The sequence below is a fragment of the Bradyrhizobium sp. HKCCYLRH3059 genome (assembly GCF_051168035.1).
In the GTDB taxonomy this organism is placed as follows: Bacteria; Pseudomonadota; Alphaproteobacteria; order Rhizobiales; family Xanthobacteraceae; genus Bradyrhizobium.
In genome coordinates this window covers 1-56,793 of record NZ_JBNPUF010000003.1, presented here as the reverse complement: position 1 = coordinate 56,793, position 56,793 = coordinate 1, and the positions used below count along the sequence as shown (strand labels likewise).

Genomic DNA, 56,793 nt, shown 5'->3' with positions numbered 1-56,793 from the left:
CGGCACGCCGCCGACATTGGGGCTTTCGCCGACGCCCTTGGCGCCGATCGGATGGTGCGGCGAAGGCGTCACCGTGAAGTCGGTCTCCCAATGCGGCGTCTCCACCGCGGTCGGCATGAAGAAGTCCATGAACGAGCCGGTGACGACATTGCCCTCGGCGTCGTAGCGGATCTCCTGGCCCATCGCGATGGCGAAGGCTTCGGTGAGGCCGCCATGGATCTGGCCCTCGATGATCATCGGGTTGATGCGGGTGCCGCAATCATCCAGCGCATAGAAGCGCCGGACCTTGTACACGCCCGTATCCACATCGATGTCCATCACGCAGAGATAGGCGCCGAACGGATAGGTCATGTTGGGCGGATCGTAGTAGCTCACCGCCTCCAGCCCCGGCTCCATGCCGGGCGGCACCGAGTTGTAGGCCGCCCAGCAGATGTCCTTCATCGACATCACCTTCTCGGGCAGGCCCTTGACCCGGAAGCCGTCGATGTCCCATTCGAGATCGTCTTCATGGACCTCGAGCTTGTAGGCCGCGATCATCTGCGCCTTGGCCTTGATCTTGCGCGCGGCCATCGCGATGGCCGCGCCGGCCACCGGCGTCGAGCGCGAGCCGTAGGTGCCCAAGCCATAAGGCGCGGTGTCGGTGTTGCCCTCCTCGACCATGATGTTGTCGGCGGGAATGCCGATCTCGCTGGCGATGATCTGCGCCCAGGTGGTCTCGTGTCCCTGGCCCTGGCTCTTGGTGCCCATCCGCGCGATGCCGGCGCCGGTCGGGTGCAGCCGGATCTCGCAGGAATCGAACATCGCGATGCCCAGGATGTCGCAGTTCTTCGACGGACCGGCGCCGACGATCTCGGTGAAGAAGGAGACGCCGATGCCCATGATCTCACGGGTCTCGCCGCGCTTGAACGCCGCGCGCTTCTCGGCCTGCTCCTTGCGCAGGCCTGCGTAGTCCACCGCTTCCATCATCTTGCGCATGGCGGTGTGGTAGTCGCCGGAATCGTACTCCCAGCCGAGCGCCGAGTGATAGGGAAACTGCTCCGGCTTGACGAAATTCTTCAGGCGCAGCTCCGCCGGGTCCATGCCGAGCTTCTGCGCGAGAATGTCCATGCCGCGCTCGATGCAATAGGCCGCCTCGGTGACGCGGAACGAGCAGCGATAGGCGACGCCGCCCGGCGCCTTGTTGGTGTAGACGCCGTCGACGGAGAGATGCGCGACCGGGAAGTCATAGGAGCCGGTGACGATGTTGAAGAAGCCGGCGGGCCATTTCGACGGGTCGGCGCAGGCGTCGAAGCCGCCGTGGTCGGCGAGCACGTGGACGCGCAGGCCGGTGACCTTGCCGTCCTTGGTCGCCGCGATCTCCGTGGTCATGTGGTAGTCGCGGGCGAAGGCAGTCGCGGTCAGGTTCTCGATGCGGTCCTCGACCCATTTCACCGGCTTGCCGGTGACGATCGAGGCCACCGCCGCGCAGATATAGCCGGGATAGGCGCCGACCTTATTGCCGAAGCCGCCGCCGATGTCCGGCGCGATGACGTGGATCTTCTGCTCCGGGATCTTGGCGATCAGCGACACCACGGTGCGGATGACATGCGGCGCCTGGAAGGTACCCCAGATCGTCAGCTCGCCCTTGATCTTGTCGAACGCGCAGACGCACTGGCAGGTCTCGAGCGGCGACGGATGGGTGCGGTGATACGAGATCATCTCCTTGATGGTGACGTCGGCCTTCTTGAACGCGGCGTCGGTGAGCTCCTTGTCGCCGACGCTCCATTCGAAAATGTGGTTGTGATGCTTGCGTGGGCCGTGTGCGCCGGAGGTCTTGCCGGCAAGGTCCTCGCGCAGCACCGGCGCGTCCGGGTCCATCGCCTTGAACGGATCGACCAGCACCGGCAGCGGCTCGTATTCGACGACCACCTTGGAGACGCCGTCATCGGCGGCATAGCGGTCGGTCGCGACGACGAAGGCGACCTCCTGGTTCTGGAACAGCACCTTGCCGTCGGCGAGCACCATCTGCACGTCGCCGGCCAAGGTCGGCATCCAGGCGAGGTTGACGGTCTTCAGGGTCTCGGCGGTGATCACCGCGAGCACGCCGGGCACCTTCAGCGCCTCCTCGGTGTGGATCGCCTTCACCCGCGCATGCGCATGCGGCGAGCGCACGAAGTCGCCGTGCAGCATGCCCGGCAGCTTGACGTCGTCGACGTAGTTGCCCTTGCCCTGGGTAAAGCGGATGTCCTCGACGCGCTTGCGCCGGCAGCCCATGCCTTCGAGCGCGGCTTCGCGTTGTTCCCGCGTGGGAGTCAGGTCGTTCATTCCGCGGCCTCCTGGAATTCCACGCCGTTGATCTTGGCGGCGGCGTATTGGATCGCCTTGACGATGTTCTGGTAGCCGGTGCAGCGGCAGATGTTGCCGGAGATGCCAGCGCGGATTTCCGCCTCCGTCGGCGACGGATTCTCCTGCAGCAGCCGATGCGCGCGGATGATCATGCCGGGCGTGCAGAAGCCGCATTGCAGGCCGTGCATCATGCGGAAGCCTTCCTGCAGCGGCGACAGCGTGCCGTCGGCGTTGGCCATGCCCTCGATCGTGGTGATCTCGCAGCCGTTGGCCTGCACCGCGAGCATGGTGCAGCTCTTCACGCTCATGCCGTCGATGTCGATGGTGCAGGCCCCGCAATGGCTTGTCTCGCAGCCGATATGGGTGCCGGTGAGCTGCGCCTGCTCGCGCAGGAAATGAACCAGCAAGGTGCGCGGCTCGGCGAGGCCTTCGACCTCGCTGCCGTTCACCTTCATCGTGATATGGGTTTTGGGCATTTGGTGCTCCCTTGAAATTTGTTTGAGCTTTGGCCCGGCTATCAGCCTCCCGGGCGGTGAGCTCGCCTCCCCCTTGCGGGGAGGGGTCGGGGGTGGGGGTCCACGGCGGCAGTCTCGCTTGGGGCTACCCCCCCTCCCCGCCCCTCCCTCACAAGGGGGGAGGGAGATGAGAGGACGTGCCGGGGGCGAGAAGGCACCGCATGCGGGCCCGCGGTGTCAGCACACCCTGCTACTTCGCCCTCGCCGCCGCGCGCTGCAGGGCGCGCATCACCATGATGCCGCCGACATGGATGCGGTACTCGGCCGGGCCGCGCGCATCGGACGCCGGCTGCATGATCGCGCGCGCCGCCGTCGCGGCGGCCTTCAGCGCGGCATCGTCGAGCGCCGTGCCGATCACGGCGTTGGCCGCGTCGGTCGCGAGCAGCGGCGTCTCGTGCAGATTGGTGAGCGCGATCACACAGCTCGCCACCTTGCCGCCGGCCATGGTCAGCACGACGGCCGCCGCGGCGGTCGCGTAGTCGCCGACCTTGCGCTTCAGCTTCTCATAGGCGTAGCCGTGTCCCGCAGGCGGAACGGGAATGCTCATCCCGGTGAGGATCTCGCCCGGCTCCAGCGCGGTGAAATAGGCGCCCTGGTAGAATTCCCGCGCCGCGACCTCACGGGCGCCGTTCGGCCCCTCCAGACGGTAGCTTGCATCGAGCGCCAGCATCAGCGCCGGCATGTCGTTGCCGGGATCGCCATTGGCGACGTTGCCGCCGAGCGTGCCGCGGTAGCGCACCTGCGGATCGGCGATCAAAAGCGCCGTTTCGTGCAGGATCGGCAGGCTGGCTCCGATCTCGGTCGAGGCCAGCAGCTCGGCCTGCGTGGTCATCGCGCCGATGACGATGCGGTCGCCATCGCGGCGGATGCCCTTGAGCCCGGCGATGCCGTGCAGATCGATCAGATGCGCCGGGGTCGCCAGTCGCAGCTTCATCATCGGCAGCAGGCTGTGGCCGCCGGCGAGCGGTCGCGCGTCATCGCCGAGGTCGGCGAGCAGCTTGATCGCATCGCTGACGCTCGCCGGCCGGTGATAGTCGAACGGGCCAGGAATCATGACGTTTCCTCTCCTGTGCTGGCCTGCCTTATCGGCAAGGCCGTCGCGTTGTTGCGGCGGGCGTTCGTGCTGCGAGAGCGAAGTGCGAACGCGGACGCATCGCGGATTGGCGCGGAGCGTCGATCGGGATCGCTGGCCGCGCAACGAAGCCGGCACGGAGAGCGGCGAAATCGCACGAAATGCGGCTGGTCGCGCACGAATTGCGTCAGCGAGGGCGACCCAATCGCGCGAGTGACGGCGTGAGCGGCCGCGCAAGACGCGCGCGCTCGGTGTTGCATGCGTTGGGGAGAATGGCGGCGCGCTGTTGCAGCAGCGAAACGAACGCTGAACTCAGGCCGGCCGCCGCAGCCCGAGCCGCGCCTTGACCTCGGCGACCTTGGCGCGGCTCACCGGCACGCGCGGCTTCGAGGGGCCATCGAGCTCGATGATCGCGCCCTCGCCTTCCCGACCGACGTAGATCACATGCTCGATCGCGACGATGTGGCTGCGGTGCACGCGGATGAAGCGGCCGGGATCGAGCTGCGCCTCAGCCTCGGAGATCGACCATGGGCACATCCGCTCGCGGGTGCCGTCGTGGATCCGCGTGTAGTGCGCATCGGCGCGCACGCTGCGCACGTCCCCGGCATCGATGAAATGGGTGCCGTTGGCGCCCTCCAGCGGCAATCGCGCCGCGGTCGCGCGCGGCGGCTGACCGATGCCCCCCAGCGGCGCCGCCGTCGCCCGGCTCATAGCGGCGACCTCGACCACCGGCTCGGCCGCCGTCGCGGCCGGCTCCGGCGCCAATTGCGGCGCAGCCTCGGCAACGGCCGGCATCGGCTGCGATTGACGGCGCGGGTCCGGCACCAGCGACAGCAAAAATCCGGCGGCGATGACGAAGCACAGCACGGCGACGACGATCGCGAGCGCTTGCGGCGACGCAGCAAGTCCTGGTGCGGCGTGATCGTGTCCCTCGCCCATCGGCACGACATGCATTCCCAGCATCGCCGTGTAATGCATGCCGGACACGGCGATGCCGAACGCAACCGCGCTGATGGCGAGCCGCAGCCCGTCCTGCCGCGCCAGGAAGATGCGCAGGCCGCCATAGGCGGCGCCGATCGCAATCGCCACCGACAGCGCCACCAGCGCCGGATCATGCGTCAGCCCGAATGAGCCGGACAGGCCGTGCATGCCGACATAATGCATGCTGGCGATGCCGGCGCCGAGCAGCAGCGCGGAAGGGACGACGCGCCGGGGGGAGGGATCGCCGATGCTGACGAAGAACAGCGAGATGCCGATCACGAGCGCGCAGATCAGGAACGAGATGATGGTCGGCAGCACCAGATAGACGGCATCAGGCGGCAGTGGCGCCGCCATCATGCCCACGAAATGCATGGTCCAGATGCCCACGGCCAGAATCCCGGCGGCGCCGGACAGCAGCACGCGCGCATTCTCTCCCGGCCCGCTGCGGATGCGCGCGGTGAGACTGAAACCGGTATAGCCACCCAGGCTCGCGATCACGACCGAGAGCGCGACGAGATAAGGATCGTATCCTTCGATCATCCTTGTCGGCCGCCCGTCGCCACGGGCCAGCCTCCTCCCGAGGGAGATTTTACAGGGGTGGCGAGGAAATTGACAACACAAGGCGGGGAGCGTGAGGGGGCTTGGTGTCGCTGGGGGACAAGCGAGGGCGGCAAGCTTGATTGGCGTGGCGCCAGACGTTGGATTCGATCTGGAGCGGCGAACGCGGTGAGTTCCCCTCCCCCTTGCGGGGAGGGGTTGAGGGTGGGGGTCCCCGAGTCGTACCTTAGCTGATGACCAATCGAATTCTGCGGAGCACGACGGCAACGACTCGCATCATTGAGTCCGTCCTAGATCGGTAAATACAACGGTGCGCATCACCAAGTTCAGCGCCCGGAGACCCCCACCCCCAACCCCTCCCCGCAAGGGGGAGGGGAGCAGGCCGCCGTCGCGGTGAGACCTCGGCTCCCGACACTGAAGCATGTGTGGCCGGCCGTGACCGGCCACACACCGTCCGCCTCAGATAATCCCCGCCGCGACCTGGCTGCGCAGCCGCTCCAGGCTCAGCAGCGTCTCGGCGCAGGCGGTCGCCACCTCGATGCCCTTGGTCGCAAAATGCTTGCGGAAGAACTCGAAATGCGCCTGCGTCTCGTGGAATTGCTGCGGCGTCAGCACCGCGGAGAACACCGGCACCTCGGTGCGCAATTGCACGTCCATCAGCGCCTTGATGACGGTGTCGGCGACGAATTCGTGGCGGTAGATGCCGCCGTCGACGACGAGGCCGGCCGCGACGATCGCGGTATAGCGCCGCGTCTTGGCCAGGAGCTGCGCATGCAGCGGGATCTCGAACGAGCCTGGCACCTCGAAGATGTCGACACGATCGCGCGGGATGTGGCGCGCCTCGATCTCGTCGAGAAAGGCCAGACGGCATTCGGCGACGACGTCGCGATGCCAGGCCGATTGCACGAAGGCGACGCGCTGCGGCTTGCTGAAGCGCGGATGCGACGGCGCCGGTGGCGACTCGTCGGGCGGTAACGCGACCGGCGTATCCGCCGGCGGCGACGTTCCTACAGCGATGGTGTCGGTGGGCGTATCAGTAGGCGCGTCTTGCAACATCTGATTCATGGTTGTCCTCGTCAGAGACCAGAATCAGGGCACACGGAACGACGACGCCCCCACGCGGGATTGCGCGGGGTGCCGGGACCCGTTCTCTTTCATCCGGACTGTGACCGTCGGCTTCGGAATCGCACCGAATCTGCTGACCCTTCTCTGCGCGACGCGTTCCGGAGAACAGAATTCTCCAGACCGTGCCTTGCCGAGAAGGCGCTCGCGGGCTCGCGCTCGACCGAGAACGCTTACCGCCGGTGGGGAATTTCACCCCGCCCTGAGAACATCGGCCGCCCGGATGGACGGCCTGAATGAACTATGCAGGCGGTCGGCGGCTGCGGCAAGGCCTCACGCCCGCGGTCCGCGACGGGCGGCCATGCAGACGCTCACGGTCGTTCCCGCGGCCAAATCACCTCAGACCGAGCGGCTGCGGCGTGTCCGATTCCGTTTTGTTCTCGTTCGCCGATGATTCCACAGGCCGGACAGGAGTTGTGGACGAAGCGGTGTTTGGCTGTGGACGGACTCGCCCCCCCGTTGCGCAGATTCCGCAAATCACATCAGTTTGTCCTCGCACGCCTCGGGGTACCTCCGGGACTGCAAGCCGGGTCGCGAAGCGCCGAGAGGGCGTGGGCCGGGTCGCCGCGTATGTACCAACGAGATCAAGAAGACGAGGTCGAGACGGCATGTCCCTGCTCGAAAGCACTATCGATTCCGCAGATCATCCGCTGAGCGTGGTCGAGACCATTGCGGCCGACAACAATTGGATGTTCGAGCGCTCCGGCGAGGACGAGATCACGATCGCCTCCAAGGGCCAGTGGACCGACTATCAGCTTTCCTTCACCTGGATGGCGGAGATCGAGGCGCTGCATCTGGCCTGTGCCTTCGACATGAAGATTCCCGAGGCGCGCCGCGCCGAGGTGCAGCGGCTGATCGCCGCGATCAACGAGCAGCTCTGGCTCGGCCATTTCGACATCTGGACCCACACCGGCATGGTGATGCACCGCCAGGCCCTGGTGCTGCCCGGCGGGATCACCGCGTCGGGACTGCAATGCGAGAGCATGCTGGCGGGCGCCATCCACGCCTGCGAGCGCTATTTCCCGGCCTTCCAGTTCGTGGTCTGGGCCGGCAAGTCGACCCAGGAGGCCATGGCGGCGGCGCTGTTCGATACAGAGGGCGAGGCGTAAGCCGCCGCCGCTCCATCACACGCGGTGTCGTCCCTGCGCACGCAGGGACCCATACCGCGTGATGTCCGTGTGGCGCGCGACGCTTGTCGCTCTGCCCCTGCTCCACTAGAACCGCCGGTGGTTATGGGTCCCTGCTTTCGCAGGGACGACAGCGGAGTGCGTCGTGACATCAGCGGACAACAACCTGCTTCATCTCACCGGCACCATCGTGCTGGCCGGCGCCGGCAAGATGGGCGGGGCGATGCTGACCGGGTGGCTGGCCGGCGGCCTTGATCCCGCGCGCGTGGTCGTGATCGAGCCGATGCCGTCGGCCGAGATCACGGCGCTAAAGGCCCAAGGCGTCCGCCTCAATCCGACGGCGACTGCGCCGGCCGAGGTCGTCATCGTTGCCGTCAAGCCGCAGATGTTCCCCGACGCCGGCCCCGCCTTGAAGCCGTGGGTCGGCGACGCGACGCTGGTGCTGTCGATCATGGCGGGGACGACGATCGCCGGCTTGCAGCAAACGATCGGCGGCGCGGTCGTGCGCGCGATGCCGAATACGCCCGCCGCGATCGGCCGCGGCATCACCGTGGCCGTGCCGGCCGGCAACGTCAGCGCCGCGCAGCGCGGGCTGACGGACGCGCTGCTGCGTGCCACCGGCGCAGTGGAATGGGTCGACGAGGAGGCGCTGATGGACGCGGTGACTGCCGTGTCCGGCTCGGGGCCCGCCTATGTGTTCCTGCTCGCCGAGGAGCTCGCCCGCGCCGGCGTCGCCGCCGGCCTGCCCGAGTCCCTGGCGACGAAGCTCGCGCGCCACACCGTGTCGGGCGCCGGCGAGCTGCTGCGCCAATCGGACCTGCCGTCCGCCACCCTGCGCCAGAACGTCACCTCGCCGGGCGGCACCACTGCCGCGGCGCTGTCGGTGCTGATGGGAGCCGACGGCTTCCAGCCGCTGCTGACAAAGGCGGTCGCGGCGGCCACGGCGCGTTCGAAAGAGCTCGCGAAGTAGACAACCGCGAGCTGACAGCTCAGCGCGACGGCGTCGGCGGCCCGCCATGCTGCTGGCGCCATTGCAGGAACTGGCGGAACAGCGCGCTGCGCTCAGCCGGATCGTTCGACAGCTGTCCCCCGCTCTGGCGCACGAAGCTCTCGAACTGGGTCTGGCGCACGTCGGCGACCTGCGGCCGCGGCACCATGTTGTGCGCCAGCAGCCACTCTTCCGCGGCCTTGAACCGCTTCCAGTTCGGGATGGCGGCGACGATGCTCGACTCCCGCCATTTCGGATGCCGCGGCGGCTTCATGAACTCGTCGTAGTTGGCGAAGAACGCCTCGACGAAGCGCGCCACCTTTCGGTAGCGCTCGGTATTCTCCGGCCAATTGTAGCTGACGAGCAGCATGCCGATCGCCACCGTCTCGATCGTCTCGCCGGGGTTGAGCAGGTTCGGATATTCCTCGGAGGACAATGTCGTCGGCAGATAGAGGTCCTGCAGCCGGCGGTCGTAGGGGATCGTCACCAGGTGCAGCGCGCGGTTGTCGTTCCTGATGGTGCGGGCGAGCTGGAACACCTTGCCGGTGGAGACGATGTAGGCGTCCGCGTCGCCATCGATCAGCTTCTGGATCGATTTGGCGTCATCGGTCGCGTAGTCGAATGACGCCGTCAGGCCGAGCCGGTTGAAGATCACGCGCGCGGAATAGAAGCCGACATCGGTCGGCGCGATGACGCGCTTGCCGTTGAGATCGAAGATCGAGCGGATCGAGGAGCGCGCGATGACATGGATCTCGTTGTGATAGAGCCGCGCGATGTAGCGGAGTTGCGAGGTGATGTCGGGAATGCCGTATTGCAGGCGGTAGAATTCGGGCACGTCGGCGGCGACCGCGCCCATGTCGATGCTCTTCAGGAACAGAATATCCGAGACGTTGCGCACCGGTCCCTTGCCGAGCACCGGCAGCACGCGGACATTGGTCTGATCATCGAGCACGCGCGCCATGTCCGAGCCGAACACGGAGGTGGCGCCCCCGGCCGGCGCGGTGATGATGGTGACGGTGCCGTCGTTGACGTCGGTCGGGTTGGGCAGCCGCCACACGTCCGGCCCGCTGCCGGGCGCGGGCGACAGCGACGCCGGCAGGCCGGCGGGACGTGGCGGCGCGGGGATCACGGGCGCGCCGTTCGGCCGGGCGGCCGGGGCGACGGGCACGATGATGGAGCGGGTCGCTGCCGGGCGCGGCGGCTGCGGCGGTTGTTGTTGCAGCTGCGGCCAGGCCTGCGCCGATGCCTGGCTCAGCATGAGTCCGGCTGCGAGCGCGGCGAGCGCGACTTGCGAAGCTGCCTTCGTGACGATGGACATAGCGCAACGGCCTCCTGCACCATCGCGATGCCGCCGCAGCGTTCTCGACCCGTCCGGAGCATTCACCTCGAGGCCTGCCTGCGTCAGGCATGCGACGGGCGACCGCGGCCTCGGCTGAGACCTCGCGACAACCAACCTCGCGATGCGGAGCGCGCCCGAGGCCAAATGGCCGCGATCGGCTCCGATCGAGTTCCATAGTTGCGTGACGTGATTCGATCGATTTGCGGCGGCCGCCGGGATTTTGTATGACGACGTGCATATAAGCCGGATATTGGGCTCCGGCTGTGGCTCTCGTGCAACGCCTCTTGTTTCAGGCTGCCAGCCGGTGTTGCCGTCGTGCCAGGATCAGCAGCGTCACGACGATGGCCAAGTTCAGGCCATTCCACGCGATGCCGTTGGCGAAGGCCGCCGAATAGGACCCCGTGGCGTCGAAGATGACGCCCGAGACCCAGCCGCCGAACGACATGCCGAACACCGAGGCGAAGATGATGATGCCGACTCGGGTGGCGGCCTCGCGCGCCGGCATCGCCTCACGCACGATGATCGCATAGCTCGGTACGATGCCGCCCTGGAACAGGCCGAACATGCCCGATATCAGATAGAGCGACGTCAGGCCGTCGAAGAACAGATAGAACAGCAGCGCAAAACCCTGCGCCAGCGAGCCGATCAGCAAGGTTCTGACGCCGCCGATGCGATCGGCGAGAAAGCCGGAGCCGATCCGGCTGACGATGCCGAGCGCCATCATCAAGGACAGCATCTGCGCGCCGATGGCGACGCCGTAGCCGAGATCGCCGCAATAGGCGACGATGTGCACCTGCGGCATCGCCATCGCCACGCAGCAGGCGATCGCGGCGACGCTGAGCAGCACCGTCAGCGCATTGGTGGAGATCGGCAGCTCCAGTTGCGGCGGCGCCGCGCTGGCATGATTCTGCGCGCCGGCGCCATCCATGCGGGCGCGCAACACCAGGAGCAGCGCGCTCATCGTCACCGCGCAGAACACACCGAGCGCGACATGGCTGGCGCGCCAGCCGATCTGCTGCACGCCCCAATTCACCAGCGGCGGCCATACCGTGCCGGCGACGTAGTTGCCGGAGGCGACGATGGTGACGGCGAGGCCGCGATAGCGCACGAACCAGTGCGACGCCTCCGCCATCAGCGGCGCGAAGGTGACGGACGAGCCGAGTCCGACGAGGAAATACACCGCCTGAAACTGCCACAGCGTCACCGAGGCGCCGGCGAGCAGATAGGCCGCGGCCGTCGTCGCGATGCTGAGCGCCATTGCGGTGACGATGCCGAAGCGGTCGGTGATCCGGCCGACGATGACGCCGCCGAGGCCGAAGCCGAACATCGTCAGCGTGTAGGCCAGCGAGACCGCGCCGCGGCTGGCGGCGAACTCGGCCTGCACGACCGGCAGAACGACGACGACGGTCCACATCCCCGCGCCGCCGATGGAACCGATGACGAGCGCAAGCGCCAGCCGCGCCCAGGCCTGGCGCGAGTCCGGAATGAAATGAGGCGCTTGCTCGAATCTTGTATTGGGTCCGTGCACGATTTCAGCAACTTCGTTGCCGCACCGCATCAGGTCAAGCCACATTGCTGCGGCAATGGGCATGCAGAAGCAGCGCAACAGGAGGGATCTGCACGATCACGGTTCGGCCCTCTTGGCGGCGCAACGCTTTATCATTAGGTTGCGCGCCGGATTGGAGTGATTGGCCGCGCATGTCGTTGGGACTGACACGAAAGATGCTGATGGTGGCAGGACGGCTGCTCGTCCTTGCTTACCTCGTCTGCGTGGTCAGCCCCGGCGTGGCGCTCGCGCTCGGCGCGGGGGTGGCGCCCTGTCTCGACGAGACCGTCGTTGGCGCTGTGGTCTCGCCTCATGATGCGGCTCGCCACGAGATGGTCATGACGGCGATGCCGCAGACCGTTGCGGCGCAGGCCCATCATCATGCTCATCCTGTCGCCGACGCCGGAATGCACGCTCCAGCTTCCGCGCCGTCGCACCACGATCATGGCAAGATGCCGGGTCCGTGCTGCGCCATGATGTGCGCCGTGGGCCTGGCCGCCACGCTGCCGGCAGTCGCCCTCCCCGCCCGCCTCGCTGCCACCGGCGTCGTTGCGCGCGACGAAGGCCTGCCCGGCCGCACGCCGCCGCGCCTGTACCGTCCCCCCATCGTCCTGGCCTGAGCGAACGATCCCGGCTTCGCGCGCAAACGACGCGCGGCCGCTCGCGTTTCATCAGACCAAGGATACCTCATGTTGTCGCAATCCAGGGCGACGCCCGCTGCCGCATGTCCGGCGCGGCGCAGCCTGCCATTCTCCGTCGTCGCCGGCGCATTGACGCTGCTTGCCGCGACGAGCCTCGCCGCCTGCCAGCCGCGCACGGTCGCGTTAGCCGGGGCTGATCCGGCCGATCCGGCGGCGAACGCTGCGCCCGTGCGCATGTCGGGCGTCGTCAGGCCCTACACGCCGCTGCGCCCGGCCGCGCCGGCCGCATGGGGCCAGCGCACCGACCCCGGCGCACCGCGCCCTGAGCCGAGCCGCTAAGGAGCGCCACATGCAGGGGACCATCAGGCTCGCGGCGCTCGCCGCAGCACTTGCGCTCGCAGGCTGCGCCTCGTTCTCGCCGGACGGCGGCATGAGCGCCGTCGCGGACATCGCCGGCCACATCACCGGCAAGGAGGTCGCCTCGGTGAGAGGCGATGACGATGCTGAGCGCGTCCGCGCTGCGACGCGCCGGCTGCTCGCCCGGCCCTTGTCGGCCGATGCCGCCGTGCAGGTCGCGCTGTTCAACAACAAGGGCCTGCAGGCCGCCTACAACGCCCTCGCGCTCAGCGAGGCGGACATGGTGGAGGCCAGCCTGCCGCCCAACCCGACCTTCTCCCTGATGCGCATCAGCGGCGACGGCGCGCTGGAGGCCGAGCGTCAGGTCGCCGGCGACATCCTGGCGCTCGCCACCTTGCCGCTGCGCTCGGAGATCGCGCGCGAGCGGTTTCGCCAGGCACAATTGAAGGCCGCGCTGGCGACACTGCGGCTCGCCGCGGAGGTCCGCCGCGCGCATGTGCGCGCCGTCGCCGCCAACGAGCTGGTGGCCCTGCTCGTCGAGGCGCAATCGGCCGCGGAGGCGACCGCGAAGCTCGCCTCGAAGCTCGGCGAGACCGGCGCGCTCAACCGGCTCGATCAGGCGCGCGAGCAGGTGTTCTATGCCGAGACCACGGCCGAGCTCGCCACCGCCCGCCGTGCCGCAGGAAGCGCCCGCGAGCGGCTGATCCGTCTGATGGGCCTGTGGGGCGACGATCTGAATTTCCGCCTGCCCGATCGGTTGCCGGCGCTGCCGCGCCGCCCGCTGAGCCAGCCCTTCGTCGAGGCCGATGCCGTCGGCCATCGCATCGATCTGCAGGTCGCCCGCCTCGAGCTCACGGCGCTCGCCACCGCGCTGCAGCTCAGCGAGGCCACGCGCTTCGTCACCCTGCTCGATCTCGCCGGCCTCGACCGCAAGACCGTCGAGCCCGACGGCCGCATCATCCGTGAACGCGGCTACGACGTGCAGTTCCAGATCCCGATCTTCGACGGCGGCGAGGTCCGCGTGCGGCAGGCGGCCGAGACCTACAACATCGCCTTCAACCGCCTGACCGAGCGCGCCGTCACCGTCCGCTCCGAGGCGCGCGACGCCTATCGCAGCTACCGCGCGGCCTTCGACATCGCCGGCCATTACGCCCGCGAGGTGCTGCCGCTGCGCCGGATCATCAGCGAGGAGATGCAGCTGCGCTATTCCAGCATGCAGGTCGACATCTTCGCGCTGCTGCTCGAGGCGCGGCAGCGCCTGGCCTCGCGCCGCGCCGCGATCGACGCCGTCAGAGACTTCTTCCTCGCCGAGGCCGAGCTGTCGGCCGCCGTCAACGGCGGAGTCGCGAGCGGCGAAGACAGCGCACAGCAGACCGCGAGCGCGCTCGCGCCAAGCAACGACTGAGAGGAGAGCCAACATGTTGTCCCGCCGAACCCTGCTCGGCTCCGCGGCGCTGGCCGGCGCCTCCGCCGTCTCCGGCCGCGTCCAGGCTGCCTCCATTCCGGAGGCGCCGACCATGGACAAGGCCGTGATGCAGCCGCCGTTGCATCCCAGCGCCGGCCCGGACTATCAGCCCGTGGTCACGCTCAACGGCTGGTCGCTGCCGTTCCGCATGAACGGCGACTGGAAGGAATTCCATCTCGTCGCCGAGCCGGTCACACGCGAGTTCGCGCCCGGCATGACCACGCATCTGTGGGGCTACAACGGCCAATCGCCGGGCCCGACCATCGAGGCGGTCGAGGGCGACAAGCTCCGCATCTTCGTCACCAACAGATTGCCGGAATATACCACCGTACATTGGCATGGCGTGATCCTGCCCTGCGGCATGGACGGCGTCGGCGGCCTGACGCAGCCGCACATCAAGCCCGGCAAGACCTTCGTCTACGAGTTCGAGATGAAGCATGCCGGCACCTTCATGTATCACCCGCACGCCGACGAGATGGTGCAGATGGCGATGGGCATGATGGGCATGATCGTCGTGCATCCGCGCGACAACCTGCCGCCGCCGGTCGACCGCGACTTCGTGTTCGTGATGTCGACCTACCGCATCGAGCCCGGCAGCTATCTGCCGAAGGTCAACGAGATGACCGACTTCAACATGTGGACCTGGAATGCGCGGGTGTTTCCCGGCATCGATTCCTTGCCGGTGCGGCTCGGCGATCGCGTCCGCATCCGCATCGGCAATCTCACCATGACCAACCATCCGATCCACCTCCACGGCCACAAGTTCAAGGTGATCGGCACCGACGGCGGCTGGCTTCCCGAAACGGCGCAATTCCCGGAGACCACGACCGACGTGCCGGTCGGCGCGGTGCGCGTGCTCGACTTCACCGCCGACAACCCCGGCGACTGGGCGTTCCATTGCCACAAGTCGCATCACACGATGAATGCGATGGGCCACGACATGCGCAACCTGATCGGCGTACCGCGCAAGGAGCTGGCCGCCGCCGTCGGCAAGCTCGCGCCCGACGGCATGGTGATGGGCAACACCGGCATGGCGATGGGCAACATGGAGATGCCGGCCCCCGACAACACGCTGCCGATGATGACCGGCAGCGGCCAGTTCGGGCCGATCGAGATGGGCGGCATGTTCACGACCGTGAAGGTGCGCGAGGGCCTCGCCCGCGACGACTACCGCGATCCCGGCCCGTATCAGTTTCCCAAGGGCACTGTGGCCTATGAGGTCGCAAGCGCGCCGGAGCCGGTGCGGCGAAGCGACGGCACACCGACGCAGGTCCGCACCCAGCGCTGAATTCACCAAACACCGCATCAACCGACGACCACCATCAGGAGATATCCATGAAGACTGCATTCGCGATCAGCGCAATGGCGGCGGCCGCTCTGATCGTAGCACCGGCCCGTGGCCATGAGCAGCACGGATCGCGCGGCTATTCCGCCGGTGAGCCGGGTGATCCCAAACAGCCGTCACGCACCATCGAGGTGCTGCTGAGCGAGATGGAGTTCACGCCGGCGCGCATCGAGGTGAAGCGCGGCGAGCAGATCCGCTTCGTGCTGCGCAACACCGGCAAGGAGGATCACGAGTTCCTGCTCGCCACCAAGGCCGAGAACCTGAAGCACGCCGCGGTCATGAAGAAGCACCCGCATATGGAGCACGACGAGCCCAACGGCGCCCGGCTCGCGCCGAACAAGACCGCCGAGCTGCTGTGGCGGTTCACCAAGCCCGGCACGTTCGAATATTCCTGCCTGATCCCGGACCACCGCGAGTACGGCATGACCGGCCACGTCGCCGTGAAGTGACGGATGAAGCCGTCCCGACAACGCGTAGGGCGGATCATCGCCGCGTCATCCGCCCTACGCCTCGCCATGAGTTCACCAGTAGAAGGAAACACATCATGAAGTCGTTCTCTCAGCTCGCGACCGCCGCCGCGTTGGTTCTCGCTCTCGCGACCCCTGCCCTCGCCGCCGAGGCCATCAGCGGCGACGTCAAGAAGGTCGATGAGGCCAACGCCAAGATCACGCTCCACCACGGCCCGGCCAAGAGTCTTGGCATGGACGGGGCGATGACCATGGTCTACCGCGTCAAGGACGCCGCGCTGCTGAAAGGCCTCAAGGCCGGCGACAAGGTGAAGTTCGAGGCGGTCGAGGACGCCTCCGGCTACACGGTGACCAAGATCGAGAAGGGCAAGTAGGCGGCAGCGTTTCGAGCCGTCCCGTTCTTCACCGCTGTTCCGGGGCGCGCGCGGCGACGACGTCGCCGGACAGCGCGAGCCCGGAATGACGTGCGGATGGATCAGGCCACGAACCGGTGGCCGGATGGGTTTGCTTTCCAAGTTCGGATCGTATGATCGCGGCTCCCTGCGCGGAGCATGCCATGAAAGCCTATCTCGTCCTCGACCTCGCCGTTCACGACTTCGCGGCGTTCAAGGTCTACATCGAACGGATCCCCGCCTTCATCGCGAGGCATGGCGGCCGCTACATCGTCCAGGGCGCAGTGCCCACGCCGGTCGAAGGCGGCTGGACGCCAGAGCGCATCGTAATCCTGGAATTCCCGTCGCGCCAGCACGCCACCGACTTCCTCGGTGATCCCGAGATCCAGGACCTGTTCGCGATCCGTCACCGCGCCACGTCGAGCCGGTTGGTGCTGGTCGACGGCTGCGCGGAGTGAGCGCTGCAATGTTGTGCCGGAAGGCTGTACCGAGCCAAGGAGGCGCCCTATCGTCGGCGTGACATCCGCAGCTGGCGGATCACGCGGCGCTGATCCGCCCTGCGCGAACTGCCCCGTCGCTCCCTGGGCATTCGCGGGCGCGACAAGTTCCCTCCGTCCTCCCGTTAACCATTTGCTAACCATGGCGCGGGCAAGCTTCGCCGCGTCGCGCTGCGCGTGGCCGGCGACCGGACGACCACAGGACATCCTGGGCTTTGCTGCCGCCGGGCATGGCGGCGGCCCGGTTGCCGGCCGCAGCGCGCCGCTGCGGCGTCCGACGCCATGCCGTCCTGTCTGTCCGGAGACCCAAGTCCTTGAGCACCGTCGGTTCGCGCGCCTTCCAGAAGGCGCGGCAGGAAAAGAAGCAGAAGAAGCTCGTCGAGACGCAGCTGACGACGGCGTACAAGGCCTTCCAGGCCGGACGCCAGGCGGAGGCGCAGGCGCTGTGCGCGAAGCTGCTGCAGGAGGTCCCCGGCTGCTTCGATGCCATGCATCTGCTCGGCGTGTCGCTGGTGTCATCGGCACGCTTCGCCGAGGCCACCGCCTTCCTGGCGCAGGCCGTCGCGATGGAGCCGAATTCCGCCGACGCGCAGTCCAATCTCGGCTGGGCGCTGATCAATTGCGAGCGCTACGCGGAGGCGCGCGCGGCGCTGGAGCGATCGCTGGCGCTGCGCCCGAATGCGCCGATCACCTTGCGCAACCTCGCAATCGCGCTGCTGCGGCTCGGACAGGGCGAGGCCTCGCTCGCGGCCGCGACCCGCGCCCTCGAACTCAAGCCGGACGACGTCGATGCCTGGTGCAATCGCAGCGTCGCCGAGCTGATGCTGCGGCGGTGGGACGCCGCTGCCGCCAGCGCCGAGCGCGCGCTGGCCTTCAGCCCGAACCATTTCGAGGCCACGGTCAACAAGGGCCTCGCCCATCTCGAGCTGCACCATTTCGAGCTGGCGGAAGCGACCTTCAATGCGGCGCTGGCGGCACGCCCGGCCCACGCCGAGCTGCGGGCGCATCGCGGCCGGCTCTACATGATCTCCGGACGCACGGCGGAAGCCGAAGCCGATTTCGACGCCGCCGTGACGCTCGATCCCAATCTGCAACTGGGATGGCAGGGCAAGGCGCAGATCTGCATCCTCAACGGCAACGTCGCGCAGGCGATGGCCGCCTGCAAGCGCGTGCTCGACACCAATCCGAAGGCGCAGGTCGCGCTCACCCTGCTCGGCGCCTGCCGCGGCCGGCTCGGCGACGTCGCAGGCGCCATCGCCCAGTTCGACCAGGCGCTCGCGGTGCAGCCGGACTATGACGAGGCGATCACCAAGAAGATCTTCTATCTCGACTTCCTGCCCGGCGCCGACTTCGCGGTCCAGCAGGCGGCGCGGCAATATTGGTGGATGGCGGTCGGCTCCAGATTCCCGCGCCGCAAGCTTGCGCCGCGTTCGCTCGATCCCGACCGGCGCATCGTCGTCGGCTACGTCTCGGCCGACTTCCGCATGCATTCGGCGGCCTTCGCCTTCCTGCCCGTGCTGCGCGGCCACGACAAGTCGCAGGTTCAGGTCAACTGCTACTCGACCTCGCCGCGACACGATTCCTACACCGCGACGTTCCAGTCGATCGCCGACGTCTGGGTCGAGGCCTCGAGCCTGTCCGACGACGAGCTCGCCGACCGCATCCAGGCCGACGGCGTCGACATCCTGGTCGATCTCTCCGGCTACACCACGGGCACGCGCATGCCGGTGTTCGCGCGCAAGCCGGCGCCGATCCAGGTTACGGCCTGGGGCAGCGGCACCGGCACGGGCCTTGCCACGATGGACTACTTCTTCGCCGATCCGGTCACGGTGCCCGAGAGCGTCCGGCCGCTGTTCGCCGAGCACGTCCACGACCTGCCGTCGGTGATCACGATCGATCCGGTGCTCGACGTTCCGCCGTCGCCGCTGCCGATGCTGACGAACGGCTACGTCACCTTCGGCGTCTACAACCGCATCGACAAGATCTCCGACGCGGCGATCGCGCTGTGGGCACGGCTGCTCGCCGATATCCCCGACGCGAAGCTCGTCGTCAAGCATCTCGCGCTGAACGATCCCGCGGTGCGCGACGGGCTGCTCGCCCGCTTCGTCGCACACGGCGTGCCCGAGGCGCGCATCCTCTGCCTCGGCGCCAGCGAGCGCGTCGAGCATCTCAAGTCCTACGAGCGCATCGACATCTCGCTCGACCCGTTCCCGCAGAACGGCGGCATCTCGACGTTCGAATCGCTCTACATGGGCGTGCCGGTCGTCGCCAAGCTCGGCGCCGGCGCGGCCTCGCGCGCCGCCGGCGGCATCCTGACCGCGGCCGGCCTCGCCGACTGGGTCGCCGGCGATGATGACGGCTACATCCGGATCGCCAAGAGCTTTGCCGCGCAGCCCGAGCTGCTGGCGAAGCTGCGGCCCGAACTACCCGGCCTGGTCGCGCGCTCGGCGGCTGGCGACGTCGCCAACTACACGCGCTGCGTCGAAGCCGGCTATCGGCAGTTCTGGCGGGACTATTGCGCCAAGGGAAGCAAGGCCGGCGCCTGATCGCGCCGTGCCAAGGCCTCGATCTCGCAGCAGCCCTCGACGACCGATCGCACGAACGTCCGGCTTCGACCGCCCCCTGCAACCGCAAGCTGCATCGATTTCCGCTGTGCCATTTTGGCCGCGTGCGATGAGGCGACGACTCTCGGACTGATACCACGGCGTTTCTCCGTCCAGACCAAGGCGCAATCAAGCCCATGGCTTTTTGGTGGCGAGGATGCGCCTCGCAGCAGCTCCGGTTGCGCCCAACCGGCGAGTAGTAGACCTCATTCCTCAACCAAGGAGATAATGCGCGAAAATCGGCCGCGCCTCGCGATCGCCGTGTGGCCGGCAACGGAGGAATTTGGGGCATGCGGGTCGCGTTGTTGAGTTGCGTCGTTGCGGCGGGATTGAGTCTGGCGGCACCGTTGCTGCCGGCCATGGCACAGACGGCGCGGACCGGAAGGCCGGCGGCGGCAACGGCCGCTGCGGCCGGCGAAGGCGGCAAGCTGCAGGAGTCCAACGAATGGACGGTCGGCGTCGCCGGCGGCCTGCTCGAAGGCACCAACATCCGTTTTGCCGCCGAGATGGCCAAGGTGCTCGACGACCGCCCGAACCTGCGCGTGCTGCCGATGGTGACCTACGGCGCGCTCGGCAACATCGAGGACCTGCTGTATCTGCGCGGCGTCGACGTCACCATCACCTCGGCCGACGTGCTCGACGAGTTCGTCCGCAACGGCACGCTCGCCAACATCAAGAACCGGATCCGCTACATCTGCTCGTTCTACATCAACGAGATGCATGTCTACGTCCGCCCGGAGATCAGGACGCTGGAGGATCTCGCCGGCAAGAAGGTCTCCTTCAACACCGTGGGCAGCGCCGCCAACCTCACCGGCGGCATCGTGTTCGACCGGCTCAAGATCGGCGCGGAAAAGGTGTTCATCAACAATTCGGTGGCGCTGGAGAAGATGCGCAGTGGCGAGATCGCCGGCGTCGTCCACGTCACGGGCAAGCCGACCGACCTGTTCGCCAAGTTCAAGCCCGAGCCGGGCTTCCACTTCCTTCCGATTCCGTTTGCGCGCAGCCTGCAGGACTACTACGTGCCGACCAAGCTGACCTCGCAGGACTATCCCAATCTGCTCAAGCCCGGCGAGAGCGTCGAGACGATCGGCGTGCCGCAGGTGCTGGCGGTCTACAACTGGCCGCCGGAGACCGAGCGCTACCGCCGCGTCGCGCGCTTCGTCGACTATCTGTTCAAGCGGTTCGACCAGTTCAAGCAGCCGCCGTTCCATCCGAAATGGAACGAGATCAACCTCGCCTCCTCGCTGCCCGGCTGGACCCGCTTCCGCGCCGCGGAGGAGCTTTTGGCCAGCACGCGCCCGCCGCAGGCCGACGGCGCCGCCATCAAGCAGCAGTTCGACGAGTGGATGAGCACGCGGGCGCCGACCGGCGGCCGGCGGATGAGCGAGGACGAGACCAGGGTCCTGTTCGAGCAGTTCCGCGACTGGATGAAGCGGGACGGCGGCCAGCCGGCGCGATAGCGCCGATGGTCGTGGCGTCGACTACGACACCGCCGGCTTGCGGCGCAGCGCCGCCGGCGTGTCGGGTTGCGCCAGCGGATGGGCGGACGCGAACGCCGGCAGCGCCATCGCGGCCTCGACGACGCGCTGCACCGTCGGCGTCGCGGCGAGGTCGAGGCCTTTATTGCGCGCGAAGACGGCGTGGCCGGCGAGGCAGATGTCGGCCATCGTCGGCGCATCGCCATGGCAGAACCGGCCGGTCGCGACATGGCCTGCAAGCTGGGCCTCGATCGCGACCAGCATCTCCGACGCCCAGTGCCTGAGCCAGGCCGCGCGCGCCGCGTCGTCCACGTGCAGCACCTCGGTGAGATAGCGCTGCACCCGCGGCGTCGTCAGCGGATGCGCATCGCAGGCGATCATCGCCGCCAGCGCCCTCACCCGCGCGCGCCCCTTGGCATCGGCAGGCAGCAGCGCAGCGCCCGGACAGGCTTCGTCGAGATATTCGAGGATCGCCAGCGACTGCGTCAGCACGGTGCCGTCGTCGAGCACCAGCGCCGGCAGCGCCATCTGCGGGTTGAGCGCGGCATAGGCCTCGTCGCGATGCTGCTGCCGGTCGACATCGACCGCGACCTGCTGATAGGCGATGCCCTTGAGGTTGAGCGCGATGCGCACGCGAAAGCTCGCCAGCGACTGCCAGAACGAATAGAGCTTCATGCGGGTCCCCCTGGGCGGGCGAGTGAATGTCGACGTCTTCGATCGATCCGTCGCCCACGGTCGACATTCGATATCCGGCGATCAGTTCACGCTCGAGATGAAGCCTGCGAGAATCGTCCGGCTCTGGCTGAGTGCCTCGATGCGTTGATCGATGATGCCGACCTGCTGCGCCAGTATTCTTCGCAAATTGTCGCAAGGCCTGAAATCTGGACGGTTGTTGCGCACGCAGGGGAGCAACTGCTTGATCGTCTCGAGCGTCATGCCGGCGGAGCCGAGCAGTTTGATCCGGCGCACGGCTTCCTCGTCCGCCGGCCCGTAGTCGCGGTAACCGGACGAGGTTCGGTGCGGCGCAAGCAAGCCTTCGTCCTCGTAGTAACGCAGCATCCGGATGCTGACTCCCGTCCTCCGGGAAAGTTCGCCGATCTTCACCTGAAAACCTCTTGACCCTGACAGCGCTGTCAGACCTTACAGATCGTGCTCATCCAAGTGGAGTCCCCTTGTGACGGGAGCAACGATGAAAGCCTATCATTTGAATGGCCATGCGGGCGCGGGTCGCCTGGTGCGCACCGACGTCATCAAACCCGAACCCGCCCCTGGCGAGGTCCGCATTCGGGTCGAGGCGGCAAGTCTCAACTACCGCGACCTCCTGATCCTCGACCGAGCGGGTGAAGGCGGTTTCGACCGCCGCGTCCCGCTCTCCGACGGCGCAGGCATCGTTGATGCCGTAGGCTCCGATGTCGTTCAATGGCGCCCGGGCGACCGTGTGGCCGCATCGTTCTTTCGCGATTGGATTTCCGGGCCGTTCAAGGCGAGCTATGTTCCGTCAGCCCTCGGCGGCAGCACGATGGATGGCATGCTGGCGGAGTACGTGGTGCTGCCGGCGACGGCGCTGGTCCCCGTGCCGGCGCACCTCACGTCGATCGAAGCCGCGACCCTGCCCTGTGCCGGCGTGACGGCCTGGCACGGCCTCATCACCCGTGGCGGAATGGGCAAGGCCGACACGCTGCTGGTCCAGGGAACCGGCGGCGTCGCGCTGTTCGGCCTTCAGTTCGCGGCCGCGCTGGGCGCGCGCGCGATCGTCATCTCGTCCTCGGATGAGAAGCTCGCCCGCGCCCAGGCGCTCGGCGCCTCGATCCTGATCAACTACCGCGACACGCCCGATTGGGATGTCGCCGTGATGAAAGCGACGGATGGCGAAGGCGCCACGCATGTCCTCGAGCTCGGCGGCCCCGGCACCTACGACCGATCGCTGCGGTCGGTCGCTTCGGGTGGCAAGATCGTCCAGATCGGTGTCTTGACGGGGTTCGGCCCCAAGCCCGACCTCGCCCGCCTGCAGTGGGAGAATGCCGACATCATCGGCGTCACCGTGGGTTCGGTCGAACATTTCACGGCGATGAATCGATTCCTGTCCGAACACGCGATCCACCCGATCGTCGATCGGGTCTACGACTTTGACGACGCTCCCGAAGCGTTCGCCCGTCTCCGGTCCGGCTCGCATTTCGGCAAGATCGTTGTGAAGCTGTAGGCGAGAGGATGTGAGCACTTCGCCGATCTGCGACGCCGGAAACCGCATCCCCCCGGAGTTGGCACCTGCCAACAAAGACCGGCCGGAAGTCTCTCCGGGTTGGAATCAACCCACACGAGAAGGCGAGGGGTCGATCACGCTCGCTGATCCGCACACGCGTCCTTTGGCCCCGGCCGGCAGCAGCGCCGGACGACGCGTGACCGATCGTGCCTCGCCGTCCGCCCGCTGTCACTCCGCGCCGGCTGTGAAGTCCTGGTCGGCAACGCTGGCGGTCTGCGGCACCTTGATGACCACGGCGGCGCGATTGAGCGCCTGGTGGCAGGAATTGCAGGCGGCGGTGAGGTCGGCATAGGAGCGCTCGAAGCGGCCGATGTCCTTCTGCTTGATGGCCTGCGCCAGTTCGTCGAACGGCTGCTGTGTCACGGCCGTCGTCATGTCGGCAAACGAATTGCCCTCGACCAGTGGCTGCGCCCGGCTGACGCGGTTGAACGCGCCCTTGAGATTGCCGAGCTCATAGGCGCTGAACGCCCAGTTGCCGCTATGGCCGGCGATCCAAAGCCTGAGATGGCGCGGCTGGATGGTCGCGATCATCAGGTCGCTGACGGTCGGCAGGTAGGCCGGCGCCGGGGTCGGTGTCGGCGTCTCCGCCCTGGGCGCGGCGACCGCGATGAGCGATGCAAGCCCGGCAAGGCCAGCGGCCGTCGCTGTCAGCCGCAGACCATGGGGGAGCTTCTGTCGACGCATTTTCGGTTCTCCTGAATTCAATTTAGAAACGTTCTAAAGAGCAACATCCCCCGCCGCCAATCGCAAACGCTGATCGCAGCGATCAGAAAAACTTGATGCCGCGCGCCGCGCGACACGCACGATATGGACACATTGCTCGGCGCCACGCGCGCAACCGGACGACGCGCAAGCGCCGAGACCCGGGTCAGCAGAAAACCTGAATTTTGATTTGGCGAAATATTCCTGTTTCATTTTTTCCGAAATCATGTATATGATCTCCCATCCTGCTTCCGCCGGAGGGGCGTGTCGCGACCGTCACGAGACGTGGGAGGTGGGATGCGATGGGCGCAGGGAATCGCAGCGTGGCTTGTGGCCGCGCGGACGAACGGTTCGTTGCGCACGGCGAAGTCGTGCGGTCCTGATACCCCGACGCTGGTATCAAGCGGGTGGCGGTGCTCACGCATTGCGCCTGTGATGGTGGCCAACAAGCCCGGCGCACCAGGGAGACCACGTATAAGCCGTTCCAACCGTCGCGCAGGGAGGGCCGGGTGATTCGGCCAGACCTGTGGTGACTGCCGCCTGCTTTTTTTGCTGCAGGCGGGCCACGGGCGCGGCCGGCGCCCGGCCTTCCCTGCGCCCTCCATCCGATCGAGGGCGGACCTGACGCACAACTCGGGCGCACGGCGCCGCGAGACCGCGGGCGCACGCCAACCAAGCTGATGCAGGAGACCGACCGATGCAGACCAGCGCCTGGCACGCCGAGTGCGCCGCTCTCCTGCCCCCCGCAACCCTTTGTTAACCGCCATTAACCGAACGCTAACCAACCACCGGGCAAAAATTGCCGGGTGGAATGTGCGTGTCGTGGTTGGGTGCAGTTGACGGAGGAGACCTTCCGTGGACGCCGGCGCGGTACCTCAGTTTCGGAACGGCGGCCCTGCGGCCGTCGCGCAGTCGTTTGGGGCCGGCACACGCGGCCCGCGAGAAGGGGCGAAAGCCATGGTCGACGTCACGGCGGGTCAGGGGGTCGGATCTCCGGCCGGCGGGTTCTCATTCGCTGACCTCAAGACAGCAGTCCTGCGCGGCGACATCGCGCTGGCGCTCGGCATCCTCACCATCCTGGTGGTGCTGATCCTGCCGCTGCCCTCGCTGGTGCTCGATCTGTTCCTGGCGATCTCGATCACCCTGTCGATCCTGATCCTGATGACCGCCTTGTTCATCCAGGCGCCACTGGAATTCTCATCCTTCCCCACCATCCTGCTGATCTCGACGATGCTGCGGCTGTCGCTGAACCTGGCCTCGACCCGGCTGATCCTGTCGCGTGGCCACGAGGGCACCGATGCCGCCGGCCACGTCATCGAGGCGTTCGGCAACTTCGTGATGAGCGGCAATTTCGTCATCGGCATCATCGTGTTCGCCATCCTGGTGACGGTGAACTTCGTCGTCATCACCAAGGGTTCGGGCCGCATCGCCGAGGTCGCGGCGCGTTTCCATCTGGACTCCATGCCCGGCAAGCAGATGGCGATCGACGCCGACCTCTCCGCCGGCCTGATCGACGAGAAGGTCGCCAAGATCAGGCGCAAGGAGCTGGAGGACGAAAGCGGCTTCTTCGGCGCCATGGACGGTGCCTCCAAATTCGTCCGCGGCGACGCGGTCGCCGGCCTGCTCGTCGTCTTCATCAACATCATCGGCGGCATCATCATCGGCGTCGCCCAGCAGGGTCTCGGCTTTGCCGAGGCCGCCCGCACCTACACCACGCTGACCGTCGGCGACGGCCTCGTCACCCAGGTGCCGGCGCTGATCGTCTCGACCGCCGCGGGCCTCCTGGTCTCCAAGGCCGGCGTCAGCGGTGCCGCCGACAAAGCGCTGATCAAGCAGTTCTCGGGCTATCCGCAGGCGCTCGGCATGTCGGCCGCCGTGATGCTGGTGCTGGCGCTGCTGCCGGGCATCCCGACCCTTCCGTTCCTGGCGCTCGGCGGCGGCGCCGCCGCGCTCGCCCTCAAGGCGCGCAAGCAGAAGGAGGTCGCGAAGGCCGAGGAGGTCGCCGCGGCTGCAGCGCCGGCGGCGGCTGCCACCGCCGCGGCCGCCGAGGAGCCGATCTCGGCCGCGCTCAAGATCGACGACCTCAAGATCGAGCTCGGCTATGCGCTGCTGCCGCTCGTGAATGCGCCCGACGGCACCGACCGCCTGACCGACCAGATCAAGGCGTTGCGCCGGTCGCTGGCGATCGAGATGGGTTTCGTGATGCCGTCGGTGCGCATCCTCGACAACGTCCAGCTCGAGGCCAACACCTACATCATCAAGATCAAGGAGGTCGACGCCGGCTCCGGCAAGATCTGGCCGAGCCAGTTCATGGTCATGGACCCCGGCGGCAACCAGGTCGCGGTGCCCGGCATCCACACGACGGAGCCGACCTTCGGCCTGCCCGCCACCTGGGTCGACGCCGGCCTGAAGGAAGAGGCGACGCTCAAGGGCTACACGGTCGTCGACGCGGCGACCGTGCTGTCGACGCATCTGACCGAGCTGCTCAAGGCCAACATGAGCGACCTGCTGTCCTACGGTGAGGTGCAGAAGCTCCTGAAGGAGCTGCCGAAGGAGCAGAGCGAGCTGGTCAAGGACATCGTGCCGACGCAGATCACGATTTCCGGCATCCAGCGCGTGCTGCAACTGCTGTTGTCGGAGCGGATCTCGATCCGCGACCTCTCGACCATCCTCGAAGGCATCGCCGACGCGCTCGCGTTCTCGCGCAACCCGGCAACGATCGTCGAGCACGTGCGCGCCCGCCTCGCCCGCCAGATCTGCGCCCAGAACACCTCGCCGATGGGCTACCTGCCGCTGATCGCGCTGTCGGCGAGGTGGGAGCAGGCGTTTGCGGAATCGCTGATCGGCCAGGGCGAGGAGCGCAGCCTCGCGATGCAGCCGTCGAAGCTGTCGGAGTTCATGACCGCGACGCGCGATGCGTTCGAGCGCGCCGCACGCGAAGGCGAATCGCCGGTGCTGGTGACGTCGGCGGCGATCCGGCCCTTCGTCCGCTCGCTGGTCGAGCGCTTCCGCGCCCAGACCACGGTGCTGTCGCAGGCCGAGATCCATCCGCGCGCGCGGCTGAAGACGGTGGGGAGCGTGTGAGGGTTGACGTTGCGGAACCGCAGAATTCCGGGCGCGTTTGATCGGCGGGGCCGGCGCGAGGCGTCGGCTTTTGCCGTTTTTACCGGCGGACCACCCCTTGCTTTACCGCCACAGGCAAACGAATTCTTAATTTTGCGTTAGGTGGCTGAAATTTCATCCGCATACCGAACAACTAATCAAACTATTGATATATCTGCATAAATATGAGTTTTATCGACTTTCGATCGCGAGACATCACGCCTTATCACACACTTGTGATGTGGCCTACGAAACAGAATTGAGGTTTCCTACGTTAGTTCACGCGAGACGATGAACCGGAAAGCCCCCGGCTCACACGAATCAGCGAAGGACGGAAGACGGCAGGAGGCTTCCATGAACCACTCGATTTACAGCGCGGATCGTACGACCCACCTCAAGATCGTGGTGGTTGCGCTCGTGGCTGGCATCGCAGTGGCCGGCCTCGGCATCTCCGCCCGACTGAATGCGGAGCCGAACTACGCGCAGACGGCAAAGGTCCTCAAGGCCGGCAAGCCGGTCGTGGTAACGAGCTCGGAGATGTCGGTGGTTCGCTGACAGGAATTCCCGGAATTCACGCGGTTCTCACAGCCCCCCAACTGGCCGCGTGGATATGTAGTAGACCCAACCCCAAGTCGACTACTGAAAACGCCCGCTCCCCACGGGCGTTTTCTCTTTTGGGCGTTGAATCACCGCGCCGACGGCACCGTCTCGATCAGCTTGCCGGTAAAAACGATCGGCCCGGTCGCCTGCCCGGTCGGCGACCCGCCCTCCGGCTCGACCGTGACAGCGTAGGTCGCGCGACTCACGGTGTCGGCGTCGTAGGACGAGAGAACGGGACGGCTGGTGAAGTCGCTGCCGCCGATCACGCCGAGCGAGCGCGGCTTCTGCAGCTTGTCGGACACGAGCCACAACTCGAAGCTCTTGCCCGGCTCCGGCGCGGCGCCGACCCGGCGCACGGTGTAGCTCTTGCTGGCGGCATCGACGGTCAGGATGAACGCCGGCGACGCCGCGTCCTTCTGCAGGAGGGCAACGAACTGGGCGGAGGGCTGCGCGACCGGCACCTTGACCTCGACAGTCTGGATCCGCGGCTTCGGCTGCAATGGCCGCGGCAGGAGGTCGGGGCGGTAAACCTGGACACCGACCAGCGCGAGCAGCACGGCCGCGAGCGCGGTCATGATGTTGGCAACCGCGCGCAATTGCCGGACCTTGGACGAGAGCTGAACGACATTGGTGTCGTCGTTCGCGATCTCGCGAGCCGCGAAAGTGCTGCGTGTCGGCGTGATGACCGGCGCCGCGACCTCAGGCTCTGGTTCGCTGACGGGAGACGCATGGATCGGCGCAGCTTCCGCTTCGACAGGCGGGACCTCGGGAGGCGCGGGCTCGGGCTGAGCGGCAACGACCGGAGCCTCGACGATCGTCACCTGTGCAGCCGGCGCGCTCTCCGCGTTCGCGCGCAACCGCGCAATCTCGGCCTTGATGCGCTCCCACAGTTCGGGACGCGGCTCGACCAGCCCGACCATCTGATTGAGCGGACCGAGGCGAAATTCCCACGCCTGGACCAGTGCGACGAAATCCTTGTCGACCGCCATCATGGTCTCGACCTGCGCCCGTTCGGCGGCGTCGAGCGTCCCGAGCGCGTATTCCGCCGCCAGCGCGATATGGTCTTCGCTATACGCCATCACAGGTCCAGGTCACGTCCTACAAGGTCTCTCGCCGGTCCGAACAGCACCTCATCCGAGACCGAGGCATTGGCGGATGTCCATCATGCTCCGCCTCAGCCAGGTCTTCACCGTGTTCACCGGCGCCTCGAACTTGGTCGCCAATTGCTCGCGGCTCCAGCCGTTATAGTAGGCAAGCAGCACGAGCTTCTGGCGGTCGGGCTCGAGCTGGCCGACGCATTCCAAAAGACGCTTGAGCTCCTCCGACATCTCACGGCGCGCCAGCGGATCCGGCGTCTCGGCCGCAACCTCCAGCGCGGAGGGCTCATCCTCCAAAGACAGCTCACCGCGCTTGCGCACCAGATCGATGGCGCGGTTGCGGGCGATGGCGGCCATCCAGGTGATCGGGGAAGAAACGGCCGGGTTGAACTGTGCGGCGTTGTTCCAGACCTTCACATAGGTCTCCTGGACGACCTCCTCGGCGAGGTCCTGTCGGTGCAAGATACGGAGCACGACGCCATAGAGTTTCGCGCGCGTCGCCGCGTAGAGGCGCTCGAAGGCGGCCTCGTCCCCTTTGGCAACAGCGGCAAGCAACCAGACCAGCTCTGCCGGCGTCAGCATTCAGCGTCCCCGAAAATCGCCCCGCTCCCTCGTTCGAGCCTACGTCCTCCCGTAGCACAAGTCCTGGGCAACTCTCCACCGGGGCGGGCGCGACGAAAAACCCGGACCTCGCGGCCCGGGTTTTCGAAAGCGACAGCCGTGACGGCGACAGGCTCAGGCGATGACGCCGAGCCGGGCGCGCATCAGGCCGATAGAGTCCATGTCGGCCTGCTCGCGGGCGCTCTCCTCGGCCTTCTCGCGGGCCTGGTCACGCTCGTCGAGCAGCTCGACCTTTTTCATTTCCTCGAACGCCTCGGACAACGCGGCCTTGGCGTCCTCGAGCTGGGTGCGCAGCTCGTCGGCCGAGCGCGTCAGGTTTTCCCGGCGCTGGATCGCGGCCTTGGCGTAGGTCGGATAGGCAAAATGGGTCGGGTCGTTGATGCCGGCCCGCTCCTGCTCGGTCTGGATCTCCCGCTCGAGCTCGGCCGACATGCGCTGGAAGTCAGCGATCATGCCCTCGATCTGCGTCACCCGGCGGCGTTTCTCATCCACCTGAAATTTCTTCAGACGGATCAGCGTTTCGCGCGACTTCATCGACTCATACTCCCCAGAAGTCCCGTGTACGGCGCGGGACAGGGCCGGCCGCCCTTGCTGGGCTCGCCGACTAGGCTCATTACATGGAGGGGATGATTACCCGACAAAGTTAGCTTTCCGTTTCCAAGCGCCCCAGGATCTGTTCCAGCTCCCGATACCCGTTCTGCAGCGTCGAGACCTCGTCCTTGCGCTGGCGCAGGAACGCCTCCAGCGGCTCGTGCAGCCGGATCGCCTCGTCGACCTCCGGACTGGAACCGGCGCGATAGGCACCGAGCCGGATCAGCTCCTCCATGTCGGCATAGGTCGCCATCACTTGGCGCGCGCGCATGATCGTCGGCAAGAATACGGGGTCGGCCGATTTCGGCATCGTGCGCGACACCGATTTCAGGACGTTGATCGCCGGATAGCGGCCGCGTTCGGCGATCGAACGCTGCATCACCACGTGGCCGTCGAGAATGCCGCGCACCGCATCCGCCACCGGCTCGTTGTGATCGTCGCCATCGACCAGCACCGTGAAGATCCCGGTGATGGTGCCCTCGCCGCTGCCCGGCCCCGCCCGCTCGAGCAGTTTCGGCAGCTCGGTGAACACCGTCGGCGTGTAGCCCTTCGCGGTCGGCGGTTCGCCGGCCGACAGCCCGATCTCGCGCTGCGCCATCGCAAAGCGCGTGACCGAGTCCATCAGACAAAGGACATCCTTGCCCTCGTCGCGAAAATATTCCGAGATCGCGAGCGTCAGATACGCCGCCTGCCTTCGCATCAGCGCCGGCTCGTCGGACGTCGCGACCACGACGACCGAGCGCGCGAGGCCCTCCTCGCCGAGATCGTCCTGCAGGAACTCCTGCACCTCACGGCCGCGCTCGCCGATCAGCCCGATCACCGACACCGCCGCGTCGACGTTGCGCGCCAGCATCGACAGCAGCACCGATTTGCCGACGCCGGAACCGGCGAAGATGCCGAGTCGCTGGCCGCGGCAACAGGTGAGAAAGGTGTTCAATGCACGGACGCCGAGATCGAGCGGCGAGCCGACGCGCCGCCGCGAATGCGCCGGCGGCGGATTGTTCCGATAAGGAACCGGCGAGGCGCCCTGCGGCAGCGGCCCCTTGCCGTCGATCGGCTCGCCCATCGCATTGATGACTCGGCCGAGCCAGGCCGGCGACGGCCGCACCTGATTGGCGGCATTGGCGATCACGGCGCGGCAGCCGCGGCGCACGCCCTCCAGCCCGGCGAACGGCATCACCACGGCATTCTTGCCGGAGAAACCGATCACTTCGGCAGGGATGTAATTGTTGCCGGTCTCGATCACGATGCGCGCGCCGACCGACATCGCATGAATGGGACCGGCGATCTCCACCATGAGTCCCTTCACGCCGACGACACGCCCATAGGTGTTCACGGCGTCGATGTCGCTGATCTGCTCGGCCAGAGCCTTCATTGCGGAAGAGCCTTCATTGCCAAAGCGCCTTCATTGCGAGAGCGAGGCCATTGCACCAGAGCCTTCATTGCGAAAACCTTAAGTAGGGGCAGATTCGCGTCGTCGGTTTAACTCTGTGTTTACTCGCATCATTAATCATTACGTCATGGTCTGGAGTGACTGACGTGCTTCGCTTTGCCGCCCTCAAAAAGCGGTGAGATCCGAGAGTCGGTTAGGTCCATCTCTTAACATGGAGCTTGAACGAGAGCGGCTAAGAAAAACTGCTTCATCGCAACACCTTACGGCGATTCGATAAAAATTGCACGGATAGAGCTTGCGGAGGGGAATCAGGATTTGTTAACCATCTCTCGTCAGGATCCGAATCAGTTGTTCAAAGGCGTTTTGAGTGCCGCAGATGGCGGCCGACCTGACGCCCGGAGCGGCGACTATGGGGAACTGGCATGCGCGTTTTGCTGATTGAGGATGACAGCGCCGTCGCGCAGTCGATCGAACTGATGTTGAAGTCCGAAAGCTTCAATGTCTACACGACTGACCTGGGCGAAGAAGGCGTCGACCTCGGCAAGTTGTACGACTACGACATCATCCTTCTCGACCTCAATCTGCCCGACATGTCCGGTTACGACGTGCTGAAGCAGCTGCGTGTCTCGAAGATCAAGACGCCGATCCTCATCCTGTCCGGCCTCGCCGGCATCGAGGACAAGGTCAAGGGTCTCGGCTTCGGCGCCGACGACTACATGACCAAGCCGTTCCACAAGGACGAGCTGATCGCCCGCATCCACGCGATCGTCCGCCGTTCCAAGGGCCACGCCCAGTCGGTCATCCAGACCGGCGACCTCGTCGTCAACCTCGACACCAAGACGGTCGAAGTCGGCGGCCAGCGCGTGCATCTGACCGGCAAGGAATACCAGATGCTGGAGCTGCTCTCGCTGCGCAAGGGCACCACCCTGACCAAGGAGATGTTCCTCAACCATCTCTACGGCGGCATGGACGAGCCCGAGCTGAAGATCATCGACGTCTTCATCTGCAAGCTGCGCAAGAAGCTCGCCAACGCCTCCGAAGGCCGCAACTTCATCGAAACCGTCTGGGGCCGCGGCTACGTGCTGCGCGAGCCGCACGACATGGACGAACGCATCCCCGCCTGATCTTTCACTGGGTCCACCGGCGGGCCTCACGGCTTGCTCCTCCCAGACTGGGCCCCGCCGCGAATGGCGGGGTTTTTGTTTGTGGGGGTGGTCGAGGCGAGGCGAGGAACGTCGCGCACAGGCTGCGGCTTAGCGAACATTGCACTCCCCTTCTCCGGCGGTTGCGGCGCATCGCCTGTCCCGGCAGGGCAAGCCTGGCAGTCGGGCGCGATCTGCTGCCCCCCATCTCCGTCATTGCGAGGAGCGAAGCGACGAAGCAATCCAGAGTCCCACCCTGGCCCCTGGATTGCTTCGCTGCGCTCGCAATGACGCCCGGGGGCGACGTTCAACCCGAGAAGCACGCACGACATCTGCGGATGCGCCTTATGCGACCCTGCGGACAAACCCTCGCGATCTCGCGGCGCCCAGCGCCCGAGCTATGTGCCATTCTCACCGCCCTCTCCTAACCGAGGGCGCAGGGAAGGCCGGGCGCTGGCCGCGCCCGTGGCCCGCCTGCAGAAAAGAAAGCAGGCGGCAGTCACCACAGGTCTGGCCGAAACACCCGGCCCTCCCTGCGCGATGGCTTTACGATTTATACGCGATCTCCCTGGGGACCGGCTGTCTTGCCCCCATCACCCGCAGGCAGCTCATCAGCAACACCCACAGGCTCGACCTCAGCACCGGGAGGCCAGGACCACGCGACTTCACCGTGCGCCCGGGATCGTTCGTCGGCACGGCGAACCATGCTGCGATCCCAAGCGCCCATCGCATCCCACACCCGACGTCCGTGACGACCGCGAAGCGTCCCCTCGTTGGGGCGGGACGCGCGGAGTAAAGCACATTTTTCGTAAAAACAAAATAGAATTTCGATAAACAGAAATCATATTTCTTCCAGCCGTTCGAACGGCCACCGTCAAGGCTTGCGTTCCCGATCGAGACCCTGTCGAACGCTCCTGTTTCGGATCGACGATCTGCCATGTGCGGCTTCGCGCAAGTCACCTGCGATGCCCATGCGGCGCAGAGATCGGTCCCAACGTCAGAGGCATGTTGCGGAGCGACATCGGCTCCGCCGGGCACCGCACCAGAGCCGAAGAAATGATGCCAAAAGGTGTGCGGACCGTGACGTCGCACCCGCCCTTATTACCTTGAGTTGCATCAAAGACGGCCAGCAATTTCCGTGGCAGGCTAGCACTGACGGCGTATCCGTCATCAATGGTCCTTCAACGTGAGGAGTTCACTATGGCTAGAAGCATTGCTGTTGGTCTTGCTATTCTCGCCGTCTCTACATCTGCGGCCTTGGCCGGACATCGTACTCATCATGCAAAAGGTACTCATGCAAAAGCCAGTGCGGCTCAGCAGGTCGGGGCGAGCAAAAGTGATCGCGACCAATATGGAAATATGCAGGTCAATCCCGGAACTCCGGGCCTGAGCGGCAGCAACGCTGCCCTACATGCAAAAACGCATCGCGATTCCGGCTACGGGCCGAAGAGTGACTACAATGCAGACGGGACCATGCGGGTTGATAGCGGAACTCCGGGCGTAAGCGGCAGCAACGCTGCCCTACATCGTAGAACGCACCGCGATTCCGGTTACAATCCCAAGAGTGACTACAACGCGGACGGGACCCTGCGGGTGCATCAATAGTCGTTTCTTGCGACCACGTGATTGGCCCGGAGCGTTCCGCGCACCGGGCTTTCACGTCCACGAAAACTAGCGGTCCTTGCATTGACCGACAGCGATTACGGTGACGCTGCTCGACTGCACAAAACTATCATCTCGGCCGTTGTGTAACGGCGGGCTCATGAGTCTGGGCGGTCGCGCTGGCGATTACGGTGACGCTGCAGAAAACTATCGGAAAACTATCACGCGATCGTCCTCTAACGGCGAGCCTCGCCAAAGCACGCCCATGAGTCCGTCCGGTCGCTTTCGCTGCAGCGGCGCGGACCGGATGGGTGGCCTGCGGCACATTTCGCTCTGGTTGATCAAGATCAATCGCGCTACCTTGGCCTCGCCGATCATCGGATCACGCAATGAGCTGGTGGCAGAGCCATGCCGGACGGCAGACGTCTCCCAATGCGCGGAAGCCTCGGTCCGCACCTGGCGGCGTGGCTGTTCTCGCTGCTGCTCGTTTCTGCCGCCGGCGCCCAGGCACTGGGGCCCACGTTCGAGAACCGGCCGATCGAGTCGGTGCGTCTGGTGCTGTCGGGCGTGGTGCCCGGTGGGGCGCAGCGGGTCGCGTTCGAGGATCGCATTCGGCGGGCACTCAACATCTATCCGGGGTCGCAGCTTCACGACCTGATGGTCGATTTCGGGCTCGCCAAGGTGAAGCGCATCCCCGGCGTGGCCACGGCCTCGATCAACTACGTCGACGGCAACACCGGCGGCGTTGCGGTCGAGCTCAGCGTCGTCGTCGGCGACCGGCCGCAGGCGGATCCGGGCCGCGTCGATTTCCCCTATCTTCATCAGGGCGACGACAGCCTGCTGAAGCTCAAGCTGACGGCCGCGACGCTCGGCTACGCCAATCACGATGCCTGGTATGGCCGGCCGCAGGCCTTCGTCGGCGCCAATCCACTCGCCAAGGGACCGGCCGGCGCCGGCTGGTCGTCGTTCGGCGAAGCCGCGCTGGAGAGCGGGCTGCAGGGCATCGGACCGGTCGGCAACAACATCTATGCCTATGGCAGCCTCTCCTATCTGGCCAGCGGCTCGACCGGCACGGACCTGTTCGTCACCGGCCCGCGCCGCCATGGCGCGATCGAGGACGCCTATGCGGGCCTCGTCACGGGGATCACGGGCGACGACGGCTCGCGGCTGGTGATCAACCTGTCCGGCGGACGGCAGCCGTTCCAGATTGCCGACGGCATGCTGATCAGGATCACGGCAGCCAACGGTTTTGACCGCGCCGCGCTGCAGCTCAATCCGCGCTGGGCTGCCGACAGTTTGTTCCTCGCGCAGGCTCGCTACAACACCACGAAATTCGAGGCCTTCCGTCTCGCCCCCGACGAGCTGCCGGCGATCGATACCCACACCGTCATCGCCGGTGCGAACCTCGAGACGGGCCTGGGCACGCCGCATCAGCTCGGACTGACCTATCTGACCGTGCCGCGCTCCGACTATGGCTGGTACACGGCGACGGCGCAGGGCACGCGCCAGGGGCTGCAGGTCGCCGACGTGCGCTATTACTGGACGCCGGCCATCGGCGCGTCCGGTCCCTATGCGAAGACGGAGCTGGCGTTGCAATGGAACGACCGCAACGCGTTTCCGATGCGCGCCTGGGGCGGCTATGTCGAGGCGGGCTACACCTTCAACGAGGCGCTGTGGCGCCCCACTTTGAGCTATCGGCTGTCCGGATTCAGCGGCGACAATCCGGCGACGCGGACCTATGAGCGCTGGGATCCGCTGTTGTCGGGCGGCACCGGCGAGGAATGGGTGCAGGGGCTGAACCACTACAAGCTGTTTCAGGACACCAACCTGATCGCCCATCGCCTGCAGGCGATCCTGCGGCCGGCGCCGCAATGGGAGCTCGTGCCGCAGGCCTGGCTGTTCCAGGCGCAGCAGCTCAACAATATCGGCGGCACCACCTCGACGCTGGCCGGGCATCTGCTCGGCTACGAGGTCAATTTGACGGTGAAGTATTTCATGAGCCGCAACGTGATGTTCCAGTCGAGCGTCGCGCTGACGGCGCCGCTGTCCGGCGTCAGCCAGGCCGTTGCCGGCAACACCCGCCCGTGGTTCAGCGCGATGTCGCTGGCCCGGATCAGCTTCTGAGGGGAGATGTCGATGGATCGCCGCAGCATGTTGCAGAGCCTGGGTTCGGGGGCCGTGACGATTCCGCTGGCGCAACTGCTTCCGGGAGGCGCTGAGGCGGCTGAGCCCGTCGGCCCGGCCAACCTCGCGATCAGCCCGATCGATCCGGACTACTTCATCAAGGATCGCTTCAAGTCACGGACGATCGCCATCACCGGATTTGCCCGCGGCATGGGCCGCGCCGCCGCGCTGCGGGCGGCGCGCGAGGGCGCCAACATCGTCGGGATCGACTGGCTGCCGGACACGGCGCGCGAGACGGCGGCCATGATCCAGCGCGAGGGTGGCGCGATCGAATTTCTCGTCGGCGATGTCGCGAAGGGCGACACCTGCGACATGATGGTCAGGCGGGCGGTCGAGAAATTCGGCGGACTGGATTTTGCCATCAACAATGCCGGCGTCATGGACGGCGTATTTTCCGGCGAGGCGTTCGACTACGACAAGCAGAAGGACCTGCTGTTCGCGCCGATCCACGAAGCCTCCGATGCCTATTGGGACAATGTCCTCGCCACCAACGCCACCGGCGTGTTCCGCGCCATGCGGGCCGAGCTGCGGCAGATGGTCGCGCAGAAGCGCGGCGGGGCGATCGTCAACGTCGCCTCGATCGCCGGCCTGACCGGACTGGCCGGCAATCCGGCCTATGTCGCCAGCAAGCACGCCGTCAACGGATTGACCGCCAACGCCGCGGTCGACTACGCGCCCCACGGCATTCGCATCAACTCGGTCAACATGGCGGCGACGGACACGCCGATGATCGCGCGGGCCGCGCAGGCCGTCGCGGCCAAGATGCAGCGGTCGCCGGCCGACGGCGGCATGGGACGGATGAAGACAAACTCGATCCTCAGCTATGCCGATCCCAGGCATCGTCCGGCCACCGTGTGGGAGCAGGTCGCGGTGATGCTGTTCCTGCTGTCGCCCGAGGCGTCGAACCTGACCGGCGCGTTCTACGCGACGGATGGCGGATGGACGGCCTACTGAGCCCGCTTCAAGACGGCTAGAGCATGATCTTTTCGGAAAACCGGTTTCCATTTTTTTGGATCATGCTCTGAGGACTGGAACGCTCGTGTGCCCGCGATCCGCTTCGGGCAAGAGACGAGATCATGATGCGATCCCGCGGACTCGCATCACGATCCCATGGCCTCGTCTGCGCGGCGACGGTTCAGCGCGGGCGCAACGCTCAGCGCCCTTTCCTCTTGGCGCTCGTCTTGGCTCGCCTGGCGGTCTTGGTCGCGGTCTTCTTCGCCGGACGCTTGGCCGCCGTCTTGGTCGCCTTGGCCTTCGCCTTCTTCGCTGAGGCGGCACGCTGGCTTGCCGTTTTCGACGCCTTCTTCGCGACCTTCTTTGTCGTGCTTGTCTTGCGGCCGGCCGAGGTCTTGGCTGCAGCGGCGGTCTTCTTTTGGGCCTTCTTGGCCGGCTTGGTCGACGGCCTCGCGGGCTTCGTCGTCGCAGCCGGTGTCTTGGCCGGCTTGGTGGTGCCGGTTGGCTTGGCGGGCTTCTTCGGCGTCGGTGGCGTTTCGACCGCCCCGCCGCCACCCGCCGCCGACAGCCAGAACCGCAGCTCCGGCGACTTCTCATCCGCGCCCTTGATGTAACGGTCCTGCCAGGTGTCGTCGGATTGCAGCGGCTTGCCGAAGATCTCCGGGTGCTGCTGCAAGAGGAAGCGCCAGGCGTAGTGGTCGTAGAGGTCGAGGACGTGGCAGGCATAGGCCTCGGCGAGACCGCGGTGACCGCGGATGATCAGCATGTTCTCGTCGTTGTTGTGCGAGGCGCGGAAGCCGAGATTGTGCGAGCCGGTGACGACGACGCAGTCGTCGCTGAACGGATCGATCACCACGATCTTGCTGTGGATGATGGCGAAGCCGTATTTGCCGAGCTCCCTCTCCCACTTGCCGAACGCGTCCTGCACCGCGCCGGCCGGCACGGCGCGGAAATCGATGCTGCCCTTGGCGCCCGGCTTCTTCGGCTTGCCGGCCTCGCCGACCACCGTCACCTGGGGCGCGGTGTCGTCCGCTCCCTCCTCCGCCGGCACCTCCGAATGGCCGCCGGAATGCAGCGCGGCGGAGAAGTTCGTCGCGCGCACCGGGCTGGTCAGCGCGCCCCGCACGAACAGATCGGGCTTGTCCTTGAGCAACTGGCCGGCGACGTCGAGGATCGAGTTGTTGCCGGGATCGAAGGCCAGGAACAGCACGGCGTGCTTGGCCGATCGCATCAGCTCGAACACGCGGCCCATGTCACCGGGCGTATCGGGATTCTTGCCGAGCTTGCCCGGCGTGTTCGGCGAGAACATCGGCTCGATGGTGACGCCGTGGCCCAGGTCGACCGGCGCCTGGATCGCGTCGGCATTGTTGGCGCGGGCGAAGTCGCGCAAGGTCTTCGACTGCAGCGCCGACTTGTCGCCGGCGGCGGCGTCGACGTCGGCCTTCAGCGCGTTCCAATAGCCGAGATAGCGCTGCGCCAACACTGGGCTCTCCACCACCAGCGCGTTGTTGGTCTGGGTGCACAGGCCGGTCGAGGTCCAGTTGGTCGAGCCGGACAGCACCGCGCTCGGCTTGCCGTTCTCGGTGAGCACCATGAACTTGTTGTGCGGGATGCTGCCCTTACCGAGGATGCGGTCGATCACGGTGACGCCGGCGGACTTGAGGTCGGCGCGGTTCTCGGCGTCGGCGTCGTCGGTGTCCTTGCCCTGCTCGTTGCCGAGGATGACCGTGCGGCTCGCGGGGTTCTGGTGGAGCTGCTTCTCCAGGCCGTCGGGATCGTTGAGCTCGTAGAGGGCGGCATGGATGGCGCCGCCGCCGGCATCGGCGCGCGCCAGCAGCGAGGTCAGGCCGTCTTGAAGCTGGCCCATCAGGCGGATGCGAATGGGATCGGCAGGATCGAGGATGTGCGGGGCCAGCGCCGACACGCTCGGCTTGTCGTTCAGCGCATGGCTGAGCGCCTGGGTCGCGGTGATGCCGCGGTTGAAATAGACGTGGAACGGCGGCCGCTCCGGCGTCAGCGTGACCGGATTGCTCTCCAGCGGCGCGACGCCTTCGAGCGGCGTCAGCGCCTGGCCGGGCGTGCCGGCCATCGGCACGATGCGATATTTGTAGGTGCCGCCGCGCTTGGCGAACAGATCCTTCCACCAGAACTTCTGGATCGGCGCCTGCTCGGTGGTGAGCTTGTCCGCGGTCTGCCCGGCAAACCGTGCCAGCGCCGGCAGCACGGTGTCGGTGTGATCGGCGAGATCGATGCGATGAATGGCGAAGCCGAGACAGCCGTCGAGACGGCGATCGAAGGTCCAGGCGATGACGGCAATATCATTGTTCGAAAAGGCAAGCGCGGGCATGGCGGCACTCCTTGTCTGACAAGGATATGTCGTGCGGTTGTGACAAGGGTTCGACACATCCGGAACAAGAAGTGGCTAGTCGGAGGTCGCGAGGGAAGATGGTGCGGTGCGGGAGAGCAGTGGCTCGACCGGATCGCTGCTCACCCTCCTCCGGAGAGCCGGGGTGGGGGACAGACTACCCACACATGAGGTAAATGGGATGGATTGGCGAGGAAGCTTTCCGGATGGACGACGCGCGTAGCCTCACCCTCCCGGGCAGAGCGATCGCATATGGCCCCCTACGTATTGCTCTCGTCTGTTTCCACGTCGTCCGGCGCCCTGGGAGCAACGTGGATGCCCGGGACAAGCCCGGGCATGACGGAGTAACTAGCCGGCAGGCGTCGCTGCCGCGATTGTCGCATTCGTCATATGCGATCGCCCTGCCGTCCAGGGGAGGGTGGGCACCTGTGTCCAACTCGTCATTGCGATGAGCGCAGCGACGAAGCAATCCAGAGTCCCGTTCACGACTCTGGATTGCTTCGCTTCGCTCGCAACGACGCGTCGAGAGAGCGCGCTCAGGCCGCTCAGGCCAGGCCGCCCGGCTTGCCGCGGGTGACGTAGCGGCCACTGCCCTTGGCGCCGATCAACTCGCCGTCGCGCACGACGAATTTTCCGCGCAGCATGGTCGCCACCGGCCAGCCGGTGATCTCGATGCCTTCATAGGGCGTGTAGTCGGAGCCGTGGTGCAGGCCGGACTGGCTGATCTTCGCGGTCTTCGCCGGGTCCCACAGCGCGATGTCGGCGTCGTAGCCGATCGCGATGGAGCCCTTGCCCTTCAGGCCGTAGGTCTTGGCATGGTTGGTGGCGGTGAAGGCGACGAACTGGTTCAGGGTGATGCGGCCCTTGCTGACGCCTTCGGAGAACAGGATCGGCAGCCGGGTCTCCACGCCGGGGATGCCGTTCGGCACCCAGCGAAAGCTGGTGCGGCCCTTCGGCGTCAGCTTGCCGGCCTCGTCGTCGTAGCGGAACGGGCAGTGGTCCGACGAGAACAGCGAGAACACGCCCTGCTGCAATCCCTCCCAGCAGGCCTCCTGGCTGGCTTTGTCGCGCGGCGGCGGCGAGCAGACATATTTGGCGCCTTCCATGTTGAGGCCCTGCATGTCCTCCTCCGTCAGCACCAGATATTGCGGGCAGGTCTCGCCATGGATCTTCAGGCCCCGAGCCTGCGCGCGGCGGATCTCCTCCATCGCCTCGCGGTTGGAGACGTGGACGATCACGATCGGCACGTCGATCAGCTCGGCCAGCGAGATCGCGCGATGGGTGGCCTCGCGCTCGACCGGAATCGGGCGCGACTTTCCGTGATAGTACGGCGCGATGTGGCCGGCGCGCTCGAGGCGGTCGGTGAGGAAGCGGATGGCGTCGTAGTTCTCGGCATGGATCTGCACCAGCGCGCCTTGCTCGCGCGCGACCTGCAGCACGCCGAGGATCTCGTAGTCGTTCAGCGCGAGCCCCTCATAGGTCATGAAGATCTTCAGCGACGAATAGCCGTCGGCGACCAGCGCCGGCAGCTCCTGGCCGAGCACGGCGTCGGTGGGATCGGCGATGATGAGATGGAAGGAGTGATCGACGTAGCAGGCGTTGTCGGCGAGCGCGTGATAGTCCTTCAGCGCTGATCGCAAGGGCTGGCCCTTCTCCTGCAGGCAGTAGGGCATGACGAACGTGTTGCCGCCGAAGGCGGCGGCGCGCGTCGCGCTCTCGAAATCGTCGGCCATGACGATGCCGGGGCCGGAGGGCTGGCTGATATGGACATGGCTGTCGATGCCGCCCGGCAGCACCAGCAGGCCCGTGGCATCGACGATCTCGTCGGCATCGGTGATGGCCTCGCCGATCGCGACGATGCGGCCGCTCTTGATGGCGACATCGGCCTTGAACGTATCGCTCGCGGTGGCGACGGTGCCGTTGCGGATGACGGTGTCGAAGGCAGCCATGTGACGCGCTCTCCCTAGTCCAGATTCAAGCGAATTTCTGAAACAGCGATCCCCACCCGCTGACGCCGCTGACATCGACCCCTGCCAGTTTCAGCGATTTCCATACCACGGTGGCGATGGTGTCGAGAATGGGAATGCCGGTCTCCAGCTCGAGCCGCGCGACCAGCGGCGCGGCGCGCATGTTGGTGCAGACCACCGCGATCGCATCCGGCTTCTCGCGCGCGACCTCGCGGATCATGGTCTCGATCTCGGACGGCGTCACTTCCGCGAAGGAGAAATTGTCCTGCAGGTTGAGGTGCCGGTCGCCGCGGCAGGCGATGCCGAGCTTGTCGTAGTTGGCGATGATGCGCGCCTGGACGTCGTCGCGGTAGGGCGTGACGAGGCCGAGCGAGGTGGCCTTCGCCGCCGCCAGGATCTCGTTCAGCGCCAGCATCGAGGTGGTCGCAGGGATGCCGGTGGCTGCGGTGATATGCTCGCACAGTTTCACGTCGGCCTCGAAGCCGAGCCAGCCCGACGAGGTGCCGTTCCAGCCGATGACGTCGACCTTGGCATGCGCCAGCAGCTCGGCGGCGCGCAGGATGTTGGAAATGTCGAACTGCGCGAGCGCGTCGGACGAGAGCGCGATCTCGGTGACCTTGAAGCGCGAGAAATGCGCGGAGACGTTGGGCAGGCTCGCGACCATCGCCGAGGTGATCGGCTCCAGCGCGGTGTTGGACGACGGCGTGAGCATGCCGAGCAGCGTGCGTTTGGTCATGGGTGAACGACCTCGTTCGATCGCGGATGGCGAGCGGGAGAGCCTTCCCCGTTTGCGGGGGAGGCCGGATCGCATCGCAGATGCGATCCGGATGGGGGAACTCTATCCGCTCGGGCAGCGCGCCGTGCGGCGCCCCCACCCCAGCCCTCCCCCGCAGGCGGGAGAGGGAGCGCACTGCGCGCGTCGAGATGGCGCACGTCCAGCATACAGCGTTCGAGTGAGTGCGATCTTGGCAGCATCACACCCGTTCTCCCTGCTCCGCCCGCTCCCCGCGCAACAGCGCCAGGATGTGGCGCTTCAGCGCGTTGAACTGCGGGCTGGTGATATCACGCGGCCGCGGCAGATCGATCGGGATGATCTCGACGATGCGCCCCGGCCGTGCGCTCATCACCGCAACATGCGTGCCCAAGGTCAGCGCCTCGTCGATGCCATGGGTGACGAACACGATCGTGCCCTGGTGCTGCTGCCAGATGCGCACCAGCTCGGTCTGCATGTCCATGCGGGTCTGCTCGTCGAGCGCGCCGAACGGCTCGTCCATCAGGATCACTTGCGGATTCATCAGCAGCGCCCGGGCGATGCCGACGCGCTGGTTCATGCCGCCCGACAGCTCCGACGGATAGTGGTTCTCGAAGCCGGTCAGGCCGACCATGTCGATATAGACCTGCGCCCGCGCCCGGCGCTCGGCCTTCTGGCCGCCGCCGAGCAAGAGATGAAAGGCGACGTTCTCCCACACCGGCAGCCACGGCATCAGATTGGCATGCTGGAACACGACGCCGCGATCGGCGCCGGGCGCGATCACCGGCCGGCCGTCGACGGTGATGTTGCCGGCGCTCGGCTTCTCGAAGCCGGCAATCATGTTGAGCAATGTCGACTTGCCGCAGCCGGAGGGACCGAGCAGGCAGACGAGCTCGTTGCGGGCAATGGACAGATTGATGTCGGCGAGCGCGGTGACGTCGGCGTTGCGCTTCTTGTCGGTGAAGATCTTGGAGACGCCGGAGATCTCGATCGTGGCCATCGTCATTCTCCGCCACGAAGCGTGGTGTTGCGCTGCCAGTGCAGCACGCGCGCCATCACGAAGCGGATGGCGAGGTCGCTGCAGAAGCCGAGCAGGCCGATGCTCGCCATCGCCGCCAGCACCAGATCGTAGCGCAGGAAGTAGTAGCTGTCCCACAGCACGTAGCCGAGCCCGCTTTTCACCGCGACCATCTCCGCAGTGACCGTGAGCATCCAGGCCGAGCCGATGCCGATGCGCAGCCCTGCAAAGATGCTCGGCATCGCCGCGGGCACGACGATGTAGCGCAGCAGCTTGCGCTCGCTGCCGCCGACCATGGCGCCGGCGCGGATCAGATTGCGGTCGCAGGTCTTCACGCCGTGGATGGTGTTGAGCAGGATCGGAAAGAACGCGCCGAGGAACACCAGGAAGATCGCCGGCTTGTTGGCGATGCCGAACCAGATGATGGCGAGCGGGATCCACGACACCGGCGGGATCGGCCGCAGCATCTGAAGCGTCGGCTCGATCACGATCTCTATCTTGCGCGACCACCCGATGGCGACCCCGAGCGAGACGCCGAGCACGGTGGCAATCGCAAAGCCTGCGGCAACGCGCGACAGGCTCGCCAGCATGTCGGCGAGCCAATGGCCGCTGTAGGTCTGGGTGTTGCCGTCGGTGCCGACCAGCCAGTCCGCCCACGCCCACACGACCGTCGACGGCGCCGGCAGCAGCGCTGCCGGCAGCGCGCCGGAGCGCGAGAACGCCTCCCAGCCGGCGAGCACGAGCACCGGCACGACATAGCGGTCGAGCTTCCTGAGCTGGGCGAGCGCCGTCATCTCAGTAGCCGAGCTCGGTCTTCGGCTTGCCCGTGGCCGCTTCCAGGAAGCGGTAGTCGAGGTTCTTCTCGACGGCGGCCGTGACGTCCGAGTTGATGTATTTCAGGTCGCGCATCATCGCGGCGATGGCGAGCGCCGAGGCGCGGTACATCTTCGGGTCGGGATCGAGATTCTCGACCGCGCCGGTCGCGATCGCCTTGTCGAGGCCGGTGATCTTGGAGATGACCTCGATCAGCGCCGGCTTGTCGGCGGCGATGTGCGCATCGACCTTGACGACCGCGCGCACCACGCCCTCCAGCGCCTTCGGGTTCGACGCGATGACGTCGGAGCGGGTCAGGATCAGGTTGGTCAGCTTGCCGGCGGCCTGGTCATAGGGGAAACCGAAGAACTTCGCCGCCTTGGCCTGCATGATCTGGGTCGCGAACGGCTCGACGGTGCAGATCAGCTCGACCTCGCCACGGCGCAGCGCCTGCAGATGGTCGGACGGATTGGGGATGTTGACGAACTGCACGTCCTTGTTGATGTCGATGCCCTGCTTGGCGAAGGCGCCGCGCATGTGGATGTCCTGCGCATTGCCGCGCGAGGCGGCGACGCGGAACGGCTTGCCGTCGGCCTTGTATTTGGCGATGAGCGCCTTCAGCGCGCTCCAATCGCCCGGCGCGACCTCGAGATCGTTGCCGAGCAGGATCGCCGAGCCGCCATTGACCTGGCCGGAGATCGCGACCACGTCGAAGCCTTTGTCGAGCGCGATGGCGTAATGCAGATAGGTCACCTGCGCGACGTCGATGTTCTTCGAGACCAGCGCGGTCAGCGCGTCCGTGCCGGTGTTGAAGCTGACGGCATCGATCGCGACGCCTTCCGCGAATTGCGGCGTCAGCGACATCGGCGTGCAATGCGCGCATTTGGCGTAGCCGAGTTTGATCTTGGCGGCGTCGTCGGCGAAGCTGAGCGAGGGCAGCGCGAGCAGGGCGAGAATGAGCAGCACGAAACGTTTCACATCCATCTCCAGGGCAGGTCGATCCACGGGCTTGTCTCTCATGGCTTGTGCTCTCATCAGCAAGCGACATGCCAACTGGATGCGATATGCAATGTTGATTTTATACAATAAAATCAGTATTTAACAGCCATCCAATCTTGAAGGATCTGCCTGATCCGCGGGCGCATCGCCCGAATTTCAGGCATCTCGCAGCGGAGCAGCCGCGCCGACATGACCCCACCAGCACCCCGGCCCAGACTGAAGACGCGCTTCAAGCCGGCGCGGCTGAAGCTGTCGTCCGACCACTCCAAGCGGCCGCTCGAGCGGCTGTCGCTGCACGATCAGGTCGTCGCCAGGGTGCGCGAGATGATCGTGGACGGCGAGCTCGCCGCCGGCGCTGCCTTGCCCGAGCGCATGCTATGCGAGACTTTCGGCGTGTCGCGCACGCCGCTGCGCGAGGCCTTCAAGATCCTCGCCGCCGAGGGCCTCATCGAGCTGCGGCCGCATCGCACGCCCGTGGTGGCGCCGATCGACGCCCGCGAGATCGCCGAGATCTTCGACGTGATGGTGTCGCTCGATGCCGCCGCGGGCCGCGCCGCGGCCGCGCGTGCGACGGCGGACGACCTCGCCAGGCTCGAGGCCATGCATGCCGAGCTGGTGGCGCTGCATCGTGCCGCCGAGCGCGCCGCCTATTTCCGGCTCAACCAGCAGATCCATGCCGAGATCACCAAGCTCGCCGGCAACGCCGTGCTGCTCAACATGTGGGGCACGCTGCACGCGAGCGTCTTCCGCGCCCGCGCCGTGGCCAATTACGATGCGCGGCGCTGGGACGAGTCGATCCGGGAGCACGAGGCCTTCATGGCGTTGCTGCGGGCCCGAGACGGCGACGGCTTCGCGCAGGCGCTCTCCGAGCACACCCGCAAGACCGGGGATTCGGTGCTGCAGATGCTGGACCAGGCCAGGCGGGATCTGGCGAAGGGCGGATAGACTTTGTTCACGTCGAACCGGGCATGCTGGCATAGCGACAGATGAGAGCTCCACACGCTTGGCCTGATCATGATCCTGCAATCGCTCGCCGGCCTGCCGGCCTTTCTGGTGTACTTCTGTACCGCGCTGGCCGCGGTGACGGCCTACCTGTTCGTCTACACCCGCGTCACGCCCTACAATGAATTCCAGCTGATCCGGGACAATCACCCCTCGGCCGCGATCGCGCTCGGCCTCAGCCTGCTCGGCTTCACCCTGCCGCTGGTCAGCGCCATCGCCCATTCCGCCAACGTGCTGGACTGCCTGGTTTGGGCGCTGGTCGCGCTGATCGTCCAGGTGATCGTCTATTACCTCGTCCGCATTCCGGTGCCGGATCTCGCCCAACGCATCGTCGCCGGCGAGCTGGCTTCGGCGATCTGGCTCGGTCTCGCGTCGCTCTCCGCCGGCGCGCTGAACGCCGCCTCGATGATCATCTGACCATGGCCGAGAAACGCCGCGAATTCGGCAAGCGCCGGCCGATGCCGCCCCCGCCCGCGACGCCGCCGGTGAAGCGCTCCGGCCATGTCGCGCTGCTCTTGATGGGCACGCTCGCCGTCGGCAGCACTGCCTATGCGCTGATGCCGCGGCATCAGAGCTGCCCGCAGCCAGGCGCCGAGACGCCGACCATCGCCGGCCAGCCGCAGACGAGCGAATGCACGACGCGCCGCTCGAGCGGCGGTGGTGGCGGCGGCAGCGGCTCCGGCCGCTGGGGATTTTCCAGCGGCGACAGCGATTCCAGAAGCAGCGGATCGAGCCATGTCGCCGAGGCCTCCTCCGCACATGTCTCGCGCGGCGGCTTTGGCTCGTTCGGACACGGCTTCGGAGGCGGCGGCTGATTTTCGTCGCGCCGGCGCCGTGAAAACACCGCGTTCATGCTGTTATCTCGGATTCGGATCTTTGACACAGACTCAAAATCATAAAAAACTGGCCTACCTACTGATCGGAAGCGATCCGATGCAATGTCGGCACCTGATGGTGCCAGCGACGATGAGGGCTGCGGCGACCGCCGCCGCCTCGCAGCAATCTGCTGGCAGGCGATCGCGTGGTCGCCGGCGCGGGATGGCGCCGGGACCGCGCGGACGTGATCATGGCCGCATCATTGATGGCGGCCGCGGTCGTGCTGCGCCCTGTTGCCACGGGCACGGCTTGTTCGCTGCTGCCTTGGGCTGACGCCGATGCAGCGCATCCCCTGTCCCGAACGTGACGACTGGCGCGAGACCGCGGCACGATGCGGATTCGACTTCTACGAACTCGACGGCGAGCGCTATTGGGACGAGCGCGCCTACTACGCATTCACGATCGCCGAGATCGAGCTCGGCATCGAGGAGCCGACGGCCGAGCTCGAGCAGATGTGCCTCGCGCTGGTCGCGCGCGTCGTCGGTGACGAGGCGCTGCTGCGCCGGCTGAAGATCCCGCAAGCGGTCTGGCCGCTGCTGGCGGAGAGCTGGCGCCGGAGGGACGGCAGCCTCTATGGGCGGTTCGACCTCAGCTATCAGGGCGGCCGTACGCCGGCGAAGCTGCTCGAATACAACGCCGACACGCCGACGTCGATCTTCGAGGCCGCCGTCTTCCAATGGACGTGGCTCGAGCAAGCGATCGAGCGCCGCATCCTGCCGGGGCGCGCGGACCAGTACAACTCAATCCATGAGCGCCTGATCGAACGCTGGCGCGCCCTCGGCAAGCGGCGCCGCGTGCATCTGGCCGGGCTGACCGCCAACGCCGAGGACGCCACGACCCTGGCCTATCTGGCCGACACGGCAGCCCAAGCGGGCCTGTCGACAACCATCCTTGACGTCGCCGACATCGGCTGGCGCGAGACCGGCGGCGGCTTCGTCGATCTCGAGAACGGCGACATCGCGCTCGCCTTCAAGTTGTATCCCTGGGAATGGATGTTTCGCGATGCGTTCGGCGTCAAGCTCGCGGAGGCGCCGACGCAATGGATCGAGCCGCCGTGGAAGGCCATCCTGTCCAACAAGGGCATCCTGCCCCTGCTCTGGCAGATGCACGAAGGCCATCCGAACCTGCTGCCGGCCTATTTCGAGGACGATCCGAAGGCCGCCGGCCTCGGCCCGAGCTTCGTACGCAAGCCGATCTACTCGCGCGAGGGCGCCAATGTCAGCCTGGTGTCCGACGGCGTCGCCGTCTCTACGCAGGAGGGTCCCTACGGCGCCGAAGGCTTCATCCGCCAGGCGCCGGCGCCGCTGCCGGATTTCGGCGGTGTGTTCCCGGTGATCGGCAGCTGGCTCGTCGACCATCAGCCCTGCGGCCTGTCGATCCGCGAAGACACGAGCCCGATCACGGGCAACCGCTCGCGCTTTTTGCCGCACGCAATCCTGTAGGATATTAACGACCGCCGACGAAAACGCCTCGACACGCCGGTCGAGAGGATTAGATAGACCGAGGGTGAACTCCCTGCGCGATGGGCGCGCATGACCGGGACATGACCGGGACGAGGCATGGCGACGGACAAACCCGAACTCGAAGGCTTGCGTATCCTGGTCGCCGAGGACGAGGGCCTGATCGCGCTCGAGCTGGAAACGGTGTTGCAGGGATTCGGCTGCGAGGTGGTTGGTCCCGTCTCGCGCGTCGGCGACGTGCTGCGCGAGGCCGAGCGCGGCGGCCTGGACGGCGCGCTGCTCGACGTCAACCTGCGCGGCGAGCAGATCTTCGCCGTCCTGCCGCAGCTGATCGCGCGCGAGCTCAAGATCGTGATCACCTCCGGCTATGACGATGCGACGCTGTTTCCGCCGGAGTTCCGCAGCCTGGCCCGGCTCGCCAAGCCGTTCGACGAGCGCGCGCTGCGCGCGATGTGCGAGGCCACGTTCGTTCGGCGTCAACGCAACTCATAACGCCTCGCTCACGCCCGGCGCATCGGGAGGCATCGCGTGTCCATCATCGAAGATACCGCGGCCTACGAGGCCTGGCTTCGCAGCCAATGCAAAGTGGTCGAGGACGACCTTCTCGCCAAGCACCAGCGGATGCGAAAGTCTCCGTTCGCCCTGCTGCGCGCCACCTACTATCGCTGGGCGCGGCGCATCGAGGAGATCTGCCCGGAGCTGGCCGAGGCGCCGGTCGCGCTGTGCGTCGGCGACATCCATCTGGAGAATTTCGGCACGTGGCGTGATGCCGACGGGCGCTGGGTGTGGGGCGTCAACGATTTCGACGAGGCCGCGAGGATGCCCTACGCCTTCGATCTGGTCCGGCTCACGACCAGCATCGAGCTCGCGCCCGACATGGCAATCGACAGCCGCGACGCCGCAGACGCGATCCTCCAAGGCTATCGCGACGGTCTCAAACACCCGCGGCCGGCGCTGCTCGACGAACACGAGATCTGGATCAGGCCCTACGTCAAATGCTCGGATGATTGCCGCCGCGCGTTCTGGGAGGAGATCAACGGCCTCGCGGCCGCCGATGCGATTCCATCCGCGGTGCAGAAGCTGCTCACCGCCAGCCTTCCGGAGCAGGCGAAGAATGCCGCATTCTTCCATCGCTTCGCCGGCGGCGGCAGCCGCGGACGCACGCGCTACGTCGTCGTCGCGACATGGCGCGGCGGCCGCGTCGTCCGCGAGGCCAAGGCGCTGGTCCCTTCGGCCTGGACCTGGGCCAAGAACAGGACGAAGGGCAGGATGCAGCCAAAGCCGGCGCCGCCGCACCGATTCGTCGAGCTGTCGACCGGGACCTATCGCGCGCCCGATCCATTCCTGCACGTTCACAGAACCAATGACGGGGACTACGTGGTCCGACGCCTGTCCGCGGACTCGCGCAAGATCGATCTCGGCAAGGAAGCCGGCGCCGATCTCAAGCTGGAGCTTCTGCGCGGCATGGGCACCGACCTCGCCTCCATCCATGCCGCCGACCGCCGCGCCGGCGCCGGGATCGCGGCGGACCTGAAGCAGCGCGGTTCAGGCTGGCTGCGCCGAGCAGCGCGCGCCGCGCGTGAGGCGACGGAAAGGGACCACGACGTCTGGCGCCGCAAGGCGGCACGCTCCGTTCCGATCGCGCGCTGAGGCGGGCATCCGATCAGTCCGGCTGCACGGCCGATGCCGGCAGATGCTCGGGGGTCGTCTCCGCGGTCAGCGCAAAGGTCAGCGAGCAGCGAATGCCCGCGGGCTCGAAGTCGAGCAGGGCTTCGCCCTCGAGATCGAAGCGGACGACGCGGTCGATCAGCGTGGTGCCGAAGCCGCGCCCACCGCCGCCTTCGATCAGCGGTCCGCCGCGCTCGAGCCAGACCAGCTCCAGCCGGCGGCCATCGTCGCGCAGGCGCCAGGAGATCGTGACCTGGCCGTGGGAGGCGGACAACGCGCCATATTTGGAGGCGTTGGTCGCAAGCTCGTGCAGCACCATCGAAAGCGGCAGCACCAGCCGTGCCTCCAGGAGCACCGGAGGGCCGTCGATGGCGATCCGCCCTTCGCCGATGCCATAGGGCGCCAGCACGGTGGTGAGCAGTTCGTTCAGTCCGATGCCGATCCAACGGGTCTGCGTCAGGATGTCATGCGCGATCGAGACCGCCTGGATGCGCCCGGAGAACGCCTTGTTGAAGGCCGGCAGCGACGGTGAGGTCCGCAAGGTCTGCCCCGCCACCGACTGCACGATCGCCAGGATGTTCTTCACGCGGTGATTGAGCTCGGCGACCAGCACGGTCTGCTGCTCTTCCGCGCGCTTGCGTTCGGTGATGTCGGTCAGGGTGACGATCGAGCCGACCGTCTCCTTGAGATCGTTCACCAGGGGCCCGCCGGACAGCAGGAACGACCGCCCCGACGCCCGCGCGTTGCGCAAGGCGACCTCGACGCCATGGAAGGGCTTGGTCGCCAGCGCCTGATCAAGGCTCTCGCGCGAGAAGCGCGTCAACGTGCCTCGCTGGCTGGCGCTCTGCCCATCGAGCGGGAACGCCTCAGAAAACAACTGGCCGACCGGCGGTCGTTCCGCGAGCTGCTCCGCGACCCAGCTCGCATGGGTGATCCGGCCGTCGAGCGCCAGCACCACGACCGCATCGGTCGCCTGCTCCAGGATCGAGCGCGCAAAGCGCTCGGCATTGGCGACCTCCTCGGCGCGCCGCTGAATCGACATGTCGGTCAGCGTCACGAGCGTGGCCACCACGCCGCCCATCGCCATCTGGCGCATCCACACCGACACTGGCAGTTGGCCGCCGTCAGCGCGGCACAGTTGAGCGTCGGTTGCCGCATCGTCGGCGCGCTGCTCGGGCACCGCTCCCGCAAACAGCGAGGCAAAGCTGCGTCCCACCAATTGCTGTACGCCGAGGCCGGTCAGCGCGCACAGCCTGGAATTGACATAGACGATGCAGCCGTCGGCATCGAGCGTCAGAGCGCCGTCGCTCATGCGCTCGACCAGAACATGATAGGGCGCGTCCGCGCCCTGCAGCATGATGACCTGGGGTCCGGTCGGGCCCTGCACCACCACGGCATCGACGTTGCCGCGATGAATGGCCTCGACCGTCTCCTCCGCCTCGTTACGCGGCCGTCCCGCCTGCATCGCGTCTGTTGATGCCACGCGTCCTCCGTTCAGCTCGGTGCGATGTCCAGACCAACCAGCACCTTCTCCACATTGGAGAGATCGCCGATGATTCGCTTGAGGGGCTCGGGCAGTTGACGGATCAAGGTCGGGATTGCGACGATCTGATCTCGTTGTGCGAGGGCCGGATCCTTCATCAGGTCGATCACCTCGATCGTGTAGCGGCCCGGCAGATGCGTCTCGCACAGCTTCTTGAGGTTGGCGAGCGCCGCCAGCGATTTCGGCGTCTGACCGGCGACATAGAGCCGGAGATTGTAGCCATCCTGTTCCATCGGAGCCGCCGTCATTTTCTGGATGTCAGCGGGTTGGCTGGGGAGCTCGGACGAGGCCTGGACGAGCGGCTCTCGATCTGCGCGAGGCGAGCGGCTGCGCGCTGATCCTCGCGGGCAGCGCCTTCCAGATTGATGAGCTCCATCTCGCTCTCCTCGTTGGCCAGCTGAGCCTTGAGCGTTTCGATCTGAGCCGCGAGGTCGCGGCGGCGACGTTCGATCTCGCGCGTGCGTCGTTCCGTATCCTGCATGCGCAGCAGGCGCTCGACGCGATCTCTCGCCTCCTGCGCCACCCTGGCCGATCCCGTGAGCACGCCCTCCGGGCCGACATAGACCTCGCGCAGCGAGATGCCGTCGGCACTCATCAGGAATTCGCGGACCTGGTTGGAATGCGCCATGCCGCGCGACTTCAGCAGATAGAGCTGGCGGTTGTGCTCGCCGTTGCTCTCGCGATTGTAGAGCAGCAGCCAGGTGTCGGTGAGCGACGAGATCTGCATCTCCGTGGTCGCCGTCTCCGCGCTGCCGGCGCCGAGATTGGTGAACAGCGCCGTGACGCCGCGCGCCTTCAGGAAATCGATGAGGCGCAACGTCATCGAATGCACGTCGCCGGCAATGCCGGCGCCCATGAGCGCCGAGATGGGATCGACCACGACGGCGGCGGGATCGAACTCCTTGACCTCGCGATGCATGGCGGCGAGATGCGTTTCCAGTCCGTACAGATTGGGGCGCCGGGCCGAGAACCGCAGCAGGCCGCGATCAACCCATTGCTGCAGGTCGAGACCGACCGACTTCATGTTGCGGATGATCTGCTGCGGGGATTCCTCCAGCGCGAAATAGATGCAGCGTTGCCCGCTCTTGCAGATCGAATTGGCGAAGTGTGCCGACACCGTCGACTTGCCCGAGCCGGCCATGCCCGAGATCAGGATGCTCGACCCTTTGTAGTAGCCCTGGCCTTCGAGCATGTCGTCGAGATCGGCAATGCCGGTGGAGACCCGCTCCGTCCACGCATCATGCGCGAGCCCCGACGAGGTGATCGGCATCACCGTGATGCCTTCCTGGTCGATGATGAAGGGGTATTCGTTGGTGCCATGCGCCGTGCCGCGATACTTCACGACGCGCAGCCGGCGGGTCGAGAGCTGATCGTGCACGCGGTTGTCGAGCAGGATGACGCAGTCGGCGACGTATTCCTCGAGGCCGTAGCGCGTCAGCGTACCATCACCGCGCTCGCCGGTGATGATGGCGGTGACGCCCTTGCTCTTCAGCCATTCGAACAGCCGGCGCAACTCGGAGCGCAGCACCGCCTGATTGTCGAGGCCGCCGAACAGGGTCTCGATCGTATCGATCACGACGCGCTTGGCGCCGATCGAATCGATCGCGAAGCCGATGCGGATGAACAGGCCGTCGAGATCGTAGTCGCCGGCCTCCTCGATCTCGTTGCGATCGAGATGGATGTGATCGACCACGATCTTCTTCTGCTCGATCAGCCTATCGATGTCGTAGCTGAGCGAGCCGACGTTCTTGATCAGGTCCTCGGGCTGCTCCTCGAACGCGATGAACACGCCCGGCTCGTCGTAGGCGACCGCGCCATTGTAGAGAAACGTCATCGCAAACAACGTCTTGCCGCAACCGGCCGCGCCGCACAGCAGCGTCGGCCGCCCTTGCGGCAGGCCACCGTAGGTGACCTCGTCGAGGCCGTCGATCCCGGTCGGCGATTTGGCGATGACAGGGAGATCCCGCGTCACGATTCGAGGACGCACACTCGTTTTCATCCAATCCCCCGCCACCAATTCAACACGCGTGAGTCCACACCAAGGCGTGATTAGACGCGTCAGGAACCGAAAAGTTCCATGGGTCGGCGAGATTTGCTTCGGAAGGAGGCCTGCGGGCGCAGAAAGGACCGGCCGCCCGCGCGGGACGGACGCAAGCGGGACGGAACGGCCGACCGCCCGACCGGTCGAAGCGCCCCCCGGTCACAGACGGCTCCGGCCGGCGTCAGCGCGCCGCGACCACCTTGAGGCCGGGCAGCAGCGCCGCGCCGCCGCGCGGGCTGCGCACCGGATTGATCTGGTACAGACCCCGCCGCTCCTGGTTGGGCCGGAACGCGTCGGTGATGCCGACGACCGATTCGGCGGCTCCCAGCAACAGCGTGCCGTCCGGCTCCATCACCTTGGCCATTCGCTCGAAGATCGAGGCCTTGGTCTCCTGATCGAAATAGATCAGCACGTTGCGGCAGAAGATGATGTCGAACTTGCCGAGATGCGAGAAGTCCTGCAGCAGATTGAGCTGGCGATGCTGGACCATGCCGCGGATGTCGGCGCTGAGCTGCCAGAGCTCGCCGAGCTGCGTGAAATATTTCACCAGCAGCTGGATCGGCAATCCACGCTGCACCTCGAACTGGCTGTAGAGGCCGGCCTTCGATTTCTCCAGCACCTCCTGCGACAGGTCGGTGGCAACGATCTCGATGCGCCAGCCCGCCAGAGCGGGACCGAATTCGCGCAGGCACATCGCGATCGAATACGGCTCCTGTCCGGTCGAGCAGGCGGCCGACCAGATGCGCAGGGAACGACGATTGGCGCGCGACTGGATCAGCGCCGGCAGGATGCCCTCACGGAGATGATCGAACGGAATCTTGTCGCGGAAGAAAAACGTCTCGTTGGTGGTCATCGCCTCGACCACCTGCGTCGTGAGCTGCTCCGCGCCGCTCTTGATCTTCTGCACCAGCTCCGTGATGCCCGGCAGGTTGGAGCGGCGGGCCAGCGGCAGCAACCGGCTTTCGACCAGGTACTGCTTATCGGCCGACAGATCGAGGCCGGAGCGATCCTTCAGGACCTTACGCAAGAACTCATAGTCCAGGGGTGTCACGAACGGTCTCCAGCAAACAGACGAACCAGCTTCGGTCCAATCTGATTCAAGGGAAGGACGGCCGCGCAGATGCCGGCATTGGCTGCTGCGCCCGGCATGCCCCAGACCACGCTGGTCGCCTCGTCCTGCGCGATCACGCTGCCGCCGGCGGCGACGATGTCCTTGCCGCCGCGCATGCCGTCGGATCCCATGCCGGTCAGGATCACGGCCAGGGTCGAGCCCTGCCAGACCTCGATCGCCGACATGAACAAGGGATCGACGGCGGGCTTGCAGAAATTGACCGGAGGACCGTTGTCCAGCGCGATCACCACATCGGCGCCATGGCGCGCCACACGCATGTGGCGGCCGCCGGGGGCAAGGTAGATCTGACCCGGCTTCACCACTTCACCGTCGACGGCCTCATGGGCCGGCCTGCGGCTCGAGCGCGCCAGATGCTCGGCGAGGATGGTGGTGAAGGTCGGCGGCATATGCTGGGTGATCAGCACCGGAAAGCGGTCGATCACGGGACCGAGCTCGGTCACCAGCGACATCAGCGCCTGCGGGCCGCCGGTCGACGATCCGATCAGCAGCACCTTCGGCATCTGCGTGCTGAAGGAGCGGCGCGCCAGCTGGGCCGGCGCGGCGGGCGCCACGGGAGCGACCATCGGCCGCGCCGTTGGCGCAGGCCGGAGCCCCTGGACTTGCGGGACGATCGGCGAGGCGGCCGGCGCATGCGGGGCGGGAGCGGCGCGGCGCGCCTTGGCGCCGAGATTGCGGATCTTCTGAATCAAATCGTAGTGGAAATTGTCGGCCGCCGAGGCCTCGCGCGTGCTCTCGGGTTTCGGAATGTAGTCGGCCGCGCCGAGCGACAGCGCCTTGAAGCTGATCTCCGCGTTGCGGCGGGTCAGCGTCGACGCCATGATGACGGCGAGGTTCTTCTTCTTGGCAAGCAGCTTCGGCAGGGCGGCGATGCCGTCGAGCTCGGGCATCTCGATGTCGAGCACGGCGACGTCGGGATTGACGCGATCGATCTGGTTCACGGCTTCGAGGCCCGTGCGCAGCGACGCCGCCACGACCATGTCGGGCTCAGACGCGATCCAGCGCGAGATCATGCCGCGAATGACCACGGAATCGTCCACGACCATCACGCGGAGAGGTTCCTGCCTGGTCGAACTTGGGATCGAAGAACTGGCCAACGCGACGCTCATAGTTCACCAACAGGACAGAGGCACGGGGTGACGGCAAGCCCGGACGACCACGGGACCGACGCTCGCGACGGAGATCAGATCAGCCCGACTTCCTGAAACTTCGCCGTCACGATGTCCTTGTCGAAGGGCTTCATGATGTACTCGTTGGCGCCGGCGTGCAGCGCGCGCGCGATGTGCGCGACATCGTTCTCGGTCGTGCAGAACACCACCTTCGGCGCGTCGCCGCCGGGCATGCGCCGGAGATTGCCGAGGAACTCGTAGCCGTCCATGACGGGCATGTTCCAGTCGAGCAGCACCGCATCCGGGAGGCCCCGCTTGCAGATCTCCAGCGCCTGCTCGCCGTCCTCCGCTTCCACGATCTGGAAATCCAGACCTTCCAGAATCCGTCGCGCCACCTTTCGAATGACGCTGGAATCGTCAACTACCAGACACGTTCTCATATCAGCCTCACGAGATCAGGATCCAATGCAACGACGCATGATGCGCCGCTGCCCGCACGTTGCAGTGTTCAGGCCGCCATCTTGTCGGCGGCGAGCTCGAGCACGCGATCGACGTCGAGAATGACCATCAGCTGGCCGTCGAGGCGGTGCACGCCGCCGGCAAGCTTCGCCATGCGCGGGTCGAGATTGACGGGGTTCTCCTCCCGGCCCTCCTCGGGCAGCCGCAGCACCTCGCCGATCTGGTCGATCAGGAGACCGTAGGACTCGCCGCGCAGATCGACGCCGACCGCCATCGGCGGCTTGCCGTCCTCGGCGCGGGCAAGGCCGAGCCGCGCCCGCATGTCGACGACGGTCACGATGCGGCCGCGCAGGTTCAGGACCCCGGCGATCTCCGCCGATGACAGCGGCACCCGCGTCACCCGCTCCGGCATGAACACGTCCTGTACCCGGGAGATCGGCAGGCCGAACAGCTGGCCGCCGATCATCGCAGTGACGTATTCGACGGCGGCGCCCTCGGTGGTTTCGATCTTGCTGCTCATCGCACGC

52 protein-coding genes and 1 riboswitch (1 of these 53 only partly in view) are annotated in these 56,793 nt (G+C 66.4%); of the genes, 24 read left to right on the top strand and 28 right to left on the bottom strand.

The genetic code is table 11. The features are described 5' to 3' along the window. The 5 genes from ACQR13_RS10985 to ACQR13_RS10965 form a co-directional block, all read right to left on the bottom strand. A protein-coding gene (locus ACQR13_RS10985) for an aerobic carbon-monoxide dehydrogenase large subunit (RefSeq protein ID WP_316201340.1) crosses the window boundary here: on the bottom strand, window positions 1-2,304 show its 5' portion. 117 nt of this gene lie to the left of the window's left edge; only the first 2,304 of its 2,421 coding nucleotides appear in the window; the start codon lies at window positions 2,302-2,304; its stop codon lies off the left edge, out of view. After that, window positions 2,301-2,801 (bottom strand): (2Fe-2S)-binding protein, encoded by a 501-nt coding sequence (locus ACQR13_RS10980; RefSeq protein WP_315714063.1) that lies wholly within the window; start codon window positions 2,799-2,801, stop codon window positions 2,301-2,303. The genes ACQR13_RS10985 and ACQR13_RS10980 overlap by 4 nt, the downstream gene beginning before the upstream one ends. 229 nt (window positions 2,802-3,030) lie before the next feature. Beyond that, complete coding sequence (locus tag ACQR13_RS10975; RefSeq protein WP_434862824.1) at window positions 3,031-3,894, bottom strand: FAD binding domain-containing protein; 864 nt, start codon at window positions 3,892-3,894, stop codon at window positions 3,031-3,033. A 330-nt stretch (window positions 3,895-4,224) separates the two neighbouring features. Continuing rightward, window positions 4,225-5,433, bottom strand: a complete 1,209-nt coding sequence (locus tag ACQR13_RS10970; protein ID WP_315826168.1) for an MHYT domain-containing protein — start codon at window positions 5,431-5,433, stop codon at window positions 4,225-4,227. A 477-nt stretch (window positions 5,434-5,910) separates the two neighbouring features. Further along, window positions 5,911-6,516: a 6,7-dimethyl-8-ribityllumazine synthase gene (locus ACQR13_RS10965; protein ID WP_315826167.1), complete on the bottom strand. Its 606-nt coding sequence runs from the start codon at window positions 6,514-6,516 to the stop codon at window positions 5,911-5,913. Between the two features lie 77 nt (window positions 6,517-6,593). Continuing rightward, window positions 6,594-6,787: riboswitch (FMN riboswitch) on the bottom strand. Window positions 6,788-7,181: 394 nt separating this feature from the next. Here ACQR13_RS10965 and ACQR13_RS10960 point away from each other — a divergent pair. Beyond that, on the top strand, window positions 7,182-7,682 hold the full coding sequence (locus ACQR13_RS10960) for a YbjN domain-containing protein (RefSeq protein ID WP_315714059.1): 501 nt from the start codon (window positions 7,182-7,184) through the stop codon (window positions 7,680-7,682). 163 nt (window positions 7,683-7,845) lie between these two features. After that, complete coding sequence (gene proC / locus ACQR13_RS10955; protein ID WP_434862823.1) at window positions 7,846-8,670, top strand: pyrroline-5-carboxylate reductase; 825 nt, start codon at window positions 7,846-7,848, stop codon at window positions 8,668-8,670. 19 nt (window positions 8,671-8,689) lie between these two features. Here the strand turns inward: proC and ACQR13_RS10950 are convergent, their stop codons facing one another. Next, the gene (locus tag ACQR13_RS10950; protein WP_434862822.1) at window positions 8,690-10,006 is read right to left on the bottom strand and encodes a TAXI family TRAP transporter solute-binding subunit; all 1,317 of its coding nucleotides are present in this window, start codon (window positions 10,004-10,006) and stop codon (window positions 8,690-8,692) included. A 310-nt stretch (window positions 10,007-10,316) separates the two neighbouring features. Continuing rightward, window positions 10,317-11,555, bottom strand: a complete 1,239-nt coding sequence (locus tag ACQR13_RS10945; protein ID WP_315714056.1) for an MFS transporter — start codon at window positions 11,553-11,555, stop codon at window positions 10,317-10,319. A 170-nt stretch (window positions 11,556-11,725) separates the two neighbouring features. Here ACQR13_RS10945 and ACQR13_RS10940 point away from each other — a divergent pair, with 170 nt between their 5' ends. From ACQR13_RS10940 to ACQR13_RS10900, 9 genes are all read left to right on the top strand, one after another. Continuing rightward, window positions 11,726-12,193, top strand: a complete 468-nt coding sequence (locus tag ACQR13_RS10940) for a hypothetical protein (protein WP_434862821.1) — start codon at window positions 11,726-11,728, stop codon at window positions 12,191-12,193. Between the two features lie 69 nt (window positions 12,194-12,262). Beyond that, the gene (locus tag ACQR13_RS10935) at window positions 12,263-12,553 is read left to right on the top strand and encodes a hypothetical protein (RefSeq protein WP_316193557.1); all 291 of its coding nucleotides are present in this window, start codon (window positions 12,263-12,265) and stop codon (window positions 12,551-12,553) included. 10 nt (window positions 12,554-12,563) lie between these two features. Continuing rightward, a complete protein-coding gene (locus ACQR13_RS10930; protein WP_315752702.1) occupies window positions 12,564-13,976 on the top strand; it encodes a TolC family protein in 1,413 nt (470 codons plus the stop codon). A 13-nt stretch (window positions 13,977-13,989) separates the two neighbouring features. Further along, window positions 13,990-15,324, top strand: a complete 1,335-nt coding sequence (locus ACQR13_RS10925) for a multicopper oxidase family protein (protein WP_316193556.1) — start codon at window positions 13,990-13,992, stop codon at window positions 15,322-15,324. 47 nt (window positions 15,325-15,371) lie between these two features. After that, the gene (locus ACQR13_RS10920; RefSeq protein WP_316193555.1) at window positions 15,372-15,830 is read left to right on the top strand and encodes a cupredoxin domain-containing protein; all 459 of its coding nucleotides are present in this window, start codon (window positions 15,372-15,374) and stop codon (window positions 15,828-15,830) included. 95 nt (window positions 15,831-15,925) lie between these two features. Further along, a complete protein-coding gene (locus tag ACQR13_RS10915) occupies window positions 15,926-16,222 on the top strand; it encodes a copper-binding protein (protein ID WP_434862820.1) in 297 nt (98 codons plus the stop codon). 182 nt (window positions 16,223-16,404) lie between these two features. Continuing rightward, window positions 16,405-16,698, top strand: a complete 294-nt coding sequence (locus ACQR13_RS10910; RefSeq protein WP_434862819.1) for a DUF1330 domain-containing protein — start codon at window positions 16,405-16,407, stop codon at window positions 16,696-16,698. Between the two features lie 353 nt (window positions 16,699-17,051). After that, entirely contained in the window at window positions 17,052-19,283 is a 2,232-nt protein-coding gene (locus tag ACQR13_RS10905; RefSeq protein WP_434862818.1) for a tetratricopeptide repeat protein, read from the top strand. 347 nt (window positions 19,284-19,630) lie between these two features. Next, window positions 19,631-20,800 (top strand): TAXI family TRAP transporter solute-binding subunit, encoded by a 1,170-nt coding sequence (locus tag ACQR13_RS10900; RefSeq protein WP_316186709.1) that lies wholly within the window; start codon window positions 19,631-19,633, stop codon window positions 20,798-20,800. A gap of 21 nt (window positions 20,801-20,821) precedes the next feature. Here ACQR13_RS10900 and maiA read toward each other — a convergent pair whose 3' ends face one another. Next, window positions 20,822-21,493: a maleylacetoacetate isomerase gene (gene maiA / locus ACQR13_RS10895; protein ID WP_315752695.1), complete on the bottom strand. Its 672-nt coding sequence runs from the start codon at window positions 21,491-21,493 to the stop codon at window positions 20,822-20,824. A gap of 81 nt (window positions 21,494-21,574) precedes the next feature. Further along, on the bottom strand, window positions 21,575-21,922 hold the full coding sequence (locus ACQR13_RS10890; protein WP_315752694.1) for a MerR family transcriptional regulator: 348 nt from the start codon (window positions 21,920-21,922) through the stop codon (window positions 21,575-21,577). A gap of 85 nt (window positions 21,923-22,007) precedes the next feature. On the opposite strand from ACQR13_RS10890, the gene ACQR13_RS10885 reads away from it, so the two are divergent. After that, window positions 22,008-23,018, top strand: a complete 1,011-nt coding sequence (locus ACQR13_RS10885; RefSeq protein WP_434862817.1) for a zinc-dependent alcohol dehydrogenase family protein — start codon at window positions 22,008-22,010, stop codon at window positions 23,016-23,018. 228 nt (window positions 23,019-23,246) lie between these two features. Here the strand turns inward: ACQR13_RS10885 and ACQR13_RS10880 are convergent, their stop codons facing one another. Further along, complete coding sequence (locus ACQR13_RS10880; RefSeq protein WP_315752692.1) at window positions 23,247-23,762, bottom strand: cytochrome family protein; 516 nt, start codon at window positions 23,760-23,762, stop codon at window positions 23,247-23,249. Between the two features lie 33 nt (window positions 23,763-23,795). Then, entirely contained in the window at window positions 23,796-24,008 is a 213-nt protein-coding gene (locus ACQR13_RS10875; protein WP_434862816.1) for a hypothetical protein, read from the bottom strand. 729 nt (window positions 24,009-24,737) lie between these two features. Between ACQR13_RS10875 and flhA the strand changes: the two genes are divergently transcribed. Together flhA and ACQR13_RS10865 are read left to right on the top strand one after the other, a co-directional pair. After that, complete coding sequence (gene flhA, locus ACQR13_RS10870; RefSeq protein WP_315714040.1) at window positions 24,738-26,864, top strand: flagellar biosynthesis protein FlhA; 2,127 nt, start codon at window positions 24,738-24,740, stop codon at window positions 26,862-26,864. Window positions 26,865-27,236: 372 nt separating this feature from the next. Beyond that, a complete protein-coding gene (locus ACQR13_RS10865) occupies window positions 27,237-27,437 on the top strand; it encodes a hypothetical protein (protein ID WP_315714039.1) in 201 nt (66 codons plus the stop codon). A gap of 131 nt (window positions 27,438-27,568) precedes the next feature. On the opposite strand, the gene ACQR13_RS10860 is transcribed toward ACQR13_RS10865, so the two are convergent. The 4 genes from ACQR13_RS10860 to fliI form a co-directional block, all read right to left on the bottom strand. Beyond that, window positions 27,569-28,561 carry an anti-sigma factor gene (locus ACQR13_RS10860; protein ID WP_434862815.1) on the bottom strand — a complete coding sequence of 331 codons (993 nt, stop codon included), beginning with the start codon at window positions 28,559-28,561 and terminating at the stop codon, window positions 27,569-27,571. Window positions 28,562-28,612: 51 nt separating this feature from the next. Beyond that, window positions 28,613-29,161 (bottom strand): sigma-70 family RNA polymerase sigma factor, encoded by a 549-nt coding sequence (locus ACQR13_RS10855; RefSeq protein WP_315714037.1) that lies wholly within the window; start codon window positions 29,159-29,161, stop codon window positions 28,613-28,615. A 153-nt stretch (window positions 29,162-29,314) separates the two neighbouring features. Continuing rightward, window positions 29,315-29,734, bottom strand: a complete 420-nt coding sequence (fliJ, locus tag ACQR13_RS10850; protein ID WP_315714036.1) for a flagellar export protein FliJ — start codon at window positions 29,732-29,734, stop codon at window positions 29,315-29,317. A 109-nt stretch (window positions 29,735-29,843) separates the two neighbouring features. Beyond that, window positions 29,844-31,166 carry a flagellar protein export ATPase FliI gene (gene fliI, locus ACQR13_RS10845; protein ID WP_315714035.1) on the bottom strand — a complete coding sequence of 441 codons (1,323 nt, stop codon included), beginning with the start codon at window positions 31,164-31,166 and terminating at the stop codon, window positions 29,844-29,846. A gap of 440 nt (window positions 31,167-31,606) precedes the next feature. Here fliI and ctrA point away from each other — a divergent pair, with 440 nt between their 5' ends. The 4 genes from ctrA to ACQR13_RS10825 all read left to right on the top strand — a co-directional run bounded on the left by ctrA (window position 31,607) and on the right by ACQR13_RS10825 (window position 37,066). Beyond that, window positions 31,607-32,308: a response regulator transcription factor CtrA gene (gene ctrA / locus ACQR13_RS10840; protein WP_012046382.1), complete on the top strand. Its 702-nt coding sequence runs from the start codon at window positions 31,607-31,609 to the stop codon at window positions 32,306-32,308. Between the two features lie 1,218 nt (window positions 32,309-33,526). Next, window positions 33,527-33,931: a hypothetical protein gene (locus tag ACQR13_RS10835; RefSeq protein ID WP_315714033.1), complete on the top strand. Its 405-nt coding sequence runs from the start codon at window positions 33,527-33,529 to the stop codon at window positions 33,929-33,931. Between the two features lie 429 nt (window positions 33,932-34,360). Next, a complete protein-coding gene (locus tag ACQR13_RS10830) occupies window positions 34,361-36,052 on the top strand; it encodes an alginate export family protein (RefSeq protein WP_316201354.1) in 1,692 nt (563 codons plus the stop codon). Between the two features lie 12 nt (window positions 36,053-36,064). Next, complete coding sequence (locus tag ACQR13_RS10825; protein ID WP_316201356.1) at window positions 36,065-37,066, top strand: SDR family NAD(P)-dependent oxidoreductase; 1,002 nt, start codon at window positions 36,065-36,067, stop codon at window positions 37,064-37,066. 199 nt (window positions 37,067-37,265) lie between these two features. Here ACQR13_RS10825 and ACQR13_RS10820 read toward each other — a convergent pair whose 3' ends face one another. From ACQR13_RS10820 to ACQR13_RS10795, 6 genes are all read right to left on the bottom strand, one after another. Then, on the bottom strand, window positions 37,266-39,413 hold the full coding sequence (locus ACQR13_RS10820; protein WP_316201358.1) for a phospholipase D-like domain-containing protein: 2,148 nt from the start codon (window positions 39,411-39,413) through the stop codon (window positions 37,266-37,268). Between the two features lie 563 nt (window positions 39,414-39,976). Beyond that, window positions 39,977-41,455, bottom strand: coding sequence for a dihydropyrimidinase (gene hydA, locus ACQR13_RS10815; RefSeq protein WP_316166479.1), 1,479 nt, complete (start codon window positions 41,453-41,455; stop codon window positions 39,977-39,979). Next, the gene (locus ACQR13_RS10810; RefSeq protein WP_316193550.1) at window positions 41,406-42,134 is read right to left on the bottom strand and encodes a maleate cis-trans isomerase family protein; all 729 of its coding nucleotides are present in this window, start codon (window positions 42,132-42,134) and stop codon (window positions 41,406-41,408) included. Before ACQR13_RS10810 ends, hydA begins: the two co-directional genes overlap by 50 nt. A gap of 238 nt (window positions 42,135-42,372) precedes the next feature. Next, window positions 42,373-43,149 (bottom strand): ABC transporter ATP-binding protein, encoded by a 777-nt coding sequence (locus tag ACQR13_RS10805; protein ID WP_316193549.1) that lies wholly within the window; start codon window positions 43,147-43,149, stop codon window positions 42,373-42,375. Between the two features lie 2 nt (window positions 43,150-43,151). Further along, complete coding sequence (locus ACQR13_RS10800) at window positions 43,152-43,961, bottom strand: ABC transporter permease (RefSeq protein ID WP_315767806.1); 810 nt, start codon at window positions 43,959-43,961, stop codon at window positions 43,152-43,154. A gap of 1 nt (window position 43,962) precedes the next feature. Continuing rightward, window positions 43,963-44,964, bottom strand: a complete 1,002-nt coding sequence (locus ACQR13_RS10795; RefSeq protein ID WP_316169628.1) for an ABC transporter substrate-binding protein — start codon at window positions 44,962-44,964, stop codon at window positions 43,963-43,965. Between the two features lie 204 nt (window positions 44,965-45,168). Here ACQR13_RS10795 and ACQR13_RS10790 point away from each other — a divergent pair, with 204 nt between their 5' ends. From ACQR13_RS10790 to ACQR13_RS10765, 6 genes are all read left to right on the top strand, one after another. Next, complete coding sequence (locus tag ACQR13_RS10790) at window positions 45,169-45,924, top strand: GntR family transcriptional regulator (protein WP_315752684.1); 756 nt, start codon at window positions 45,169-45,171, stop codon at window positions 45,922-45,924. 69 nt (window positions 45,925-45,993) lie between these two features. Next, window positions 45,994-46,398: a DUF350 domain-containing protein gene (locus ACQR13_RS10785; RefSeq protein ID WP_315714024.1), complete on the top strand. Its 405-nt coding sequence runs from the start codon at window positions 45,994-45,996 to the stop codon at window positions 46,396-46,398. A gap of 2 nt (window positions 46,399-46,400) precedes the next feature. Next, complete coding sequence (locus tag ACQR13_RS10780) at window positions 46,401-46,796, top strand: hypothetical protein (RefSeq protein ID WP_315752683.1); 396 nt, start codon at window positions 46,401-46,403, stop codon at window positions 46,794-46,796. A gap of 339 nt (window positions 46,797-47,135) precedes the next feature. After that, a complete protein-coding gene (locus tag ACQR13_RS10775; RefSeq protein ID WP_315752682.1) occupies window positions 47,136-48,299 on the top strand; it encodes a glutathionylspermidine synthase family protein in 1,164 nt (387 codons plus the stop codon). Between the two features lie 117 nt (window positions 48,300-48,416). After that, the gene (locus tag ACQR13_RS10770; RefSeq protein WP_315714020.1) at window positions 48,417-48,809 is read left to right on the top strand and encodes a hypothetical protein; all 393 of its coding nucleotides are present in this window, start codon (window positions 48,417-48,419) and stop codon (window positions 48,807-48,809) included. Window positions 48,810-48,845: 36 nt separating this feature from the next. Beyond that, entirely contained in the window at window positions 48,846-49,967 is a 1,122-nt protein-coding gene (locus tag ACQR13_RS10765; protein WP_315752681.1) for a DUF2252 family protein, read from the top strand. Window positions 49,968-49,980: 13 nt separating this feature from the next. Here ACQR13_RS10765 and ACQR13_RS10760 read toward each other — a convergent pair whose 3' ends face one another. The 7 genes from ACQR13_RS10760 to ACQR13_RS10730 form a co-directional block, all read right to left on the bottom strand. Then, window positions 49,981-51,468 (bottom strand): HWE histidine kinase domain-containing protein, encoded by a 1,488-nt coding sequence (locus ACQR13_RS10760; RefSeq protein ID WP_315752680.1) that lies wholly within the window; start codon window positions 51,466-51,468, stop codon window positions 49,981-49,983. 11 nt (window positions 51,469-51,479) lie between these two features. After that, on the bottom strand, window positions 51,480-51,776 hold the full coding sequence (locus ACQR13_RS10755; RefSeq protein WP_434862814.1) for a circadian clock KaiB family protein: 297 nt from the start codon (window positions 51,774-51,776) through the stop codon (window positions 51,480-51,482). Then, window positions 51,773-53,527 carry a circadian clock protein KaiC gene (gene kaiC, locus ACQR13_RS10750; protein WP_316193547.1) on the bottom strand — a complete coding sequence of 585 codons (1,755 nt, stop codon included), beginning with the start codon at window positions 53,525-53,527 and terminating at the stop codon, window positions 51,773-51,775. The genes ACQR13_RS10755 and kaiC overlap by 4 nt, the downstream gene beginning before the upstream one ends. Window positions 53,528-53,750: 223 nt before the next feature. Continuing rightward, the gene (locus ACQR13_RS10745; protein ID WP_315752677.1) at window positions 53,751-54,620 is read right to left on the bottom strand and encodes a CheR family methyltransferase; all 870 of its coding nucleotides are present in this window, start codon (window positions 54,618-54,620) and stop codon (window positions 53,751-53,753) included. Beyond that, complete coding sequence (locus tag ACQR13_RS10740) at window positions 54,617-55,807, bottom strand: protein-glutamate methylesterase/protein-glutamine glutaminase (protein ID WP_316193546.1); 1,191 nt, start codon at window positions 55,805-55,807, stop codon at window positions 54,617-54,619. The genes ACQR13_RS10745 and ACQR13_RS10740 overlap by 4 nt, the downstream gene beginning before the upstream one ends. A 74-nt stretch (window positions 55,808-55,881) precedes the next feature. Next, complete coding sequence (locus tag ACQR13_RS10735; protein WP_006613312.1) at window positions 55,882-56,247, bottom strand: response regulator; 366 nt, start codon at window positions 56,245-56,247, stop codon at window positions 55,882-55,884. Window positions 56,248-56,315: 68 nt separating this feature from the next. Further along, window positions 56,316-56,786, bottom strand: coding sequence for a chemotaxis protein CheW (locus tag ACQR13_RS10730; protein WP_315714012.1), 471 nt, complete (start codon window positions 56,784-56,786; stop codon window positions 56,316-56,318). Window positions 56,787-56,793 lie beyond the last annotated feature (7 nt).

Excerpts from the sequence above, each read along its gene's own strand:
- ctrA (WP_012046382.1), top strand. The coding sequence starts at position 31,607 with ATGCGCGTTTTGCTGATTGAGGATGACAGCGCCGTCGCGCAGTCGATC.
- ACQR13_RS10940 (WP_434862821.1), top strand. The coding sequence starts at position 11,726 with ATGTCGTTGGGACTGACACGAAAGATGCTGATGGTGGCAGGACGGCTG.
- ACQR13_RS10835 (WP_315714033.1), top strand. The coding sequence starts at position 33,527 with ATGGCTAGAAGCATTGCTGTTGGTCTTGCTATTCTCGCCGTCTCTACA.
- ACQR13_RS10960 (WP_315714059.1), top strand. The coding sequence starts at position 7,182 with ATGTCCCTGCTCGAAAGCACTATCGATTCCGCAGATCATCCGCTGAGC.
- ACQR13_RS10805 (WP_316193549.1), bottom strand. The coding sequence starts at position 43,149 with ATGGCCACGATCGAGATCTCCGGCGTCTCCAAGATCTTCACCGACAAG.
- ACQR13_RS10880 (WP_315752692.1), bottom strand. The coding sequence starts at position 23,762 with ATGCGTCGACAGAAGCTCCCCCATGGTCTGCGGCTGACAGCGACGGCC.
- ACQR13_RS10900 (WP_316186709.1), top strand. The coding sequence starts at position 19,631 with ATGCGGGTCGCGTTGTTGAGTTGCGTCGTTGCGGCGGGATTGAGTCTG.
- ACQR13_RS10830 (WP_316201354.1), top strand. The coding sequence starts at position 34,361 with ATGCGCGGAAGCCTCGGTCCGCACCTGGCGGCGTGGCTGTTCTCGCTG.
- ACQR13_RS10975 (WP_434862824.1), bottom strand. The coding sequence starts at position 3,894 with ATGATTCCTGGCCCGTTCGACTATCACCGGCCGGCGAGCGTCAGCGAT.
- hydA (WP_316166479.1), bottom strand. The coding sequence starts at position 41,455 with ATGTCAGCGGCGTCAGCGGGTGGGGATCGCTGTTTCAGAAATTCGCTT.
- maiA (WP_315752695.1), bottom strand. The coding sequence starts at position 21,493 with ATGAAGCTCTATTCGTTCTGGCAGTCGCTGGCGAGCTTTCGCGTGCGC.
- ACQR13_RS10755 (WP_434862814.1), bottom strand. The coding sequence starts at position 51,776 with ATGACGGCGGCTCCGATGGAACAGGATGGCTACAATCTCCGGCTCTAT.
- ACQR13_RS10855 (WP_315714037.1), bottom strand. The coding sequence starts at position 29,161 with ATGCTGACGCCGGCAGAGCTGGTCTGGTTGCTTGCCGCTGTTGCCAAA.
- flhA (WP_315714040.1), top strand. The coding sequence starts at position 24,738 with ATGGTCGACGTCACGGCGGGTCAGGGGGTCGGATCTCCGGCCGGCGGG.
- ACQR13_RS10795 (WP_316169628.1), bottom strand. The coding sequence starts at position 44,964 with ATGGATGTGAAACGTTTCGTGCTGCTCATTCTCGCCCTGCTCGCGCTG.
- ACQR13_RS10820 (WP_316201358.1), bottom strand. The coding sequence starts at position 39,413 with ATGCCCGCGCTTGCCTTTTCGAACAATGATATTGCCGTCATCGCCTGG.
- ACQR13_RS10730 (WP_315714012.1), bottom strand. The coding sequence starts at position 56,786 with ATGAGCAGCAAGATCGAAACCACCGAGGGCGCCGCCGTCGAATACGTC.
- ACQR13_RS10980 (WP_315714063.1), bottom strand. The coding sequence starts at position 2,801 with ATGCCCAAAACCCATATCACGATGAAGGTGAACGGCAGCGAGGTCGAA.
- ACQR13_RS10875 (WP_434862816.1), bottom strand. The coding sequence starts at position 24,008 with ATGATTTCGGAAAAAATGAAACAGGAATATTTCGCCAAATCAAAATTC.
- ACQR13_RS10930 (WP_315752702.1), top strand. The coding sequence starts at position 12,564 with ATGCAGGGGACCATCAGGCTCGCGGCGCTCGCCGCAGCACTTGCGCTC.
- ACQR13_RS10860 (WP_434862815.1), bottom strand. The coding sequence starts at position 28,561 with ATGGCGTATAGCGAAGACCATATCGCGCTGGCGGCGGAATACGCGCTC.
- ACQR13_RS10775 (WP_315752682.1), top strand. The coding sequence starts at position 47,136 with ATGCAGCGCATCCCCTGTCCCGAACGTGACGACTGGCGCGAGACCGCG.
- ACQR13_RS10935 (WP_316193557.1), top strand. The coding sequence starts at position 12,263 with ATGTTGTCGCAATCCAGGGCGACGCCCGCTGCCGCATGTCCGGCGCGG.
- ACQR13_RS10885 (WP_434862817.1), top strand. The coding sequence starts at position 22,008 with ATGAAAGCCTATCATTTGAATGGCCATGCGGGCGCGGGTCGCCTGGTG.
- ACQR13_RS10780 (WP_315752683.1), top strand. The coding sequence starts at position 46,401 with ATGGCCGAGAAACGCCGCGAATTCGGCAAGCGCCGGCCGATGCCGCCC.
- ACQR13_RS10910 (WP_434862819.1), top strand. The coding sequence starts at position 16,405 with ATGAAAGCCTATCTCGTCCTCGACCTCGCCGTTCACGACTTCGCGGCG.
- ACQR13_RS10825 (WP_316201356.1), top strand. The coding sequence starts at position 36,065 with ATGGATCGCCGCAGCATGTTGCAGAGCCTGGGTTCGGGGGCCGTGACG.
- ACQR13_RS10770 (WP_315714020.1), top strand. The coding sequence starts at position 48,417 with ATGGCGACGGACAAACCCGAACTCGAAGGCTTGCGTATCCTGGTCGCC.
- ACQR13_RS10735 (WP_006613312.1), bottom strand. The coding sequence starts at position 56,247 with ATGAGAACGTGTCTGGTAGTTGACGATTCCAGCGTCATTCGAAAGGTG.
- ACQR13_RS10800 (WP_315767806.1), bottom strand. The coding sequence starts at position 43,961 with ATGACGGCGCTCGCCCAGCTCAGGAAGCTCGACCGCTATGTCGTGCCG.
- ACQR13_RS10810 (WP_316193550.1), bottom strand. The coding sequence starts at position 42,134 with ATGACCAAACGCACGCTGCTCGGCATGCTCACGCCGTCGTCCAACACC.
- kaiC (WP_316193547.1), bottom strand. The coding sequence starts at position 53,527 with ATGAAAACGAGTGTGCGTCCTCGAATCGTGACGCGGGATCTCCCTGTC.
- ACQR13_RS10920 (WP_316193555.1), top strand. The coding sequence starts at position 15,372 with ATGAAGACTGCATTCGCGATCAGCGCAATGGCGGCGGCCGCTCTGATC.
- ACQR13_RS10915 (WP_434862820.1), top strand. The coding sequence starts at position 15,926 with ATGAAGTCGTTCTCTCAGCTCGCGACCGCCGCCGCGTTGGTTCTCGCT.
- fliI (WP_315714035.1), bottom strand. The coding sequence starts at position 31,166 with ATGAAGGCTCTGGCCGAGCAGATCAGCGACATCGACGCCGTGAACACC.
- ACQR13_RS10790 (WP_315752684.1), top strand. The coding sequence starts at position 45,169 with ATGACCCCACCAGCACCCCGGCCCAGACTGAAGACGCGCTTCAAGCCG.
- ACQR13_RS10865 (WP_315714039.1), top strand. The coding sequence starts at position 27,237 with ATGAACCACTCGATTTACAGCGCGGATCGTACGACCCACCTCAAGATC.
- ACQR13_RS10740 (WP_316193546.1), bottom strand. The coding sequence starts at position 55,807 with ATGAGCGTCGCGTTGGCCAGTTCTTCGATCCCAAGTTCGACCAGGCAG.
- ACQR13_RS10965 (WP_315826167.1), bottom strand. The coding sequence starts at position 6,516 with ATGAATCAGATGTTGCAAGACGCGCCTACTGATACGCCCACCGACACC.
- ACQR13_RS10950 (WP_434862822.1), bottom strand. The coding sequence starts at position 10,006 with ATGTCCATCGTCACGAAGGCAGCTTCGCAAGTCGCGCTCGCCGCGCTC.
- ACQR13_RS10785 (WP_315714024.1), top strand. The coding sequence starts at position 45,994 with ATGATCCTGCAATCGCTCGCCGGCCTGCCGGCCTTTCTGGTGTACTTC.
- ACQR13_RS10970 (WP_315826168.1), bottom strand. The coding sequence starts at position 5,433 with ATGATCGAAGGATACGATCCTTATCTCGTCGCGCTCTCGGTCGTGATC.
- fliJ (WP_315714036.1), bottom strand. The coding sequence starts at position 29,734 with ATGAAGTCGCGCGAAACGCTGATCCGTCTGAAGAAATTTCAGGTGGAT.
- ACQR13_RS10925 (WP_316193556.1), top strand. The coding sequence starts at position 13,990 with ATGTTGTCCCGCCGAACCCTGCTCGGCTCCGCGGCGCTGGCCGGCGCC.